This window comes from Bradyrhizobium sp. 26S5 (assembly GCF_036923295.1).
GTDB classification, from domain to species: Bacteria; Pseudomonadota; Alphaproteobacteria; order Rhizobiales; family Xanthobacteraceae; genus Bradyrhizobium; species Bradyrhizobium septentrionale.
Genome location: NZ_CP145948.1, coordinates 2,002,338 through 2,060,008 on the forward strand (window position 1 = coordinate 2,002,338; position 57,671 = coordinate 2,060,008).

General features: G+C 60.9%; 52 protein-coding genes and 3 pseudogenes (2 of these 55 cut by a window edge). 32 read left to right on the top strand and 23 right to left on the bottom strand.

Annotated features, from left to right (window positions below; translation table 11 throughout):
- Positions 1-1,079, bottom strand: the 5' portion of a protein-coding gene (locus tag V5279_RS09460; RefSeq protein ID WP_338696687.1) for an MFS transporter. It extends 67 nt beyond the left edge of the window; 1,079 of the gene's 1,146 nt are visible here — the first part of the coding sequence; its start codon is at positions 1,077-1,079; the stop codon falls past the left edge of the window.
- A 696-nt stretch (positions 1,080-1,775) separates the two neighbouring features.
- On the opposite strand from V5279_RS09460, the gene V5279_RS09465 reads away from it, so the two are divergent.
- A complete protein-coding gene (locus tag V5279_RS09465; RefSeq protein WP_338696689.1) occupies positions 1,776-3,119 on the top strand; it encodes an MFS transporter in 1,344 nt (447 codons plus the stop codon).
- Between the two features lie 337 nt (positions 3,120-3,456).
- Here V5279_RS09465 and V5279_RS09470 read toward each other — a convergent pair whose 3' ends face one another.
- A complete protein-coding gene (locus V5279_RS09470) occupies positions 3,457-4,188 on the bottom strand; it encodes a DMT family transporter (protein WP_338696691.1) in 732 nt (243 codons plus the stop codon).
- A gap of 165 nt (positions 4,189-4,353) precedes the next feature.
- Positions 4,354-5,256, bottom strand: a complete 903-nt coding sequence (locus V5279_RS09475; RefSeq protein WP_338696693.1) for an endonuclease/exonuclease/phosphatase family protein — start codon at positions 5,254-5,256, stop codon at positions 4,354-4,356.
- Between the two features lie 310 nt (positions 5,257-5,566).
- On the opposite strand from V5279_RS09475, the gene V5279_RS09480 reads away from it, so the two are divergent.
- Positions 5,567-6,526, top strand: a complete 960-nt coding sequence (locus V5279_RS09480; protein ID WP_338696695.1) for a LysR substrate-binding domain-containing protein — start codon at positions 5,567-5,569, stop codon at positions 6,524-6,526.
- Positions 6,527-6,543: 17 nt separating this feature from the next.
- The gene (locus V5279_RS09485) at positions 6,544-6,927 is read left to right on the top strand and encodes an FCD domain-containing protein (protein ID WP_338696697.1); all 384 of its coding nucleotides are present in this window, start codon (positions 6,544-6,546) and stop codon (positions 6,925-6,927) included.
- 160 nt (positions 6,928-7,087) lie between these two features.
- Here the strand turns inward: V5279_RS09485 and V5279_RS09490 are convergent, their stop codons facing one another.
- Entirely contained in the window at positions 7,088-7,288 is a 201-nt protein-coding gene (locus V5279_RS09490; protein ID WP_338696699.1) for a DUF4760 domain-containing protein, read from the bottom strand.
- Positions 7,289-7,675: 387 nt separating this feature from the next.
- Between V5279_RS09490 and V5279_RS09495 the strand changes: the two genes are divergently transcribed.
- From V5279_RS09495 to tenA, 4 genes are all read left to right on the top strand, one after another.
- Positions 7,676-7,930, top strand: coding sequence for a hypothetical protein (locus V5279_RS09495; RefSeq protein ID WP_338696701.1), 255 nt, complete (start codon positions 7,676-7,678; stop codon positions 7,928-7,930).
- Between the two features lie 428 nt (positions 7,931-8,358).
- Positions 8,359-8,622, top strand: a complete 264-nt coding sequence (locus tag V5279_RS09500; RefSeq protein WP_338696703.1) for a hypothetical protein — start codon at positions 8,359-8,361, stop codon at positions 8,620-8,622.
- Between the two features lie 156 nt (positions 8,623-8,778).
- On the top strand, positions 8,779-9,093 hold the full coding sequence (locus V5279_RS09505) for an HU family DNA-binding protein (protein ID WP_338696705.1): 315 nt from the start codon (positions 8,779-8,781) through the stop codon (positions 9,091-9,093).
- Between the two features lie 1,311 nt (positions 9,094-10,404).
- Positions 10,405-11,073 carry a thiaminase II gene (gene tenA, locus V5279_RS09510; RefSeq protein WP_338696708.1) on the top strand — a complete coding sequence of 223 codons (669 nt, stop codon included), beginning with the start codon at positions 10,405-10,407 and terminating at the stop codon, positions 11,071-11,073.
- Positions 11,074-11,510: 437 nt separating this feature from the next.
- Here the strand turns inward: tenA and V5279_RS09515 are convergent, their stop codons facing one another.
- The gene (locus V5279_RS09515; RefSeq protein ID WP_338696710.1) at positions 11,511-12,047 is read right to left on the bottom strand and encodes a cupin domain-containing protein; all 537 of its coding nucleotides are present in this window, start codon (positions 12,045-12,047) and stop codon (positions 11,511-11,513) included.
- A 309-nt stretch (positions 12,048-12,356) separates the two neighbouring features.
- Between V5279_RS09515 and V5279_RS09520 the strand changes: the two genes are divergently transcribed.
- Together V5279_RS09520 and V5279_RS09525 are read left to right on the top strand one after the other, a co-directional pair.
- Positions 12,357-12,638 carry a hypothetical protein gene (locus V5279_RS09520; RefSeq protein ID WP_338696712.1) on the top strand — a complete coding sequence of 94 codons (282 nt, stop codon included), beginning with the start codon at positions 12,357-12,359 and terminating at the stop codon, positions 12,636-12,638.
- A 54-nt stretch (positions 12,639-12,692) separates the two neighbouring features.
- Complete coding sequence (locus V5279_RS09525) at positions 12,693-13,715, top strand: S49 family peptidase (RefSeq protein ID WP_338696714.1); 1,023 nt, start codon at positions 12,693-12,695, stop codon at positions 13,713-13,715.
- A gap of 159 nt (positions 13,716-13,874) precedes the next feature.
- Here V5279_RS09525 and V5279_RS09530 read toward each other — a convergent pair whose 3' ends face one another.
- On the bottom strand, positions 13,875-14,144 hold the full coding sequence (locus tag V5279_RS09530) for a hypothetical protein (protein WP_338696716.1): 270 nt from the start codon (positions 14,142-14,144) through the stop codon (positions 13,875-13,877).
- Between the two features lie 601 nt (positions 14,145-14,745).
- Here V5279_RS09530 and V5279_RS09535 point away from each other — a divergent pair.
- Positions 14,746-15,984 carry an adenylate/guanylate cyclase domain-containing protein gene (locus tag V5279_RS09535; RefSeq protein ID WP_338696718.1) on the top strand — a complete coding sequence of 413 codons (1,239 nt, stop codon included), beginning with the start codon at positions 14,746-14,748 and terminating at the stop codon, positions 15,982-15,984.
- A gap of 276 nt (positions 15,985-16,260) precedes the next feature.
- Entirely contained in the window at positions 16,261-16,482 is a 222-nt protein-coding gene (locus tag V5279_RS09540; RefSeq protein ID WP_338696720.1) for a hypothetical protein, read from the top strand.
- Positions 16,483-16,816: 334 nt separating this feature from the next.
- Here the strand turns inward: V5279_RS09540 and V5279_RS09545 are convergent, their stop codons facing one another.
- From V5279_RS09545 to V5279_RS09555, 3 genes are all read right to left on the bottom strand, one after another.
- Complete coding sequence (locus tag V5279_RS09545; RefSeq protein ID WP_338696722.1) at positions 16,817-17,383, bottom strand: DJ-1/PfpI family protein; 567 nt, start codon at positions 17,381-17,383, stop codon at positions 16,817-16,819.
- A gap of 645 nt (positions 17,384-18,028) precedes the next feature.
- Entirely contained in the window at positions 18,029-18,289 is a 261-nt protein-coding gene (locus V5279_RS09550; protein ID WP_298362501.1) for a hypothetical protein, read from the bottom strand.
- A gap of 60 nt (positions 18,290-18,349) precedes the next feature.
- Positions 18,350-18,547, bottom strand: a complete 198-nt coding sequence (locus tag V5279_RS09555; RefSeq protein WP_338696732.1) for a hypothetical protein — start codon at positions 18,545-18,547, stop codon at positions 18,350-18,352.
- Between the two features lie 3,021 nt (positions 18,548-21,568).
- Here V5279_RS09555 and ftsZ point away from each other — a divergent pair.
- Positions 21,569-22,624: a cell division protein FtsZ gene (gene ftsZ / locus V5279_RS09560; RefSeq protein WP_338696734.1), complete on the top strand. Its 1,056-nt coding sequence runs from the start codon at positions 21,569-21,571 to the stop codon at positions 22,622-22,624.
- A gap of 259 nt (positions 22,625-22,883) precedes the next feature.
- On the opposite strand, the gene V5279_RS09565 is transcribed toward ftsZ, so the two are convergent.
- The 4 genes from V5279_RS09565 to V5279_RS09580 form a co-directional block, all read right to left on the bottom strand.
- Positions 22,884-26,210, bottom strand: a complete 3,327-nt coding sequence (locus tag V5279_RS09565; RefSeq protein ID WP_338696736.1) for an adenylate/guanylate cyclase domain-containing protein — start codon at positions 26,208-26,210, stop codon at positions 22,884-22,886.
- A 671-nt stretch (positions 26,211-26,881) separates the two neighbouring features.
- Entirely contained in the window at positions 26,882-27,091 is a 210-nt protein-coding gene (locus V5279_RS09570) for a PRC-barrel domain-containing protein (protein WP_338696738.1), read from the bottom strand.
- A 3-nt stretch (positions 27,092-27,094) separates the two neighbouring features.
- Positions 27,095-27,325: a hypothetical protein gene (locus tag V5279_RS09575; protein ID WP_338696740.1), complete on the bottom strand. Its 231-nt coding sequence runs from the start codon at positions 27,323-27,325 to the stop codon at positions 27,095-27,097.
- 132 nt (positions 27,326-27,457) lie between these two features.
- On the bottom strand, positions 27,458-29,077 hold the full coding sequence (locus tag V5279_RS09580; RefSeq protein ID WP_338696742.1) for a XylR N-terminal domain-containing protein: 1,620 nt from the start codon (positions 29,075-29,077) through the stop codon (positions 27,458-27,460).
- A gap of 287 nt (positions 29,078-29,364) precedes the next feature.
- Here V5279_RS09580 and V5279_RS09585 point away from each other — a divergent pair, with 287 nt between their 5' ends.
- The 8 genes and pseudogenes from V5279_RS09585 to V5279_RS09620 all read left to right on the top strand — a co-directional run bounded on the left by V5279_RS09585 (position 29,365) and on the right by V5279_RS09620 (position 37,303).
- On the top strand, positions 29,365-29,880 hold the full coding sequence (locus V5279_RS09585) for a 2,4'-dihydroxyacetophenone dioxygenase family protein (protein WP_338696744.1): 516 nt from the start codon (positions 29,365-29,367) through the stop codon (positions 29,878-29,880).
- 23 nt (positions 29,881-29,903) lie between these two features.
- Positions 29,904-31,535 (top strand): choline dehydrogenase, encoded by a 1,632-nt coding sequence (locus V5279_RS09590; RefSeq protein ID WP_338696746.1) that lies wholly within the window; start codon positions 29,904-29,906, stop codon positions 31,533-31,535.
- A gap of 268 nt (positions 31,536-31,803) precedes the next feature.
- Positions 31,804-32,973, top strand: a complete 1,170-nt coding sequence (locus V5279_RS09595) for an ABC transporter substrate-binding protein (protein ID WP_338696748.1) — start codon at positions 31,804-31,806, stop codon at positions 32,971-32,973.
- 126 nt (positions 32,974-33,099) lie between these two features.
- Positions 33,100-33,399 (top strand): annotated as a pseudogene (locus V5279_RS09600) (ABC transporter permease subunit); the annotation flags it as partial.
- A gap of 208 nt (positions 33,400-33,607) precedes the next feature.
- A pseudogene (locus tag V5279_RS09605) lies at positions 33,608-34,383 on the top strand (IS5 family transposase).
- An 81-nt stretch (positions 34,384-34,464) separates the two neighbouring features.
- Complete coding sequence (locus tag V5279_RS09610; RefSeq protein ID WP_338696750.1) at positions 34,465-35,883, top strand: ABC transporter permease subunit; 1,419 nt, start codon at positions 34,465-34,467, stop codon at positions 35,881-35,883.
- Positions 35,880-36,590, top strand: coding sequence for an ABC transporter ATP-binding protein (locus V5279_RS09615; RefSeq protein WP_338696752.1), 711 nt, complete (start codon positions 35,880-35,882; stop codon positions 36,588-36,590). Before V5279_RS09610 ends, V5279_RS09615 begins: the two co-directional genes overlap by 4 nt.
- A complete protein-coding gene (locus V5279_RS09620) occupies positions 36,587-37,303 on the top strand; it encodes an ABC transporter ATP-binding protein (protein WP_338696754.1) in 717 nt (238 codons plus the stop codon). Before V5279_RS09615 ends, V5279_RS09620 begins: the two co-directional genes overlap by 4 nt.
- 267 nt (positions 37,304-37,570) lie before the next feature.
- On the opposite strand, the pseudogene V5279_RS09625 reads toward V5279_RS09620, so the two are convergent.
- A pseudogene (locus V5279_RS09625) lies at positions 37,571-37,729 on the bottom strand (FAD-binding oxidoreductase); the annotation flags it as partial.
- A 126-nt stretch (positions 37,730-37,855) separates the two neighbouring features.
- Between V5279_RS09625 and V5279_RS09630 the strand changes: the two are divergent.
- From V5279_RS09630 to V5279_RS09670, 9 genes are all read left to right on the top strand, one after another.
- Entirely contained in the window at positions 37,856-38,827 is a 972-nt protein-coding gene (locus V5279_RS09630; RefSeq protein ID WP_338696756.1) for a helix-turn-helix domain-containing protein, read from the top strand.
- A 108-nt stretch (positions 38,828-38,935) separates the two neighbouring features.
- A complete protein-coding gene (locus V5279_RS09635) occupies positions 38,936-40,342 on the top strand; it encodes an aldehyde dehydrogenase family protein (RefSeq protein WP_338696758.1) in 1,407 nt (468 codons plus the stop codon).
- 40 nt (positions 40,343-40,382) lie between these two features.
- Positions 40,383-42,005, top strand: a complete 1,623-nt coding sequence (locus tag V5279_RS09640) for a GMC family oxidoreductase (RefSeq protein ID WP_338696760.1) — start codon at positions 40,383-40,385, stop codon at positions 42,003-42,005.
- 53 nt (positions 42,006-42,058) lie between these two features.
- Complete coding sequence (locus V5279_RS09645) at positions 42,059-42,379, top strand: EthD family reductase (protein ID WP_338696762.1); 321 nt, start codon at positions 42,059-42,061, stop codon at positions 42,377-42,379.
- Positions 42,380-42,430: 51 nt separating this feature from the next.
- Positions 42,431-43,579 (top strand): ABC transporter substrate-binding protein, encoded by a 1,149-nt coding sequence (locus V5279_RS09650; RefSeq protein WP_414645912.1) that lies wholly within the window; start codon positions 42,431-42,433, stop codon positions 43,577-43,579.
- Between the two features lie 42 nt (positions 43,580-43,621).
- On the top strand, positions 43,622-44,494 hold the full coding sequence (locus tag V5279_RS09655; protein WP_338696764.1) for a branched-chain amino acid ABC transporter permease: 873 nt from the start codon (positions 43,622-43,624) through the stop codon (positions 44,492-44,494).
- Between the two features lie 4 nt (positions 44,495-44,498).
- The gene (locus V5279_RS09660) at positions 44,499-45,443 is read left to right on the top strand and encodes a branched-chain amino acid ABC transporter permease (protein ID WP_338696766.1); all 945 of its coding nucleotides are present in this window, start codon (positions 44,499-44,501) and stop codon (positions 45,441-45,443) included.
- Positions 45,440-46,219, top strand: a complete 780-nt coding sequence (locus V5279_RS09665) for an ABC transporter ATP-binding protein (RefSeq protein ID WP_338696768.1) — start codon at positions 45,440-45,442, stop codon at positions 46,217-46,219. Before V5279_RS09660 ends, V5279_RS09665 begins: the two co-directional genes overlap by 4 nt.
- A complete protein-coding gene (locus V5279_RS09670; protein ID WP_338701092.1) occupies positions 46,212-46,913 on the top strand; it encodes an ABC transporter ATP-binding protein in 702 nt (233 codons plus the stop codon). Before V5279_RS09665 ends, V5279_RS09670 begins: the two co-directional genes overlap by 8 nt.
- A gap of 569 nt (positions 46,914-47,482) precedes the next feature.
- Here the strand turns inward: V5279_RS09670 and V5279_RS09675 are convergent.
- From V5279_RS09675 to mdcA, 7 genes are read right to left on the bottom strand one after another with little or no spacing between them, the layout of a single operon-like run.
- Positions 47,483-48,403, bottom strand: coding sequence for an acyltransferase domain-containing protein (locus tag V5279_RS09675; RefSeq protein WP_338696770.1), 921 nt, complete (start codon positions 48,401-48,403; stop codon positions 47,483-47,485).
- A complete protein-coding gene (gene mdcB / locus V5279_RS09680; protein WP_338696772.1) occupies positions 48,403-49,251 on the bottom strand; it encodes a triphosphoribosyl-dephospho-CoA synthase MdcB in 849 nt (282 codons plus the stop codon). The genes V5279_RS09675 and mdcB overlap by 1 nt, the downstream gene beginning before the upstream one ends.
- A complete protein-coding gene (gene mdcG, locus V5279_RS09685) occupies positions 49,248-49,997 on the bottom strand; it encodes a malonate decarboxylase holo-[acyl-carrier-protein] synthase (protein WP_338696774.1) in 750 nt (249 codons plus the stop codon). The genes mdcB and mdcG overlap by 4 nt, the downstream gene beginning before the upstream one ends.
- Positions 49,888-50,625, bottom strand: a complete 738-nt coding sequence (gene mdcE / locus V5279_RS09690; RefSeq protein WP_338696776.1) for a biotin-independent malonate decarboxylase subunit gamma — start codon at positions 50,623-50,625, stop codon at positions 49,888-49,890. Before mdcE ends, mdcG begins: the two co-directional genes overlap by 110 nt.
- A complete protein-coding gene (locus tag V5279_RS09695) occupies positions 50,612-51,526 on the bottom strand; it encodes a biotin-independent malonate decarboxylase subunit beta (protein WP_338696778.1) in 915 nt (304 codons plus the stop codon). The genes mdcE and V5279_RS09695 overlap by 14 nt, the downstream gene beginning before the upstream one ends.
- Entirely contained in the window at positions 51,523-51,840 is a 318-nt protein-coding gene (gene mdcC, locus V5279_RS09700) for a malonate decarboxylase acyl carrier protein (RefSeq protein WP_338696780.1), read from the bottom strand. The genes V5279_RS09695 and mdcC overlap by 4 nt, the downstream gene beginning before the upstream one ends.
- Positions 51,841-51,850: 10 nt before the next feature.
- Positions 51,851-53,497 carry a malonate decarboxylase subunit alpha gene (mdcA, locus tag V5279_RS09705; protein ID WP_166303107.1) on the bottom strand — a complete coding sequence of 549 codons (1,647 nt, stop codon included), beginning with the start codon at positions 53,495-53,497 and terminating at the stop codon, positions 51,851-51,853.
- Between the two features lie 193 nt (positions 53,498-53,690).
- On the opposite strand from mdcA, the gene madL reads away from it, so the two are divergent.
- Genes madL through V5279_RS09720 form a run of 3 tightly spaced genes read left to right on the top strand, consistent with a single transcriptional unit; the run spans position 53,691 to position 55,611 of the window.
- Positions 53,691-54,131 (top strand): malonate transporter subunit MadL, encoded by a 441-nt coding sequence (madL, locus tag V5279_RS09710; protein WP_166303109.1) that lies wholly within the window; start codon positions 53,691-53,693, stop codon positions 54,129-54,131.
- Positions 54,128-54,892: a malonate transporter subunit MadM gene (madM, locus tag V5279_RS09715; RefSeq protein WP_338696784.1), complete on the top strand. Its 765-nt coding sequence runs from the start codon at positions 54,128-54,130 to the stop codon at positions 54,890-54,892. Before madL ends, madM begins: the two co-directional genes overlap by 4 nt.
- 2 nt (positions 54,893-54,894) lie before the next feature.
- Entirely contained in the window at positions 54,895-55,611 is a 717-nt protein-coding gene (locus tag V5279_RS09720; protein WP_338696786.1) for a GntR family transcriptional regulator, read from the top strand.
- A 65-nt stretch (positions 55,612-55,676) separates the two neighbouring features.
- On the opposite strand, the gene V5279_RS09725 is transcribed toward V5279_RS09720, so the two are convergent.
- Entirely contained in the window at positions 55,677-56,099 is a 423-nt protein-coding gene (locus tag V5279_RS09725; protein WP_338696788.1) for an SseB family protein, read from the bottom strand.
- Between the two features lie 95 nt (positions 56,100-56,194).
- Positions 56,195-57,671: the 3' portion of a sigma-54-dependent Fis family transcriptional regulator gene (locus tag V5279_RS09730; RefSeq protein ID WP_338696790.1), read on the bottom strand. Its footprint extends 401 nt past the window's final position; only the last 1,477 of its 1,878 coding nucleotides appear in the window; its start codon lies off the right edge, out of view; the stop codon is at positions 56,195-56,197.

The following is a 57,671-nucleotide window of genomic DNA, read 5'->3' on the forward strand; positions in this document are numbered from 1 at the left end:
GCTGTGATTGCGGTCGCCGCTACCGACCAGGAAGTTCCGACAGCATCTCCCAAAACACCGTACAGAGCGGGTGCCAGGGCTCCTGTGCCACTGATGCCCGTGTAGAATAGCGCGAAGAAGTGTGCGGTCCGGCCCTGCGGGGAGATCTCCGGCACCGTGCCATACAGCACCGACGAAGTGCCGTTCAACAGGCTGCCAAGCAGCGGTAGGACGCATAGACCAAAAGTGAGCGGAAGCGCCAATACCAGGAGGATAGTCACGGCAGTGCCTGCTTCGGTTAGGATGACCGTACGAAGAACCCCAAATCGAGCTCCAACCCATCCGCAGGCGAACTTGCCTATTGCGCCTCCTGAGAAAATCATTGCAAAGGCTATTCCGATCGTCGGTAGCGTCGCGCCCTTGGTTTTCAGAACAAATGGTAGAAACGTCAGAAGACCTACGCGGACGGCCGCATCGAAGATGCCAATGAACAACAAATAGGTAAATCCCCGCTGGACCGACGTTCCTTCATGCGGCGCCGTTTCGGCGCGTCCAGTGGACGAATGCTTTGTCGTGCCGGGCATGAAAATCAGGATCGCGGCGACTACGGCGCAGCCTATGCCGGCTATCGACCACGCCGCAGATCTCCAGGATACGAGCATCATGAGAAAGGAAGCCGCAGCGGGTAACGCAACCTTTCCGAGGTCGCGGCTGAAATTATAGACGCGAAGCACTTGCCGCGCGTTGCCGGCAAAAGCTCGCGAGACCGCGGTTGAGCCGATTGGGTGCTGCACACTTGACCCTACACCGGACAGAACCAGCGCCGCACACAAACCAAGCATGCCGCTTGTGTAGCCGGCCGTCATGTAGCCCATTGCCGCCAAGGCTGTCCCAAGCGCGAGCGCAAGTCTGACACCGCAACGCTCACCCGCCAAACTTGAGGGCATTTGTAAGGTCGCCATGGTCGCGGAATAGATGCCCTTGAGTAATCCGAGAAATCCATAGCTGAGGCCAAACTCCACCTGCCAAACGGGCAAAAAGACGTAGACTGCGTCAGTGTAGCCGTCGTGCAATGCATGGACGAGCCCTGCAATCGTCAAAGTACGCCGCCTCGCCTCCTCAGCCGAGCCGCTGTTATCTGAGCTGGGCGCCGACGATGCTGAGTGAGACATTCGACGTCTTTCCAAGTCAAATCATTCGAAACCCGTTTCTACCTCAGTCTTGGTAGGCAGGTGCATAGATGGAATAAATGGCACCTACAAAATTCCGAATGGTTCACGGCGCCGCCGACAACCTGTCGTACGTCGTTGAGAGATAGCCAAGCAGGTTAACTCAATGACCGAGAGATGGCACCACGCAACTCCAGTTCAAATCATCTGCGTCGTAAGGGCGTTCGACGGGCTGCCTGCGCGCGCGTCCAGTTCTTCCAATCGTCGCTATTCCAACGACGGAAGGAGCGGGAGACGATGCTGACATGCCGGGTCACGCGGCGGCGTTCTCCATGATCTGGATGAGCGTCTCAATGACGTTGGCGTCTATCCCTATGGTCGCGTCCAGACCGCGCTCTTGAGAGTTAACCAGCGATACATCGCCACGTTATGTCGTTCTCGTCATCCGTTGCCGGGCCGATCGCTTTGTGGAGAGAGGAGACGTGTTCGGCCATAGAAAATTGCAATACTTAGAGAGAAAATTTCAATTGGACCGAAGAGAGGAAAGTCACGCAGCATAACCGTTCTGGGACAGGTCGCTAAGCAAAAACAGATTGCGGCCGGAAACGTTACCTGAAGAGGGAAACTATGGCGGCAATCGAACAGTCGACTTTGAAGAAGGTCACCAAGCACATCATTCCATTCATTGGATTGTTGTATTTTGCGGCGTTCATTGACCGGACGAACGTGGGCTTCGCGGCGCTGCAGATGAACAGAGACTTGGGGTTTTCGGCGTACGTCTATGGATTGGGGGCAGGCATATTCTTTGCGGGATATTGTTTATTCGAAGTCCCCAGCAATCTCATATTGCATCGCGTTGGTGCGCGCCGGTGGATTGCGCGCATCATGATCACTTGGGGTATCTTGGCAGGAGCGATGGCATTCGTGACCACGCCGATGCAATTCTACGTCGTGAGGTTTCTCCTGGGCGTCGCTGAAGCGGGCTTCTTTCCCGGCATCATCTATTATCTGACCCATTGGGTCCCGGCGTCGCATCGGGCGAAACTGGTCGCTGCCTTCATGACAGCGATACCGATTTCAACCGCGGTCGGCGGTCCTATCTCTAGCGCAATACTATCGATGGACGGACTTCTGGGCTTTGCGGGCTGGCAATGGCTGTTTTTAATCGAAACGGTTCCGTCCTTGCTCCTCGGTTTCGTCGTTCTTGCTTATCTACGTGACACTCCGAAAGAGGTCAGCTGGCTGTCCCGCGAGGAGCGCGAATGGTTGACTTCCACACTGGAGCGGGAGACGACAGCGCGAAACTCCACTCATGGTCTCGTGATGCTATCGGCACTCGCAAGTCGGCGGGTGTTAGCCCTCAGCCTTTGCTATTTCGGCGTACAATTCGGCCAGTATGGATTGATACTGTGGATACCTCAAATCGTAAAAAATCTGGGCGTCAGCGGATCGGCGGTCGGATTTGTGGTTGCGATTCCATATGCGGTCGCGGCGGTCGGAATGGTCCTTTGGAGCCGCCACTCGGACGCTAAGAGAGAGCGAGTAGGACATATCGCGGTCGCGTCGATCTTGGCGTTCTCTGGGCTCGCTGCGAGTGCATTTCTAGCGGGATATCCAGCACTTTCCGTCCTCGCGATCACTGCAGGCGCCGTCGGGAACCTGGCCATTCTTCCGGTGTTCTGGACGCTGCCGGCTGCAATCCTGAGCGGTACCGCAGCGGCTGGAGGAATCGCACTGATCAACGCTTTGGGCAATGTGGGTGGGTTCGCCGGACCTTACGTGGTCGGCTGGATCAAGGACGCCACAGGCAGCTTTACTTATGGCTCCCTCGCGATGGCCGCTGGTTTTCTGCTCACGGGAATCATCGCGTTGCTGATTGGCCACGATGGGGCATCAGAGCATTCAAGTGTGGGACAAGCAGCCAAAGGACCTCCATTTGGATCGAAGAGCGAGACCAGCGTGGGTCATTGAACTTCGGATGAATAAAGGTCCGGTCGAGGATCGTTGTGAGCGCCACAAGAAGTTTAGCAGTCGGAGGCACGCATACTTCGGTATGCCGTTCTAAAGGATCCGACTCGGTTCGGCACCCTAGAAAACCTCCCGGGGTTGCCATCTCTGGCCCGCCGCCTTGCAAGCGGCGGGCCCTTTCTCGCGCTGGTTTTCGGACGGTTGAAGTTCGATCGGTGTGGTGGCCGCTCGATGGCAACGCTCGTTGAAACGAAGTGCACCGCTGCTTTTATGGGATGGAACGAGTGACGCCTCGCGCGTCGAATAGTGGCGGTCAACGTTGGAGCATGATTGAGGCCGGCTAATAGGCCAAACAGGCAGCTCCCATGGCGATAGCCAGACACGACACTATTCGACGGAAGGTCAGTGTTTCCATCAAGAACAATCGGCCGATGATTGCTGCGTAGACCACGCTTGTCTCGCGTAGCGCTGATACCGCACCCATCGCGTCGAACTGCAAGGCCCAGATTACAATGGTGTAGGCTACGATCGAGACGATGCCACCGATCAACGCCATCGACGTCTCGCCCTTGGTATAGAACGGCGGCCGTCCTCGCATGGCGAAGTAGATAGGCGGCATCGTGAGACCCCATAGCAAGAACATGGCGGTCGAATAGGCCAAGCTGTTCCCAGAAAGCCGCACTCCAATGCCGTCGACGACCGTGTAGGCTGCTATCAAGAGGCCAGTAGTTAGGGCCGCTGGCAGAAATTCTGCCCGAAGCGCTCCGCCTTGGAACGCGAGGGAGAGAATGCCGCCAGAGACCAACACGATTCCGACGGAAGCGACTACGCCGATCGTCTCGTGCGCAAAGACCGCCGCGCCTAACGCCACTAGGACGGGCGAGGAGCCGCGCGAGATAGCACACGTTTGCCCAAGATCACCGGAATGGTAGGTTCGCACGAGAGATAGATTGTAGCCGACATGGATGACTGCCGACGCAACGATATATGGCCAACTGGCGGCATGCGGCCATGGTACGAGGAATGCCGCGATTGCCGTGACGCACGTAACCGCGATCATCATCAGCGTCATCGACCATAGCCGATCCGGACCGCCGCGAAGCGCGGCGTTCCAACTCGCGTGTAGAATTGCCGCGCATGTCACCACAGCGAATACGAATGGCGTCATCTAATCACGTCAAGTTCGAGTACGATCGCCGCGGGCCGTCGAATAGTTGCTCGATGGAATTCGAGCACATCATCGTCCCTGCATGCGTGGGGCTATTTCGACATGAAACGGTTGATGGTCGGAACCGTCGGCGTCAGTATCGATGCGTGCGCGCTGCACGCAAGACGCCAGGGAAGGGGTAAGGAAGCAATAGTCGATGCGGATTCCTGTGCCTGCGGCGATATTCTCGTACAGCGTCACTCCATCGCCTTCGCCGTTTCCAGCTGCAACCCACGAATCAACGAAAGTATCGTATCCATTGAGGCGTTCCGCTTTGCGGAGGGGCCGAGTAGATCGAGGGCCGACGATAAGATCGTATTCGGCCTCCGTGGACGACAGATTGAAGTCGCCCAGCAAGATCGCGTCGCGCGGAGGCGCCGGTAGTGCTCTTTCATCCCAACCGTCGCGGAGATTGGTTCCGGAATCGACAGACCCTTCCGAAGGCGCGGCTTTGTGTATATCCAGCAGCCGTTTGATTTGGATCCCGCGTTGCTCTGCCGAGAGATGGCAAAGATGTGTTGAGTACACCCGGATCACGCCGTCCGGGGTCTCGATCGTTGCCTCGAGGGCGCCTCGCTGGAGCGTGTGTTGCGTCAGAGCACCGAACTTAGGAAAGAGATGATTCCGCACCGTCAGTATGGGGTACCGGGACAGGATCATGTTGCCGAATTGCCGTCGTCGATTGTCGACCCTGCCGCCGGTCGGGCGGTCGGCTTTGAGGATGTCGATGGTTGCGCCATATGCAACGAAATAGTCAGGAAGCAAACGCGCTAGTTCGGATGGTTGGTCGACATTGGCCGTTCTTTCCCACAGACGCTCGACTTCCTGTAGCCCGATGATATCTCCGCTTTTGATCGCATCAGCGATTCTGGCGATGTCGTATCTTCCGTCACGACCGCGACTGAACTGAATGTTGTAGGTGATTATCCTCATTTGGGCGTCCTGGATCTGGGGCAACGGAGGGCTGAAGCTCGGCGTCGCGGCGGGTAAGAAACTCGGTTCGGTTGCTGATGGCGTTGACTTGCGGCCGACGCTCTATTCCTGGCCTTTTCCGAGCTATGGACGGCCAAGGCTCCAGCGCCTTTCTCAAAAAAAACTGACGTGATCGCCCGGTATCGATCTCGCAATCTGAGAACTGCCGCTCATCGGGCAGGAACTGAAGCTGTTTCGAATATGTGACACTTGTGCGACATCGACAAACCATTAAAGTTGAGCTCTTCAGGTTAGTTAAAGTCACGCGAATATGTCCCCTAACCGCCGCTTACTACCTTCCTTGAATGCCCTTCGTGCCTTCGAGGCGGCCGCGCGCCTCGAAAGCTTCAAAGATGCTGCGGTAGAACTCGGAGTCACGCACGGTGCGATCAGCCGCCACGTGAGCCTGCTTGAAGAATGGCTGGGCCCACCAGTCTTATTCGCTAGGCTTAACCGCCGCCTTGAACTGACGCCCACAGGAGCTGCGTTGTTGGCCGAGGTGGGGCCGGCCTTGGATAGGCTTTCCGCAGCGGCTGGACGACATCGAGCCAGGGCTGGAAAATCCGCTCCGGCAGTATTGCGCGTTAACGCGCTCGCGACTTTCACGCTCCGCTGGCTATTGCCAAGGCTGGCAGGATTCCGCGACTTGCACCCAGAGATCGAGGTGCGTCTCTCCACGTCAAATGAGCCGGTGGACGCTCTGCACGAATCGCACGACCTGATAATTCGCGGTGGGCCGGACACATTCTACGGCTTCAGTTGCCGCCCATTTCTGACGGAGTATCGCGTTCCGGTCTGCAGCCCGACTTTGCTGAAACGGCTGCCGCTTAGGGAGGTAACGGATTTGCGGCAGCACACGTTACTCCATGCTTCAACGCTTCCGCGTGTTTGGGGCGACTGGCTCAGCGCGGCCGGTGCGCAAGATCTACAGCCTGCTGGCTCTCTCACTCTAGATCACTTCTACTTGACGCTTCAGGCCGCGCTCGACGGTCTGGGCGTGGCGATGGGACCCACGCCTCTCATAACAGACGACGTGGCGGCCGGCCGTTTGGTCGTCCCATTTTCCAGCCCGGTCCTCCCGACAAGGGGCTATCACACCTATCTGCCTGATGCTCGATCGCGGGATCGGTCGGTGACGGCCTTCTGCGCATGGCTAGTGGAAATGGGAAGGCTTGATGCCTCCGCCGACGCGTTTCGCTCGCGGGTTCGTCTGGAAAGCGGGCTAGTCTAGGAGGCGATCTTCACGCGATGTCTGCTCGAGGTGGGCGCGATGCGGTCAAAAGCGGATCACTGAACGAGCTGCTGCAGATCGAGGCCGACATGCGGTTTCACGCCTTTGTCAACGAACTCGCCGGCAATCCCTTGATCGGGGAAACCACGGCGCCGCACTGGCCTTATCTGCGCCGCGTGATGGGCGAGGTCCTTCGCGATGACGAGCAGATGCCCCAGTCTATTCTGAGCGAACATGTCGCCATCCTTGACGCGATCATCGCGGGCGACGGTGCGCGCGCAGAGGCACTGAGCCGCGAGCATATTTCTCGAGCTGCCAAGATTTTCGTCCAGCGGCTGCAGGCTCAACAGGATGCGTCCGAGAAGAAAATGCGGGAACGCCCCGCTCGACGGATCCGGTGATGCAGCGTCAGGTGCCAGCACATTCGTTGCTCAACGACGCTCGGGGTCGAATCCTTTCGAATGGAAATCGATTAGCGGTGACTATGTCTTTGGCGACAAGCGCATCGTACTGTTTGCTGTGCTTGGTGCATTCACGCCGGCGTGTTCGAAAGAATGCGGATTACGCATGATAGACCGCACATCTCGTTGCATAGCTGGCTAAGCAATACGAATAGCAGACCTCCGGGTCCAAGACTTCTTCACGAATGCCAACGGCGACCAGTTCATCGACGTTCAGATACTTTCGGATCGATAGATGGTGTTTGCGCGCCTGCTCGTCTGGACTGGTGCAGAAGCTCTCAGCACTGGAAGCCTCTTTCATCGCCGCAATTCCATTGTGGAAGTAGTCATACGCCGAAGGTCAAGGTCTACTACCGCTGTTCAACCCTGGTGCGCCACAGTGCATCGAAAGTATTCCCGTGTGTCGGCGTCGACTCTTCTGAATCTATCGGATCGCTAGGCTTTTCTATGAGGGCACTTGCAAGTTCTTCAGTGGGACGCCGCTGCGTCGAAACCTGCACAGGCCACTCCAGTAATGATTTTGAAAGCATGGGCTTGCCTTGGTACCAGCATTTTCGTCCGTCGACGAGGCGCCAAGACCAATACTCGTGCCGATTTGGTGGCATCGCGGCACTGCATTGTTGTTTCGCCTGCGCAGTTGGCGTTCCCCCTAACAAGAACGTAGTGATGCAAGCGGCCAAAGGAATTAATGGAAATTGTTTCGTCATCTGAGCACTCAGAGACTGCTTCGTTGCTGCAACCGGCTCACTGCAACTATCAAACCGGGCCGCTCAAGAACCTCCACCAACCTGTCGAGGATGCGCTCATTGTCGTGGGGGCGGGGCTGAAGGTATTCGTTCAGTATGCATTGGGCTTCGCTGACGGCCTGAAGAGCCAATTGTTGATCGGTCATCACTTCTTACCCATCGAATGGCTGGAACGTCGCAGCTTCGAAGAAGGATAAAACATCAAGTCGTCTTTTAGACTTATCCCATCAAATTTTATTTCAATGCGGAGCTGTCGCTTCGGATTGGTTCTTCCGGTCTGGATGCGAAATTAGGCAACGCGCCGCCAGAGGCTCGCGCTTTAGGCCACGGATACCAAAATTCAGCGGAAAGCGGTCGGGGGGAACGTTGGTGGCGGGGGTCTTCCCGAGCTAAGCGTCTGAACAGCCGCCTTCGGTTCAAACTGGCTACCGTTCCATTCCGACAAAGGGAAAACCCATTGCGGGTTCAATGCGGGTTGGGCGGCTCAGTTGTTGGAATGAGCGTTGATCTTGCTGCGAAATCATTCGCCTCTTAATCAGCGGCTCGGAGCCCGCAAAACTTGGGGACACCAACGTAGTAGCCGCCGTCGCCGAGCGGTCGAGAGCCGCTGCCCGGCGAGACCTCGTTGGCGATGCGTCCGCAGGCTGAATACTTCGAAGTTGTTGAGGATGCCGTTCGCGGTGCGCTCGAAGAGATTGCCGATCCGGCCTGGGCTGCCGCTCAGGCCGTTGCGGGAGGCGTTGTGAGCAAGAAGGGTGAACTGCGTGGGAGAGATGAAGATGACGGTGAGGAAAAGCGAGCTCGGTCTGAGCCTGAGAGCACACAGCTTGGCCGTGGAAGCTGCGTTGCGCTGTTTGGCAAATCTGATTTGGAGCGTAGATATGACTGATGCTCGCTTCAAGAGGGTGGGTGCTAGTTCCGTCGTGCCTCTTGCGTTTAGCGGCTCGATGGGTTTAGGGCAGGTAGCCTCATGACAGTTGGCGCGAATCAGAAGCGAGCCGGTTCTTCGGTGTCCTAAGTAGCGTCGCGTACAAGGAATCTAGACATGGCGAAGATGACCAAGAACCAGTTGATCGACGCAATCGCGGAAGGCACGCAACTATCCAAGAATGACGTCGGGTCGGTTATCGAGTACATGGCGATCGTCGGATACAGGGAGCTAAACGAGTCCGGCGAGTTCGTTATTCCTGGCTTTGTGAAGGTGTTGGTCGTGAACAAGCCCGCCACCGAAGCCCGGATGGGTGTCAATCCCTTCACGAAGGAGCCGATGCAGTTCGCGGCCAAGCCCGCGAGCAAATCGGTGAAGGCGTCACCGCTGAAGGTCGCCAAGGACGCTGTCCAGAGCCCGGTAGCAGGTTGAGGCGAGTCATCGACCGTCAAGCCTTTGATCCTGGAGGCTGACAATGACAATCGCAAAAGCAATTGGCGGAATAAGGACAGCGGCGATTCCACCTCGCCTTGGTAGCTTCAGCCAACCGTGCTCACTGCCGAACTGCGGCTGAGGTCTCTTGGGACGATCGCGACAGAATCCGTAAGCGCGACGTTAGTGCGGTCGTGATCTGACAGCCGTCTACCAATACCGCGGCGTCTTATGGCCGCGTGCGCCTCGAAAGCGCCGAAAGAGTTCGCCTTAGAACAACGGTTGCGACAACACCCGCGCAACAACCGGCCCCCTTGACGAGGATATCCTTCACGTATCCATGCCTGCCAACGAGTAGTCTTTGAAAAAGCTCGAAGCCAATGACCACAGCAAGAAGCGCTATTGCGACCGTCAAGACGTGCTTGGGATACGCCAGCGAAAACACTGCACCAACGAGAAACAGTGCAGCGAAACGATCGATGCTCGGCGAGATCAGGGTGTGAGGGCGAAGGGCTTGCGTAGTATCGGTAACGATGAACAGGCCGATGATCGAAGCCCACGCCAAGTATCGCAGAGCACTTTGTGTCATCCCAAATGGTTAGCTGCGAAGGGTTAACGTGACTTCACTGCCTGTACGTGAGTCATCGAATCCTGCCGTGACGCGAAACGGCCAATAGGAAGCAACAAGCACGCCGAAATACCTCACCAGAACGCCCCACCACCCGCATCCCTCTTAGTCAGCGGCTCTGTCGGAGCGTCTCCGATTGGTAAGTTGGCGACGACGAAAGCCGCCCAACGTGCTCACGACCACCCAAGCTATCTACTGAATGCTGTCGAATGAGTGTGTTGTGCGAACTTACCGACGAACGAAAAGTGCACGTATCTGGTGCGGTTTCTGGTGCGGCGATCCCGCCGGGAGCAAAAGAAGCGAGCTAGGTTATTGATTTCCTTGTTGGGCCCGGCAGGACTAGAACCTGCAACCAGACCGTTATGAGCGGCAGAATAACGATTAGCTTCGTTGATTTTACTGTCTTTTCGGTTGGATTTCGGTCGCGTTCGTTGTGGTCTGTCGAGTTCGTTTTTGGTGCAAAACTGGTGCTGTTCGTCCAATTGAAACCTGGACCTTAGGGCGTTGCGTTCTGTTAGTGATAACGTGAAGGCAAGTTGATCCTGGCGACCGATGGTAGGCGAATTCTTTATGCCATCATGCCGGCTGATCGCCTCGGCCTGTCCAGGTCAGCGACCCGGTCCGCGCGCTATCGGTAGCGAGCAAAAAAGGTTCATCGGAAAGCAAGCCAGGCGAAAAAGATCGTGAGTTTCTTTGAGCGTCTAAAGACAGAAGCATCCGCTGAGTGGCGGGCCTATACCGAACATCCCTTTACGAACGGATTGGCAGACGGATCGCTCGCCGAAGCGGCGTTTCGTCACTACCTTGCTCAGGACTACCTGTTCCTCATCGAGTTTGCGCGCGCCTATGCGCTCTCGGTCTACAAGTCGCCCAAGCTTGCCGACATGCGTGAAGCAGCGGCCGGCCTTTCGTCCATCCTTGATGTCGAGATGAACCTTCATGTGAAGCTCTGTGCCGGTTGGGGTCTATCTCCGAGCGACCTTGAACGAACCCCTCCGGCAAGTGAGACGCTGGCCTACACACGCTACGTGCTGGACGCCGGAATGCGTGGCGATCTGCTGGCGCTCAAGGTGGCACTTGCCCCCTGCGTGATCGGGTACGCGGAGATCGCAACGCGGCTCGCCTCGCGACCGGACGCGGACGCTGCGACTAACCCCTATCGCGTTTGGATCGACGAGTACGCCGGCTTGCCATACCAGGAGGTCGCGGCGAAAGCGCGGGCGCACCTGGAGCATCTCGCGGATCTCTACGCCACGCCGGCCCGCGAGGCAGAGCTGATAGCGATCTTCAAGGAAGCCATCCGACTCGAGGCAGACTTCTGGGAGATGGGCTGGCGCGCGGGCCAGCGATAGCATTCGGCAATCGTCGGGTTCATAACCTGAAGGTCATAGGTTCAAATCCTATCCCGATTTGAACCTATCAATCGATGGCGTTGTGCAGCTGATCTCTTCGGCCGCCGAGCTAATCATGTTGCGCGATGTGCATCGCCGGGCTCCGCGAAAAGACTGGGCGGGCTGAGCCTGAGCGGTACCGGGGGAATTTACCTCTGGCCAGTCGCCTAATGGCATTTTTTGTCGATGACAGGCCATGGACGGAACAGGCTTCTTCGGCAGGCGAAATCCCGTTTTGGGCCGTAGCTCAAGTAGTGGGTTTTGGCTCAGGAAGGTTGAAAATGCTCGTCGGACTCTTCACCGAGCAGGTCGACCAACTGCTGATACGCGCTAACGCGCTGGTCTGATCGGGCGGTCTGCGGCCCCTAAGTACCGAACACTCAATGGTGGGCCGGCCCCTACCGAAGCGGAGGCCCCACAACTTTCATGTGGTGCATTGCCATCAGTTTTTGGTTCGTTTCGGCATCGACGCCTTGCCGCTCCGCGAACATCTTTTCAAATCCACCTGGTGTCACGCCGAACAGCAATACACCGGGCTCGGTCCCGACGTTTTGGAACGTGTGCGGAGTAATGCGAGGAATGAAGACAAAGGACCCGGCGGGCGCGCTCACAATGCGTTCGCCCAGTTTAAAGTTGAACTGACCGCTCAAGACGTAACAAAACTCAGCTTCCATTTCATGCAGATGTGTAGGGGGGCCGCTCTTGGGTGCGATGGTTTGACGAAAAAAGCCGAGCTGCCCCCCAGTCTTATCAGCCGTCGCCAATAGTTCGGTGAAATCGCCCTCTCGGCCTTGCTGTCCAGTGTAGCGAGTCGGCTCGCCGGGCGGGACGATGAATGCCTCGTCACCCGCGGAGACCTGAGTTGAGGGCAGAACAACAGTGGCAATAAGGCAATAAAGAAGGCCAAAACGCGCTTTCAAGAGTTTGTCGTGCATGGCGACCTCACCTGAATATGTGACGGTGTACGAACGCGATCAGAACGCTCCCAAATCATGGAGCGATCCTCTAGTTCATTGGGCACAACCTCATTTGCACTGACCCACTATTTACACCCAATGCGCGGCCCGCTCACCTCTGAAGTTTGTGCACTAAGTGGCAACGGTGTTGTCCTAATTGCTGATCTCGCTGAGGGGATTGGCGCACTTCGAAGGCTCTCCGACGGCAACATCGGCTCACCGCTAATTCGCGGGAACGCCCTGGTCTGACCGGGCCGCGCTCTTTCATTCCACAAAAGGATTATCACGATGACCAACACAGCGGTTTCTGCGAGCGCTATCGATTTGCATGGGATCTCGCGTGCGGCCTTCGATCTGATCGTCGCCGCCGAGGTCACAAGTGAAGCCCGGTATTCAAAGCATCTGCGCTGGCCGACCTGGCCCGGAGAAGAATCCGGCGTGACGATGGCCTGCGGCTATGACGTCGGGCAGACGACGCGGCAGCAGTTCCTGGCCGATTGGTCCGGCAAGATCCCGGATGCCATGTTGAAGGCGCTGGCGAAGTGCTGCGGCGTCACGGGGCAGGCGTAGACGACAAGGCCGAAGGCAGCGGCGGCTCGAGATCTCCAAACGAGGACGGCAACAATGATTAAGATTGAAACCGCGGCGCCGGATCTGCGGCAGGTCCTGACGCAGATCACGTCAATCGACGCCCTGGTCGCGCTCGAGGTCTCGGCGCTCGCCGATTGCCTCGCGCGCGCCGAGCAACGCCAGGCGCAGGCAGCAGCCGCGGCGGCACAGGCCTCGAGCTCGGCCGGCAAGATCGCGCTGATCTCTGTCGCCGGCGGCCTGACGCCGCGCGGCAGCTGGTTCGGCTCGAGCCTCTACAGTATCGCCGCGCAGGTGACGCGAGCGGCCGATGACCGGGACGTCGCCGGCGTCGTTCTCGACGTCGACAGTCCTGGCGGAACGGTTGCCGGCACGGTCGCGGCCGCGAATGCGATCGCGGCGGCGGCAACCAAAAAGCCGGTTGTTTCCGTCGCAAATACGCTGATGGGTTCCGCGGCCTATTGGCTGGGTTCGCAGGGCACTGAGCTGGTCATGGCGCCGTCCGCAGATGCCGGTTCTGTCGGCGCAATGATTATGCATCAGGATATTTCCGGATGGCTCGACCAAGTCGGGCTCAAGATGACGATCGTACGCTCGGTGCAATCGCCACTGAAGAACGAGGCGCATCCGTTTGCGCCGCTGTCGGACGAGGCGAAGGCCTATCTGCAGGGCCGCGCAAACGAGGCCGGCGCCGATTTCATCAAGGCGGTTGCGAGCGGTCGGCGTGTGACGCAGACCAAAGTCCGCGAGGAGTTCGGCAGGGCCGCATGGTCGGCGCGCGCGAGGCGATTGCCTGCGGCATGGCGGACCGGATCGCGACGCTTGATCAGGTCATCGCGGGCATGCTGCAGCAGCGCGCGCCGCGGTCGAACTCGCGTCGGCGATCGGCGCTGGCATTCGATTAGGGCGTTTATTCACTTAAGGACGCCCCTTCGCGTTGATTTACGCAGCGCGTTCCTTGTCTGCCTGTTCCTGGACGGTGGTCGCAGTTTCATCCAATCCCTTTTCGTAAATGCCCGCGAACCTCTCAAGGCTGTCAGCCCACATCCTCAGCATTGAAATCTGAAAATGCATGATTGGCTTCAAGGCATGTATGCCGATTGCTGTCGCTGTGGTCATACGGCTTTGTGGGTCGCGCGCGATACGGTTTGCGTTATCGATCTTGTCTGCCATGCTGTTCGCTCCTTATCTTGCCTACGGTTGAAGGCTGAATATCGGTCACGCACTGCGTCGTTCTAGGCACTCGGTCAAGGCATGATCTGCCGCGGATCTCGCACGTCGGTCGTCATGCAGTGTGTCCATGTTCCTCAAGTAAGCGACCGCCGCAATTTGCAAGAGATCGAAGTCATATTGGCCGGTATCACAAAGATCGGTGATGTAGCGATAGAGGGCACAACGCCTGTTGTCGTTTTCGCCGATGCCGCTGTGGAGCAGCAAGTAGTTCCGCCAAGCGAACGCGCACGCGCCTTCTCTTGCCTGAGCGGTCATAGGCTCCTCCCTAGAGTCAAAGAAGGACTGGGGAGCCGTTTCGTTCCGAGAACTCTCGGATGTAATGTGTTCCATAACGGCGTCGATCGCGCGCCGTTTCCCGTTCCAGTTCCAGAGTTGCTCGACCCGCGCCGTCGCCTGGAAAACGGGAACGCGGGCTCTTTCTCCGTCCAGGAGTGGACATCAAGCAGCTGCGCCAGGCCCGCGCCAACAAGGCAAAGGAAGGCAAAACCGCGCTCGAGCAGCTCAACGCGCTGCAGGGCAAGGCCAATCCGACCGAGGGCGATTATGCTTGATTGGCTGAAGTGAAAAGTCGCAAGCTGCGTTGCCTGCCTCTTCCGCGATGTCGCCTTCTGGTTCATCGCGTCAGTTGGCGCAGTGCAGCACATGTCCGAGATTGAGGGTAGACCGGAAGTAGCTGGCTGACTGCAAAGACGACGCGATTGACCCGAACCGGACTCTTGCTTGGTCCGATTAATGCGTTGAAGGCAAAGACGCGGGTGACCTAAAGTCTGTTGAAAACCCGAGCAGGTGCGAATCCAGTTGCGTCGGCGCCGGGTTGCGCCTCAGGTCCTGCTCACCCATCCGGAATGAGCTTGCCATGAGCCCGAACTTCGTCTGGCGCCCCATCCGTTTCACCCCGCAGATTGAGCGCGCGTATGTAGAACACATGGAGCTGCGCGTGGTCCCGCTGCAGCGACTTGCATGCATAATCGGCATCGCCGCGTTCGCCGGGTACCAGCTTTGGGATCTCTTGCTCGATCCGCAGGCGCTCCCCAGGACGGCTCCGATCCGCCTGGCAGTTATCGCGCTTTTCGCTGCGGAGTTCGTCATTACCTTCGTGCCATCGCTGCGCAGGCCGCCGTACCTACTGATGCAGAGCATCGTGGTCTACACATTCCTTGCCGTAGGCTTCAGCCTGATCCTGGCGCAACTGCCGAACGGATTCCTTGCAGGTGTTTCCGGGTTTTTGCTAGGCATGATCTTCATCCCAGTCTTTGTCATCGGGACCGTGCAGGCGGTCGCTACACTGACGCCGCTCGTCCTCAGCCCACTCCTAGTCATGGCACTCGCGGGGGCGACGAGGTTGGAAATCGTCAACGCCTTGTCGTGGATTGTCGGCGGCGCGGGGTTCGTAATCGGATTTGCGTATCTACTCGATGTGATTAACCGGCGCGCCTTCCAGCTCGAGCAACTGCTGGAGACCGAAAAGAACCGTTCAGAAAAGCTTCTGCTCAACATCCTCCCGGCCGACATCGCGGAGCGGCTGAAGGCGGGAGAGGAGCCGCTGGCCGATCGCTGCGACTCGGTGACCGTGTTGTTTGCCGATCTCGTCGGGTTCACGGAACTATCGAGAAAGCTGCGAGCGGGTGACGTGGTCGACCTGCTCAACGACTTGTTTTCGCGTTTCGACAACCTGGTCGAGCGGCACAGGGCCGAGAAGATCAAAACAATTGGCGATGCCTACATGGCTGCGGCGGGATTGTCCGGCAGTCGAGGGGACCACGTCGCATCAATCGCCGATCTGGCTCTCGACATGCGGAAAGCATTCGTCGAGTTTTGTCGGCACCGCGACCTCGCACTCAAACTGCGTATCGGTGTGCACTCGGGCGAAGTCGTCGCCGGCGTGATCGGCAGGCAAAAGTTTGCGTACGACCTATGGGGTGACACCGTGAACGTTGCAAGCCGGATGGAGTCCAACGGTGTGCCGGGTGAGATTCAGATCTCTGCGGAGACCCGGCAATTGCTTTCGGCCCACTACCGCGCGGTGCCGCGCGGGGAAATCGAAATCAAAGGGCACCTGCCGCGGATGACGTACCTCCTGCAAGGCGCGGGATGACCGCTCCTGGCCCTTTTCGGAAGTGCCCCACTGGCTATCGAAAGTCCGGTGTCTGGGGTGAAGCGGACCTCACGGTTGCGCGCTTCTACTTCCGAGTTTGAAAACGCGGTGCCGCTGTTATGATTCTCCCGTGATTCTTGATCCATATCAAGGAGTTTTATCCCGTAGAACGAACGGCGAACCTAGCCTCGTAGTTCTCCGGACGTGAGCGGAGTTCCCCGTGCTATAAGTGGAACTTGGTTTAGTTGCGCCAGTGAGCTGCTGAGGGCAGGAGCCATGCCAATCAATCAGTTGCTGAAAGGCTGCGAACGCACGCCCGAGGAAATTGAACTTCTGAACAAGGCTTTTGACCGCGCCCTACACTTGTTAGGCGTGCTTGACCGTGACGACCCACTTTGCAGGATGGTGGCTCGCGACGTTATCGACATCTGCGCAGCCGACACCAACGATCCGCGCAAGATCGCGAAAATCGCCGTAGAGCGGATGGGCCTTCGGTGAAAGGACTGCTGATAGCCGTGGGCGTTATTGTGGCTCTCTATGTAGCCGACCAGCAATTCGCCCACGGTCGATACACTGATGCCGTCCAGCGCATGGCGGCTCAAATGAGGCATTCATTTTGAATCAAGGTCGCCTCAGTTGGCGTCCTCGTTCATTTGGATCTGCTTGCGATGTTAGTGACGCATGTCGCGCCGTAAGTCCGCCTCAGTCGGTTGTCTGTTTGCGGGCGTTATAGGTTTATTTGAGGGGCCGGAGAACCTTACAGGATGCGGCCTAAAACCGTGTACCTCACCCTGTTACTGGTATGGCTGGCAGTCCTCATCGGGTGCGTCGCCTACTTCATCATTTTTGGATAGCAAAAGGCCGCCTCAGTTGGCGGCCCCTCGCTCTTGTTTCTAAAAGAAACGGCCCCAGCATCCCTTGGAGGTTGGATGCCGAGGCCGAACTCGGGCGCCGACATCGACTGCTGCCCCGTGATCAGCTCGCGGTCGACCACCACGTTGCTGTGCCAGTTGGCGATGCTCTCGACGCGCGCACCGGCCTCGGCGAGTGCGTTGACCGGGTAGAACTGGACGTTTCCGACCAGACCGTTCGGGCCTTCCAGCGCTTGCTCTTCACCGGTCGAGAAGATGGTCACGCGGTAGCCGGCGTAGGGCCAGCCCTTCGTCATGCTGCTTGCCTTGCCGTCGCCCGCGATCATCGAGGCGATGAACGCGTCCGGATCGGGAAGCGCCGACAGGAGCACGATCGGGCCATGGCAGATGATGCCGGTCGGACGGCCGGACTCATGAAAGCTGGTCAGGATCTTGCCGAGGTTCTTGTCCTTGAACAGGTCGACCATCGGCGCGTGACCGCCGGGGATGAACAGGCCCACGTATCCGCTGGTGCCTTCCGCGACCACGAAGCTAGTGTCTTCGGATGCTTAAGTTGCTCGAGGCCCTCGGCATACCCGTGCACACCAAGCGTCAGCCGATGCGCGACCATCGTTGACCTCGGGGTAGGGCGTCCAGCCTGAAATCGACCAACCGATCGCAACCGCCGTGGCATATATTGCAGGTAACGTGGCCGTCCGCGAGCCAATTAGCCGGACTGCCCGGCGGGTAGCGGCCGGACCATTTCGTGGATCGACGCTAGTGCATGGCCAGATGATGGCGCCGATCGCATGCGGAGAGAAGTAGCCAGGAATCGGTCGTCTATGGATGGCAATCACCAATGGTGGGTCAATCGTCTAGCGCGATTGGTCCGGACTTTCTTGCCACGTCGTCGAGTGCTCAGAAATCCACTTGGTCGCGTCGTGCTCCGTAACAAAACCCTTGATAACTTCCGTTTCGCCATCGGGCCATAGAATATCGATCCTCCAGCCGGTGCCGGGATTCTTGCAGGCCATGAAAGCTGGTCGCTGCTCGATCATCGGTAGACTATGCGCCGACGGTGGCCGGCTACAAGCCAGTGATCCTGCCACACTTCGGTTTCTGGCCCCGCAATCCTATTGGCGCTGAAATCCCGATCAACGCCGATCCTTTCCGTGATCGGGAGGCTCTGGTAGTCATCCCTCGATAATGAGGCGACCCAGGAACGCATTGCAGGCCTGCTCGGCTTCAGCGAACGTGCTGAAGGGCGATCCGGACACTTGAGCCGCGGGCATATTCAGAAAGTCTGGGCGATATGACGCAACAAAACCGGGCTCTCCATGTAAGCCAGGTCCACTTCGGCTCTCGCTGCTGATAACGAATGAATAGTCGTCGCTGCTTGCGATCCAAATTTCCAGATCCTCAGCAGTATCCACGCGGCGAAAGTGCAGAGCCATTTCACCCTCCACCAGGCAGAGGTCCAAGCTTGGTCCTCCGCGGTCATCCAGATGGACGCCTCAACCTGCTTTTGTACGATTGGCGGCTTCAGCCTCCCGCGCCAGCCGTTCCGCCTTTAGGCGCTCTCGATTGTCGTGGAGTGCCTTTTGCGCTTTCGCGTATTCGGTCATGGTTTCCTTCGTCCTGACCGCTTTAAATATCTTATGGGCTTCGCGTACTGCAGCTGTCGGCGCCCGGCGGCTTCGGTCGTTAATCATTGGTTGACCTCCCATTTGGGCTCGATGACTTAACGCATAGATATGGCTTTCGATCCTGTCGGCTAGCGGGCAACTCGAGGTCTCTGATTCCGACCAGACCGGCCGGCGCGTGCCAGCCGGCAACGAGATGAGATCGATCAAGGCCGACACGGCTGATGGCCGGCGCGCGAAGGTTTTGGTTCTATTGAATTGCGTAATGCCACGCGAATGGCTCAAGGCGGACGGCTAGGCCGAATGGGAGATCAAAGAGACCTGTGAGCTTTTATTCGAACTCGTCAGGGGCGAGCCGAGTGAGCAGCTGCGCGAGCAGTCCACGACGGCGCTGGGCAGCATGGTCGCCTAGATCAGAAACTGCCGTCAGTCGCACAGCCCAACTCGCCGGTTCACGCCCGGCGGGCTTTCTATTTTTGAGCGAGCGCAAGGTGGCCGCTCAGTGGCGATGGTGCCGCCAACCATAATGGTGGCCGCGGCCCCAGCCGTAGTAATACCCACGACCGCCGCGATGGCCCCACCCATGGCCGTGGCCATGACCGCCCCTGACATGGATGATAGCATTGTCGCCGCCGAGAGCATTCGGCATTGCGGCAGGCAGTGCGGACGCTGTTCCTCCGGTAGCAAGGCTACCGAGGGCAGCAAGTCCAACAAGTGCAAATTTGAGCCTCATGGTTTCCTCCTGTGGCACTCTGGAACGTTGCGCACAGTAGGAAGCTCAATGTGAACGAGGGATGAGCGACGACGTTAGGCGGGGTCGTTGGCTTTAGCGCTACCTGGAATGGTCGTCGAACGCTCGTTTTGCAGAATTCATGAGCAGCGCGAGCTACGGTCCCCCGCTCGCACGCCTCAAGCCCGCTGGTTCAATTCGGCTTGTTTTTCTCTGGGCTTTGAGAGTAGCGGCGAGGGGTTGATCCGGCTTTTCAGATTGATGTTTTTCGGGCTGGCGCGCTTCTACTGGTCGCGCAAATCTGGCGGCCCACCGCCGTTCGAACTTTCTTTGAATATCCCGAGGAACGTCGCACATCACCCACCTCCGGGTTCAGCCCCTCGATGGGCCTCAACGCGCAAGGCGCTCTAAAGGATCCCAAACGGCACCATTTTCATTGGTTGGCGGGCCACCTTTGACGACGACAAAAACTCCGCTCGCGCGCATGCTTGCTAGCGGCGGAGTTGATTCGGCCATGATGCTGGAAGCCCTCGTGCCGCTGATGGGACTAGGCGCTTGCGCCTTGCTGCTCATTGCCTTCTGGGGGCTTACGTCGCGCTAATTCCAATAAAGACGCCGCCGGTCTCCAAATGCACGCCCGGCGGCGTTTTCTTCCTGAACTGGGATGCTGAAATCCCCAGCATCAAACTAACTGCAGAGCCGTGCCGTTAGATTGAAAGCGGGACGGGCACTTGTTGTTACGCCTCGTTACCTTGCGGGAGGTGGGAACAAGTGGCAATGCTGGGAGTCATGCATATGGCTCCCGCGATCTGGTTGCCCCGACCGGGAGTTTAGTGGCGACCCTGGCGCTCCCTGCGCCGGGGGCGCTGTCGGTTAAGCAAGCCGTCGAGGAGGCGGTAATCCTGAGATGCCCGCCGGTTCACGCCTCGCGCACTTTGAGCAACTGTGGTTTGTCCCAAGATCAAGTGCGCGTGACGTGTAAGGCCGTTCACATTCGAAAAACGCGATTTGATGTAACGACCGAGCGCCACCCAGTATCGGGAGAATCGCGATGCTATTATTCAGCAGCCAGAATGGAACAAGCGCCACGGTGGTCGCTGCCCTCCTTATTATGCTCGTGTTGAGTTTTGCGCTCGTTCGCTACGTGGAATGGTCATCGAACGCTCGTTTTGCAGAGTTCATTAGCGCGACCGAAGCGCCGGCGACTCAGTCGGCTCTGATTCCGCCTCTCAAGGGGCGAACGGGCTGTGGTCAGGGTAAGAAGTCTGCACCTGCGCCACTTTCTCTACTGCCCGGCCAAGGCTTGGGTCAGTCTGGTGACGCGCTTTCCTCGCCGTCGACGAGCCGGTGAAAAAGTCGGCTCCTGTTGTCACTCTGATCGGGGCAACGACTGCGCCTGATCGGGCTTGTTGCTCATGCGCTTACCGGCTGCGGCTGGCTTCACAAGCCGGACGTGTACTCAAGGGTGCGGAACCTCCGGGCTCCGCGCTTTCATCGGTATAGCAGCGGCTTTGATGGATTTTGGTTTCAGGGCTCTCCGCTTCATGGTCGCGGTTTGCTTTTTCGACTTTAGCGCCTGTGGTCGCTCGTTTGTTTCGCTCATTAATTGCCCCCCTCGAAATTATTCTGGCCACGGACTTGAGCCGGATTTGCGTAACGTGACGAGTCGTAACTGCATTTTGACGGACGAACCTCCTCGTTTGTTGCGGAATTGAGACAGAACCAGCCCGCGCTTATCGTTACCGGCGCCGGCTAGAAAGCGGGCAAGCGGGCTGATGGCGCCGGCGGGCTTGACGCCGTTACCGACACCAATCTGGCCCAATTCGTCAGCCGGACCGAGTCGAAAGAGGCTTGGCGGTCACAATGTCCCGCTATACAGCCATTATGAGGACAAGCGGAAGTGGCTCGGACATCGTCGAGCCGACGTGATTGACCCAGACCGGACTTCCTTTGCCAATCGATGGGCGCAGAGTTGACTACACAGATTGGCTCGGCAAGCCCGCGAGGCCGCGCACTTTCGAGATGAGGTCAGATGGAGGGATGCAATCCCCGCCGGTCACGCTCAAGTGGCAGATGCTCCGCGCCCGTTTAGGAATTCGTTAACCATCGCGGCCTAGCCTAACTTCATAGCCTGGTCATCATCAGCCGATTGCCGCTCGGTTCGTTCTAGGAGAACAGCCGGTGTCCGCCAAGACGCTGACATATGCCGCGCAAGGAGCGGGCCTGAAAATCTCGCCAGTGGCCGCTCGTCGCTTGCTAAGCGACTGCGCTTGCCGCGCTCACTTTCGGAGCAAAATCCTGGTGTATAGCAATCCGTGTCCTCTCATTCCCCAGCTCGGTGGAGCAATTGTGAGGCAAAAATGACCGATATTTGCGAGATGAAGGCGCGCATTACCGTGTTTGGGGTCGGCGGTGCCGGTGGCAATGCAGTCAACAACATGATCGCGGCCGGGCTGCAAGGCGTCGACTTCATCGTCGCCAATACCGATGCACAGGCGCTTACCATGTCGAAGGCCGAGCGTCTCATCCAGATGGGCACGCAGGTGACGGAAGGTCTCGGCGCTGGCTCGCATCCTGAAGTGGGGCGCGCGGCAGCCGAAGAGACGATCGACGCGATCCGCGATTCTTTGACCGGCGCACACATGGTGTTCGTTACTGCCGGCATGGGCGGCGGTACCGGCACCGGCGCAGCGCCCATTATCGCCAAGACCGCGCGCGAGCTTGGCATTCTCACCATCGGCGTAGTCACTAAGCCATTCCACTTCGAGGGCCAGCGCCGCATGCGCCTTGCCGAGGCCGGCATCGCGGAACTGCTGAAGGTGGTAGATACTCTGCTGATCATCCCAAACCAGAACCTATTCCGGGTGGCCAACGAGAAGACCACGTTCTCCAATGCTTTCGTGTTGGCCGATCAGGTGCTTTATTCGGGTGTGGCCTGCATCAGCGACCTCATAGTCAAGGAAGGTCTGATCAACCTCGATTTCGCCGACGTTCTCGCCGTAATGCGGGAGAAGGGCAAGGCCATGATGGGCAGGGGCGAGGCTTCTGGCGCAAACCGCGTGCTCACCGCCGCCGTGGCCGCGATTTCAAATCCATTGATCGAGGACCCCTCGATCAAGCGTGCCAGCGGCCTCATAATCTCCATCACTGGCGGCAAGGACCTGATGTTATTCGAGGTTGACGAAGCTGCTACCCGCATTCGCGACGAGGCCGACCAGGACGCCAACATCATCATTGGCGCATCGTTTGATGAAAGCCTGGAGGGCATCGTCCGCGTCTCGGTAGTGGCGACCGGCATTGATAATCTCGACCCGGCACCCCACGCGCAACCAGCGGAAAGCTCACTTACAGAGCTCGCCGGCAGGCTGCGCAACGACAGCCGTCAGGTCGCCGGATCGAGCGCAGTACACCGCTGACCGACGCGCACTGCATCGGCGCTTCGGTCCAGTTCGCGCATTAAAGGAGCGATTCCAGTATCGACCTTGGCTGATCCGCGTCCATGAACGCCGGGCACCCGGCTGCTTCCGGTTATGGCCCTAAGCAGACTTCGACGCGCCCGCAACCGAAGTCGGATTTTGACCCTGACCGGAGATCGTTGAAAAAAAGCGTGCGGTTCTAAACCACCTGCGCCTGCGGCGACCAGCAGCTATCCCGCCACGCAAGAGGTGAACTGCATCAGGCCAGCCGGTCGCGCAGCGCCTTAGCGTCCCGCAGGACTGGCGTGTCGAAGCCTTCGGTGAACCAGCCATACACCAGCGCGAGGAGGTCGTGAGCTTCCGTGCACTTGCCTTGATCCCGCCACAGGCGGGCGAGGCTGGACGCAGCGCGCAGCCCAAACGTCTTCGCGCTCTGGCGCTCCGCCACAGCGAGCGCTCGATGATAATTCTGCTCCGCAGCGGCTTGGTCGCCTCGCGCATTCATCATATCGCCTCGAATTCGATGCAGCTCGACCTCACCGGACCGCTCGTGGGTCGTCTCGATGAGCTGCGCAGCCTCGACGAGGCAATTCTGTCCCTCCTGCAGATCCCCGACCTTGGCGTGAGCCTCGGCGAGAAAGCAGAGAGCGCGCGGCGTGTGCACGACGGCTCCGGCGCCGCGAAGCACCAAGAGCCCCCTCGCGAGCGTCGCGAGGCCATCCTGCGCCAGTCCAAGTGCTGTCAATGAGCGACCATGCTGGAGAAGTCCGACGCCCAACCAGAGCGGAAAACCGTGCTCGTCCGAGAGGGCGACCAGCTCTTCCGCGTGCCGCCGTGCGTCATGCGGCAAGCCGGCGGCCGCCTCCACCGCACACACCTTGCTCAACACAAAGGCCACCGTAAACGGATGGTCGAGCCCGCGGGCTTCCGACAACGCCTCGTCCACGCGCGCGCGTCCCTGATCGATGTGGCCCAGAAGCGCCAATGTCAACGCCAAGTGACCCAGGCTCGCAGCGTACGGATCGGCCACCGCTATGGCGGCGCAAATCGCGCGAGCGGCCGGATCTCTCAAGCCATCACACAGATCGAGAAGGGCGCGCGCTGTCACAAACTCCCCGCGGAAGTAGCAACTGGCGCCGTGAATATAGTGACCCAGCAGCAGAGCGACCTGATCTTTTCTAGTCTCGCCAAATTTCTCCATCTGCTCGGCAAGGGACACCGCCAGTTCGTGCTCGGACCGAACCATATGGAAACCCCATTGGGAATAGAGCAGCGGGACGAGACGATCCGGCCGATCGAACCGCTCAGCGAGCGCTCGCGCCCTGACAAGCGTATCGCCTACCACCGGCGCCGAATACCCTCGAGCTGCCATCAGCGCCCGCCCCAGGGCAATTTGCAGGTCGAGTTCGTGCTGCACGGGCCGGCAGTTCTCAGGCATGTTCGCCAGCAATTCCAGGCCCTTCTGTAACTGCGCCACCGCTTCCGTCATCGCCGACCGCGCGACCGCTTGCTGGCCGGCCTTGAGCCGGTAGCTTACCGCCTTCTCGTTGAAACCGGCCTCGGCACAATGATGGGCCATGAGTTGCGGCTGAGCGGCCACGATTTCAGGGAACTGACTCTCCATCACCGTTGAAATGCGGGCATGGATCTGCTGACGTCGACCGCGCAACAGGGTGCTATAGACTGCGTCCTGCACCAGCGCGTGCTTGAAGGTGTACTCTGCATCGGGTGGGGTGCCCCGCTGGAAGACCAATTCGGCGCCTACGAGCTGGGCCAGGGCCCCGTCCACGTGGTGCAGCGGCACTGCCGCGACGGCGCTGATCAGCTCATGCGAGAACGACCGCCCGAGGGCCGCACCGATCTGCGCCACCTCGCGCACGGGTGCCAAGCGATCGAGCCGTGCCAGGAGCGAGGCTTGGAGCGAGGTAGGGATGGCAAGCCGAAGCACAGGCCCCCTCGCATCAAAGCGGTCGCCGGCGTCGGTCAGCATGCCGCTCTCGATCACGGCCTTGGTCAATTCCTCGATGAACAGCGGTACGCCATCGGTCCGATCGATGATGTGTTCGGCGATCTCCTGGGGCAACGCTTTGCCGCCGGTCACCCGCATGACCATCTCGGCGCGCTGTCGACGCGGCAGACGACCGAGGTTGATCTGTGTCACGTGCGAGCGCCCCATCCAGACCGGCGCGAACTCTGGCCGGAAGGTGATGACCAGCAAGGCCCGGAGCGTGGCCACCCGGTCGACGATGAGGTCCAACAGGTCGAGCGAGGTGGGGTCGATCCAGTGCACATCCTCGAACATCATCAGTACGGGCCGACGCGCCGCCAGTCCCTCGAGCTGGGCCAGGAGGGCCCGAAGCGTATTCTCCTTGCGCTTCTGTGGTGTGAGGCTGAGCGGTGGATAGCGATTGCCGATCGGCACGGACAGCAGGTCCGCGATCAGAGGGACGGCCTCGCTGAGGTCAACGTTTGCCTCCGCAAGCAACGCCTCGAGCTTGTCCAACCGCTGCTGGTCCGTATCGTCACGCCGGAATCCCGCTGCCCGCTCGAGCTGTGAGATGGTCGGGAAAAGCGCGCTGTTCTGATGGTGCGGCGAGCAGAAACGGCGCAAGCGGATGTGTGGATCATCGCTCAGCCGCTCCACTGCGGTCTCGGCGAGGCGCGATTTGCCGATGCCGGGCTCACCCGATATCAACACGACCGAGCCATCGCCGCGTTTTATCTGCTGCCAGCGGCACATCAGCAGCTCGATCTCCTCATCGCGGCCAAGCAGTGGCGTTCTGCCTACGCGCAAGGCCTCGAAGCGGCTATCGACCGCGCTCGCGCCCATGACTCGCCAGACCGGCACCGGGTCGCTGAATCCTCTGATGGACACGGTCCCGAGAGCGAGATACTCGAAGAGTCCCCCGACGAGGCGGCGGGTGCTGCCGTCGATGACCACCGTGTCCGGCTTGGCCAGCGCCTGAAGCCGCGAGGCCAGATTGGGGGTCTCACCGACCACCTCATGCTGCTGGGACGCGCCATCCCCGATGAGATCGCCGACGATCACCAACCCGGTGGCAATGCCAACTCGCACTCGCAATCTTGCCCCCGGACCGACATCGAGTCCTGCCACGGCCGCGACCAATGCCAGCCCGGCGCATACCGCGCGCTCAGCATCGTCCTCATCCGCCCGCGGATAGCCGAAATATGCGAGCACGCCGTCGCCCATGTATCTGGCAACGAACCCGCCAAATTTCTCGATCTGCTCGGCGCAGCAGCGATGGTACGCGCCCATGATTTCCTGCAAGTCCTCAGGGTCGAGCCTTGTCGAGAGCGCTGTCGAACCAACAAGATCAGCGAACATCAGCGTGAGATGACGTCTCTCGGCCGCGGTCCGAGGAGCTGGCGCGGGTCTCGGTCCGGCCTCATCGAATTCCGCAATCGCGCGCAATATCTTCCTGCGATGGCCGAGCGATACACCGATTTTTTCGAGGTCATGGTCGGTCAGATCGCGCAGAACGCTTGGATCAATGTCGTTCTCGGCAAAGCGCTGCGCGTACTGCCCAAGCCCAAGCTTCTCGAGCCACTCCGCAATCTGCTGCATTGGCTTCACCGACATCTGGTTGACGGCCGGCCGAATTTTAGACCACAGCGAAGAAATGTTATCCCGATGTTTCCGGAATAGCACGTCTTGTTTACAGCAGTTCGCCTTCGTGGGCCTTCGATTATTTGCCAAGGTGGTGCGTCAGTACGGATGTTCGCTACCAAGAAGCGCATGGCATGATGAGAACAACTGTACGCGCCTGATTTCGGCAGCAAGCACCGTTGCGCGACCGGACCAATGTGACCGGTACCGGCAACCAATTGAGCGGTCCATGAGCCGGCGACAAAGGATTGCGTGACGTCAGGTCCTGGCACTTTTGCGAAGTAGCGCCGGACGCCGATTATCTCCGATGCCGGGGGTAAATCAGAAGCTATCGCCGAGCGGTCAAACCGACGCGACTGACCCTAAGCTGGCGTTGCCCTTAGGCCGCCTCGGATGTCCGCGCCGCTCGCATCGCGTCTGCGGGAACCGAAACATTTTCTGGCCTGAATGATACTCTTGGGGCTTCGCAAGATGCGAGGCATTCATGAACCCTTTCTCGGCGAGCGACGTATTCCTTACGGTCGCGATCATGAGCGTCACTTTCCTGGCCGAAATCGCTCTTTTCATCTTGATTGGACTGATCTGAAAGGATCGCGCCGTGCTGTACAGCGCGCAGCCACTGCGAGGGTCTAGTTCTCCGTCATCCTGATGGTTGAGACCGGCCATCTTCCGTCATGGCCTTTGATCGAAATCCGAAGCCCGTGCAATTCATCCAGCCAAACGTGCTCGACCGTGCCTGCTTTTCCATCGGTAAGGACGACGCCTTTGCCGATCAATTCGGCTTGCGCCTCGCCGTACTCATTCAGGATTCTTGACGCACGGTGCTTCACCGATGGCATTGCTCATCCAATTCGGCCGAACCGTCGTTGGCTGAAGCGGCGAACCTTGTCCCAGCGCTCAGTCGCTGGAATGATCGATGGTGATTGCTCATCCAATTCGCGGAGCCGGTCGATTTGCTGTCTAAGTCCCTCTGGTAGTCCCGGCTCTGGCTTCAGCGACTCGCCCAATCTCTCGCCGATCTCTCGAACGATGGCGCGGCTGTGCGTGTAGTCAAGGTCAACGCGATGGTCCATGCAATTGCTTTCGTTCCGGTAAAGCCAACGCCAGCCATGTCCAACACCGTAGCCTCAATGGAGACACGGCCAGCAAGTTTTGGGCGCCGGCGTCCACATCGGCCAGCAGCCTCCTCGCGATCATGCGGTTCCTCAATTCTCGGGCTCAATTCCTCTCGCTCGATAAACGAACTGGGGCCTGGTGACGCCAAGCATCCGCGCCGCTGTCGAAGCTCTCCCACCTGAACGCCGTAAGGCCTCTGCGTAGATTCGTTGGCTTAGTTCGTTGATCGTGAGCGATTTGGCGGCCATCTGATCCACTATGCCACTTACATAGGTGTCCGCAGAGGTGGGAGACGTCGCTATCAGCTCGCGCGCGAAGTGCTTCGGCTGAATTTCCCCCAGTAGTTCGTTGCCGCCGTCGAGCTTGGCATTGAACGAGGCGTTCAGGAGAACCGAGCGCAATTGCGGGAGATTTCCGGGAAGAGCCATGGCCCTGAGCGAGTCCAGCGCTGCGCGGGAGAGACGATGCTGCGGCGAGGACTCGTTGTCCTTCATCGCTGCGAGCATGGCCCGAGCGATGTCGGCAATGTCGCTGCGCCTGTGCTGAAGGCCGAGAAGCTCAATCGGCAGAATCGCAAGGGCGAAGAGAAAATCCCGCCGAAGTGTGGGCACGGCAATCAGCTCGCTCAGTCGATGAGTGGATGTGCCGGCCAATTGCAGCCCGGGCGGCAGGTCCTGTTTCTCGACCCTTTCGGCCAACAGGAGTTGGCATTCCTCGGGCAGAGTCTCGATATTCTCCAGCAGCCACGTCTCGCGTGATTGCTTCAATTTCCTGAGCCAGATATCGATCTGCTCGCTGGTGAGGGATCTGCAGACGATACGCCGCAATCGGCCGCCCGTTCCATGGCGCTGTTGGTGCAGGTAGCGCGCCGCGAGGTGTTTTCCGCAACCATGTGGACCGACGATGAGCGCAGGGAGCCCTCCTGCGGCTACGCTATCCAGTTGGCTGCGTACTGGCTCCAGCACAACGTCTTCGAGGCTCGCAACCCCGTGTTTGGAGGTTGTTCTCGGCGGCGCATGAATTGCCGTTTCGACCCCGCCGGTCCTGCGCGGAAGGTCTGCAAGCGACGGAACGACCTCGTCGCGGAACATGCGAACCGTGGGATCGTCAGCACCCCAGGCGTCGGCCGTCTTGCCGGTCACCCGGCAGTGCTTGTGCCCCATCGCGGCACATTCCGTTTCCTTGTAGACGATCAGCTTGTCGAAGAAAAAGCTGGCATATCCCGACGCGTAGCCGACCTGCATCCAGCAAACGGGCTCGGACGCGCTGCGTTGGCGATTGAGAAACTCGGTCGCCTCCATGCCGCCATGCCAGAGAAACTCCGCTGCAAACTTGTTCTGCTTGAAATTGAAGTCGTTGTAGACGGTCTGCACGCGCACGACGCCGGACATGGTGTGCATCCGCGTGCCCGCGGTGAACGCGTCCCCTATATCGAGTTCAGGCCAGGAGGTGCGGATAAACTCCGCATCCAGCGTGCCCGCCTGAAATCCCAACCGCAGTAGAATAACCCGCGCGTCGTGAGACCCGAAGCGGCGGACCAACTCCTCCTGAAGCTGAACGGCGATCGAGGCGCGATGGAGGACAAGCCGCGCGTTGCGCAGGCTGATATGCGCGTGAGCCGGGTCGTACACGATCTGCGAGAGCATATCCCGCAAGGTCGGACGTCCACCGCGATCGAGCAGGCTGCTTTCTTCGATCTTGGAAATCATTCGGCCGTACTCCCACCCACCATACTTTTCTTCTCGCTGCAGAGTTGCCGAGTTTGCATCATTTGATCAATCGAAATTTATGAAATGATCCATCCGTTCCCGTCCCGATCGTCACCAAGCTGCGTTCGCCGATCGTGATCCGAAGGAACATGTCTATCGTTATCAATAGCTTGATGGACGTTCGAACGAACGGTTGCGGTGCAGCGGCGATTTCCTCTTTGACCGCTTTCCGACGGGGGTGATTACCTCAGTCAAAAGAGGGCCAAGAGCTCTTGGGGGGAAACGGAATGCGTGACGCGAGCAAAATCGTGAAGCTGCCGGCTGAGCCACACGCTGAGGCGATCAGGCGCTACGCGAAGGAAGGGGCCTATATCGCGGGCGATGACAAATCCTCGCCCTGGATTCCTTTTGGCGACGTCGCCGCCATCAAGCATCTGTGCTTCGACGTTCGCAACAACGCGGCTGCCAACATTCTGTGGGTCAAGAGCGGTGGTCGGATCGGTACGCACAAGCATCGCGGCTTCGTGTCGGCCATCACACTGGAGGGATCCTGGGGCTATTACGAATACGACTGGATCGCCAGGCCCGGCGACTTCATCTACGAGCTCCCGGGAACGGCGCACACGCTCTATTCCGACGATCCTAACGGAATGAAGGCCCTGTTCTGGTTGAGCGGTGCCATCGAATTCTTCGACGACAACGGCGAGCATGATTTCACCGCTGATGTCTTCTGGTTCATCGAACACTACACGCGCTACTGCGAGGCGAACGGCATCCCCGTCAACAACGACATGTTCATCTGAGTCGGATTTCGGGGAGAGGGCGCGTGGACGAGTATGATTACGTCATCGTAGGCGCCGGTTCGGCCGGTTGCGTATTGGCGAACCGCTTGAGCGAGGATCCGAAAGCCAGCGTCCTCGTGCTCGAGGCCGGCGGCAAGGACAACAGCATATTCATGAAGATGCCGCTGGCTTGGCGCCAGATCTGGCGCGGCCCCAAGTTCAACTGGAATTATACGACGGAGCCGGAGCGCTTTCTCGACCGGCGACGCCTATCGCTTCCACGCGGCAAAGTCCTGGGCGGCTCTTCGTCAATCAACGGCATGCTCTACGTGCGCGGAAACCCGCGCGATTATGACTTGTGGCGCCAGGCCGGGTGCGAAGGCTGGAGCTATGCCGACGTTCTTCCCTATTTCAAGCGCGCCGAGGGTAGCTGGCGAGGCGAAGGCGATTATCACGGCGGCGCAGGACCGCTCGGCGTTAGTCCAACCGACGTGTCCAACCTGAATTTCGACCTGATCCGCGACACGGCGATTGCCGCGGGGATTCCCATGACCGAGGATTTCTCGGGAGCGCAGCCTGAGGGCTTTGGCATCGTCGACCTGACGATCAAGAATGGTGAACGCAGCAGCGCATCGGCGGTCTACCTCCGTCCGGCATTGAAGCGCGCCAATCTCACCGTGAAGATCGGCGCCTTGACGGAGCGGATCCTGATCGAAAAGGGCCGCGCGACGGGCGTGACCTACGTCGTGAATGGCAAGCGCGTTACCGCTCGCGCGAGGCGTGAGGTGATCCTGTGTGGTGGGAGCTACAATTCACCGCAGCTTCTCTTGCTGTCGGGTATCGGGCCGGCCGATGAAATTGCCGAACACGGCATAACCCCGGTGCACGAGCTTCCCGCGGTCGGCAAGAATCTATCCGAACACGTGGTCTTTCATATCCAGTTCGCGATCAAGCAGCCGGTCACCTTTCTGAACCGCTTGCGGGCCGATCGCGTTGCGCTTTCGGTGTTGCAATGGGCCTTGTTCCGCAAAGGCGATTTCGCGACCCAGGCATTGACCGCGCTCGCCTTCGTGCGCAGCCGGCCCGACGTCGAGCGACCGGACATTCAGCTCTTCTTCAACTCGACGCGCATGGACGCCAAGGTCTGGTTTCCAGGGATCACGCCGCCACAACAGCACATGCTGGAGGGATATCCGTCGATCAACTATCCCGAAAGTCGCGGCGAATTGCGCCTGCGCTCGGCCGATCCACGTGATCCCCCGCGTATCCGGCTCAATTTTCTTGGAACCGAAGGCGATCGCGCGACGGCGCGCGAATGCATTCGATTGGTGCGGCGAATCTACAATACGCCGCCGCTCGGCGTGCTGATCGAGCGCGAGACTTCGCCTGGCGCAGAGGTCGTCTCCGACGCCGACATTGACGCGTTTGTCCGGCGCACGGCCGAGGTCGGCCATCATCCCGTCGGGACCTGCGCGATGGGGACGGGGCCTGCGGCAGTGGTTGATCCACAACTGCGCGTACGTGGATTGCAAGGGCTCAGGGTGGTCGACGCTTCGGTCATGCCAACCGTGCCAGGAGGCAACACCAATGGACCGACAATCATGATTGCCGAGCGCGCCGCGGATCTCATCGCGGGGAAGACGCTGCTTGCGCCGGCTTCGAGCGCAGTTCGATGAGCAAGTTGTCGGTCGCACGATCGAGGATGTCATGGCATCCGGAGCGGCGGATCAGGTTTCCGAGAAGTGAGATTGGCTTTGAATCGCGTGGAGTCCTGGCGGCGAGCTTCACAAAGAAGACTTGCGGTGGTCGCAGCCGTTAATCACGTAACCAAGGGGGAATTCGATGAGACGATCTATAAAAGTGTCCGTAGCGGCCGTGGCATGCACGCTTGCCGCGCTAGCGTTCAATGATCCCGCAGAAGCTGCCTCAGCGCCGAAATGCGGATTGAATACAGGCAAGCCGGCGACCGGTGCGCCCATTTCGATCGGCGGTATCGTTGGGCGGACAGGCCCGGCGGACTTCAGCTCTTCGGGCGATGCGGCCGCGGCGTATTTCAAGTGCGTCAACGAGAATGGCGGGATCAATGGCCGCCCGATCGAATACACGCTGGAGGACGACGCCTGGAAGCCCGAGCAGGCTGCGCAAGCTGCGGCCAAGCTGGTGACCGATAAGAAGGTGGTTGCCCTGGTGGGCAGCAACAGCTTCGTCGAATGCGCCGCTAACGAGGCGACTTACGAAAAGAACGACGTGCTTGTCGTCGCCGGCGTCGGCATTCCCCGGGATTGCTTCTTTGGGAGGAACTATTCGTCAACGAACGCAGGTCCTCGGTTGAGCAACCTTGGCGCTGTGCAGTACATGCATGGGAAGTTCGGCATCAAGAGCGTCGTCTGTGTCGCGCCCAACATTCCCGGCGTCGGCGATTTCTCCTGCGACGGCGTCAAGGCGTGGGGTGCTTCCAAGGGTGTGGCGGTCAACGTGATCCTGATCGATCCCGCGGCGATCGACATGACCTCCATCGTCCTCCAGGCGATGTCGTTCAAGCCCGACCTGATCGAGGCGAGCTTGCCGCGTGACGGCGTGATTGCCTTGCTGAAGGCCGCCGAGGACCAGGACCTCGGTTCCAAGGTGAAGTTTGCCGCGCCGACCTCGGTCTACAATCTCGAGTTTCCGAAAACGATCGGTCCCTATTGGGACAACAAGGTCTACGCACAGCTTGAGCTTGAACCTTTCGACAAGAAAACGCCAGACACGCTGAACTGGTACGCCGTGCTCGACAAGTATGCGTCCAAGAACGTCCAGCGCGATACTTTCAATCAGGCAGGTTATTTGGCAGCGCGTTGGATCGTCGAGGTCATGCTCACAATGGACCCGGCGAAGATCGATCGCGCGTCGGTTACGGCCGCTCTCCGCGGTATGAAGTCGGGCCTTCAATCCGACATCGCGTGCGGCCCGTGGTATTTCGGGCCGGGCAACCGGCACAATCCCAACCACGCCGGATCGGTGGCCGTGACCTCTGGTGAGCAATGGGTGACCCAGCAGTCCTGCTTCGAGGTCGAAGATCCTGATCTGGCGGACGTCCTGGCGACGGAGAAAGAGTTGGGCATTCGCAAATAGGTGACCAGGTGTGGGCCTAGTCGGCAACGGACCAAGGGCGACAATTCACGCCATTGGTCACCGGCGGCAAAGCCAGTCCACGACCGGACGATCCACAGAGCGCCCGCGCCTCAATCAATCGAGTGAATGATCGTGCCAAACCTTGGTCCCTTCGTCGTTTCCGGGCTCGCCACCGGCGCGGTATATGCGCTCTCGGCAGTCGCAATCGTAATCCTTTTCCGGGCTTCCGGTGTCGTCAATCTTGCGCAGGGCGCGATCGGTGCGCTCTCGGCGATCATCGCCTGGCAGATCGGAAACTCGGGTGGCCCTCCCTGGATCGGGTGGGTCGCTGGCGTGATCGCAGCGATGGCGGTTTCACTGGCCTATGGCCGGCTCCTTGCTCCGCGCGTAGCTCATAGCGATCCAGTGGTTCGAGCGGTGGCTACGCTTGGCCTGGCGCTCGTGCTGCTCGGGGTCATGGATTTCGTCTGGGGCGAATACGGCCGTGTTCTACGTCTTCCGACCGACAGTCTGGGGGTGCGCATCCTGGACGTGCGCGTGACCTACACGCGCCTGATCGCGCTAGGTGGTGTGGACTCTAAGGATTCCCTTTTAGGAGCAAATCAGATTCAAGGCTGCTTTTGGGGAGGCCGCCTTGGGTGTGATGGACCGTTTGGTATTGAGCGACGCGGCGTGGGAGCGGATAGCGCCGCTGATCATAGGGCGCCCCGATCAGAAGGGCTCCACCGGGCGCGACAACCGGATGTTCGTGGAAGGTGTGCTGTGGATCGTGCGTACGGGGTCTCCCTGGCGCGATCTTCCGGAGGTGTTTGGGGACTGGAACAGCGTGTTCCGGCGCTTCAGTCGATGGAGCATCAAGGGTGTTTGGTGGCGGATCTTCGAGGCGATGTCCGATGATCCGGACTTCGAATATCTGATCGTCGATTCCACCATTGTTCGGGCGCATCAGCACGCCGCCGGCGCCAAAAAGGGGGGTCTGAAGATCAAGCGGAAGATCAAGCGATCGGCCGCTCGCGCGGCGGCCTGAGCACCAAGATACATATGGCCGTTCGAGGCTTGGGATGTCCGGTGCGGTTCACGCTTACCGCAGGTCAGAAGGGCGATGCACCGCAAGCCGCCGCATTGATCGAAGGCTTATCCGCCGAGGTCGTCATGGCCGATACGGCCTATGACGCCGATCACTTGCGCCAAGCCATCGCCGCCAAAGGCGCGCTCGCCGTGATCCCCAACAACCCGTCACGCGCGCTCAAATATCCACTCGACAAGCATTTCTATGCCCAGCGTCATCTCGTCGAATGCTGCTTCTCAAAGCTCAAGCAGTTCCGCCGCGTCGCAACCCGCTTCGAAAAAACGGCCCGGAACTACCGGGCCGTCGTCACTCTCGCAGCCATCGTTCTATGGATGCGCTAGTGTCCACACCACCTAGGGCTCACAGGTCTTGTCACGGTCGGCACGATCTTCTTTCTGGGATGGACGCGTATGGGGCTGGCAATGCGCGCGCTTGCCAACCGCCGGGAGATCAGTGCGCTGCTCGGCGTGCCCGTCCTGAAGGTCGATTCCTGGGCGTGGGCGATGTCGGGACTGATTGCCGGCGTCAGCGGCATCCTGCTCGCCAATCTTGCGCGGATGCAGCCACTGTTCCTGACATTCATGGTCATTCCGGTGATCGCCGCCGCAATTGCCGGCCGTGTGCAATCGCTGGGTATCGCGGTTGTGGGCGGCCTGGCGATCGGCGTGATCGAGGCGATCGGTACGCCATTTCCGTCCGTCGCGCCCTATCGCACATTGACCCCCTTCGTTTTTGCCATCGTCGCGCTGGTCTTCCTGCAGCGCCATGGGCAGCCGCTGATCAGCGGAGGGGCTGGACTGGGAGCAGACGATGTGCGCTCGGGCGCACCCGCGGGGGGGCAACGCCATGGCGCGCTCGTCGGAGTCGCCGCCGGAGTTGCCGCTGCGCTGGTGGTGGCGCTCGCGGTGCCCGAGATCTTCAGTTCATATTGGCTGCGTGTGCTGACCGCCTCCGCTATCCTCGCGCTCGGCTCGCTTGCTACCGCAATCATCTACGCGCAACTGGGCATGGTTTCCTTGTGCCAGTTCGCCCTGGTCGGCGTCGGCGGTTGGGTTGCGTTGCGTTCCTGGCATGCGGTCCATTGGCCCTTCGAAATGTCGTTGCTGTGCGGTGGCGTCGGCGCAGCTCTGCTGGGTCTGATCTTCGGGCTGCCGGCACTGCGTATGCGCGGTTTGTATCTCGCGCTGGTCACTTTGATGATCGCGGGTGGTTTCCAGGTGGTGATCACCGCCATCGATTTCCCCGACGGCGGAGCCGGCTTCATTGGCAAGATCTATAATGGGCCGCGCCAGTATATGGACCGCCCCGGGCTGGCAACGACGGACGCCGCCTATTTTCGCTACTGCCTGGGAGCGCTCGTCATCGGCTATCTCTTCGTCCTCTGGCATCAGCGCTCGCGAGCCGGGCGCGCCTGGGCGATGATACGTCGCAGCGAAGCTTGCGCCCTGTCGGCGAGCGTCAATATCGTCGCCTACAAGATATGGGCCTTCACGCTCGCCGGCTTCCTTGCGGGCCTATGCGGCGGGTTGCTCGCGGGGCTCATCGGCACGCTCGACCTGACCTCGTTTCCGGCGAGCGAATCTGTATTGCTCTTCGCGGTGACCCTTATCGGCGGCGCCTATAGCTGGCTGGGTCCGATTCTGGCGGGCCTGCTGCTGCGCGCCGTTCCCGGACTCCTCAACGATTGGCACATCGATGGCAATATCGCGACGATCGTCTTCGGTGCAGGCCTGTTGCATGCGTTGATCACAGCCCCACGCGGCGTTGCGGGCCAGATCCTTGATGCCGTCGGGCGCATCAAGCTGTTTGCCGGACAGGTGCAACGGGAGAAGGCGGTATGATCGAGATCGATGGCCTGGGGGTCAGGTTCGGCGGGGTGACAGCGTTGAACGCGCTGACGGCATGGCTCGATGCGCCAGTAACGGGATTGGTCGGTCCAAATGGCGCGGGCAAGACGACGTTGCTGAACGTGCTCAGCGGCTTCATCACGCCAACCGCTGGGTCCGTCAGGATCGACGGGCAGGACATCGGTCGTCTTGCGACGCATCGGCGGTCGGCATTCGGGATCCGTCGAACCTTCCAGACAGAACAGGTGGTGCTTAATCTCTCGGTGCGGGACAATATTGCGGGAATGCTCGATCACGTCCCCTACGGGACGAACAGCCGCAATGACGTCATCAATGCGGCTCTGCGCTATACCGGTCTCTCGGATCGAGCCCATCTGATGGGGGGCGCCCTCGCGACAAGTGACCGGCGGATGGTCGAAATCGCGCGATGCATCGTCGGCGCGCCGAAGGTCATCATGATGGATGAGCCCGGAGCCGGCCTTAGCGAATCCGAATCGGATTTCCTGCGCAAGACCATTATCGGCATTCCGGCGTTCTGCGGTGCCCAGGTGCTGCTCGTCGATCACGACGTCGACCTGATCTCGTCGACCTGCTCGAAGATGCTGGTTCTCGATTTCGGCACCATGATCGCCTACGGCCCTGTAGGTTCGACCCTGAAGGATCCGAAAGTGCGCGCCGCCTATCTCGGAGAAACGGCATGACCGATTGCATCCGAATCGAGCGTCTGGCGATTGCGCGCGGCGGCAAGCAGGTCGTGCACGGCGTGAACCTCGAAATTCCGCCGGGGCAGGTCACGGCTCTGCTCGGTGCCAACGGGGCTGGCAAGAGTTCGCTGGTTCTCGCCGCGGTTGGTGCGTTGCCGGTTTCCTCCGGCGATGTGCTTATCGACGGCAAGTCGATTGCAGGCCTCAGGCCCGAGCAGGTTCGCCGTCTCGGAATTGCGGCCGTCCCCGAAGGTCACCACGTGCTCAGCGAACTATCGGTCCTCGATAATCTCCGGGTCGCCGGTCATCATCTGCCGGGCCGCAAACGAGAGCATGGCATCGAGGCGGCGCTCGATACGTTTCCCGAGCTCCGCCAAAAACTCGAAGCACGAGCGGGGTCGCTCTCCGGCGGTCAGCAGCAAATGGTCGTGCTTGCCCAAGCCATCGTCGATCGCCCGCGCTATATCCTTGCGGATGAATTGTCGTTCGGCCTTGCTCCCGTGATCGTCGCAAGGCTGGTTCCGGTGATCATTCAGCTCGCCGCAGATGGCGTCGGCGTGTTGTTGATCGAACAGTTTACGAATATCGCGTTGCGAATTTCTGATCGCGTCCACGTCATGGAGCGGGGACATATTCGATTCTCTGGTGAACCCGAAGAGCTACGGCAGAATCCGGATATTCTTCACAGCGCGTATCTAGCGCCGAATTGACGTGCCGCAGGGGGAGGAGCGCCGCCGTGAGCAATCCGACGCTGGATTGCAGTTGCATGGCGGGTCGACGCGCGCTCCCTCGCTGCTACTTCAAGACCGCGCATAGCGCTGCTCGTCGCACTCGATGCCTCCGCGGCAGATCAGTCGTGCGGTCTCCCCAGTGATTGAGCGAAGTGTACCCTCAGGGCATCAACGAAGCTGCGGACCGCCGGGCGGTCCAAGCGATTTCGCGGGACGAGTGCCTTGATCCAGAACTCTGGCACAGGGCTGGTTCAAGTCGTAACCGGTGTTGTCCTTGTCCAGACCGCGCAGCGAGGAAAGTATCGTGCCGTCGGCCAGGACCGTTTCCAAGCCTGCCAGTTGGGACCGGAACATCCCATACCGCAATACGCGAATGCCGCCGGCGTTGGTTGCGATGTTGCCGCCGGGGCAGCCCACATCTTGCTGCTATGCAGCGGTCGATTTCATTTCAAAGATTGGCGTCATTCCCATACTCTGAATGGAAATTGACCGAGAAATCCAGGCCGCGAAGACGGCTGGCAGGGGGAGATCATGCACCCGGTTGAATTTCGGCCCTGGATTCCGCCGGCGTGGTCGAAAATGGCTTTTGAGGATTGGTCCGGCCGCGTCAGGAACGTGTGCGGACGTTACGAGCCGCGCCGTACGGCGGGGCAGACCGAGGTGACGGGCGACGTGCAATTGTACGACGCGGGCGGGCTCGAAATTGCCCACATAGCCATGAATATCGTTGCTGTGGATCGCACCGCGCGCGATATCAGGCTCGACTACGGCGAAAATCTCTTTCTGATCTTCCAGCTCGAGGGGACCTGCGGGATCGAGCAAAGCGATAGCCGCTCCATCCTCAATCCCGGCGATTGTGCTCTTGTCGATTCCTCCCGGCCATCCATGTTTTGGCTTGGGGGGAATTTTTCAAATCACCTGTCCGTGCACCTTCCTCGTCAGATGTTGCTTGGGACGGGGCCTGAACGGTCGCAGATTGCCGCCGTTCTCTGCAGTTCTGACCCGATGTCGGCTGTGCTGCGTGGTCTGGTCGCCAAGATCGGCGCGAGGCCGGAGAGCCGAAGCAAGGCAGCGAGTCTGCGGCAGCTTCTTTTCGACGCCGTTCGCCAGGCCTTCATCTCGGACGAAGAAACTGAGATCCCCGTCGCGGAGGAGGGCGAGGCGAGGTTGGAACGGGCCTTGTTGATCATAGACCGGCATCTCACCGATGATCGGCTGACGCCGCGCTGGCTGGCCAACCGCCTCGGCATATCGCTCCGGACGCTCCAGCGGGAGTTCGGCGAGCTGGATCACAGCGTCACGACCTATATCCGTCATCGCCGTCTGTGCCTCGCCCGGGACCGCTTGCGAAGATCGGGTCTCGAAGGCGATGCAATGCGGATCAGCGAGATCGCGCTCGATTGCGGCTTCAGCGATATCTCCTATTTCAACCGCTGCTTTCGCGAGGCGTTCGATTGCAGGCCAGGCGACCTGCGAGCCCCAGACCAGGGGGATGACGTCTGAGTCCAAGCAAAGTGACGTCTGCCCCCAAGACGGAGTGCGGCCGGCACCAAATACTGGGCGCAACAACAATGATCCTGACTGCTCAGGCGATCATGAGGAAGCGCACGGATGAGGACTTTCCCCCTTTTCATTGGAGGCCGCCCGGTCGAGAGTGCCGCGCACCGCGACGTGATCAATCCGGCGACCGACGCGCCCATGGGACGGATGCCGGTCGCAACCGCGGCCGATCTCGACCTGGCGGTGGAGGCCGCTGGTGCGGCCTTTCGCAGCTGGAGTGCCCGTCAAGACGCGGAGCGCGCAAAGGCCGTTCAGGCTTGCGCCCGAGCGATCGAGGCCCATTCCGAGGAATTGGCTCAGCTACTCACGCTCGAGCAAGGAAAGCCGCTTAACGGGCTTGGCTCCCGGTTCGAGATCGGGGGCGCGGTCGCGTGGACAGACGCGACGGCGCAACTAAGTCTGCCGCCGGAACTCGTGGAGGACGGACCACAAGGGCGGGTCGAAATTCACCGCAAACCGATCGGGGTCGTAGGGTCGATCACCCCTTGGAATTGGCCCGTGATGATCGCTTGCTGGCACATCATGCCGGCAATCCGCGCTGGCAACACTGTTGTCATCAAGCCTTCGCCGCTCACGCCGCTATCCACCATCCGCATGGTGGAAATTCTCGGCGGCGTACTGCCGCGCGGCGTCGTGAACGTTGTCACTGGCGAAGATTCGCTGGGCGGACTCATGTCGGCCCATAGTGGTATCGGCAAGATCACCTTCACCGGCTCGACCCAGACGGGGCGCAAAGTCATGGCGGGTGCCGCCGAAACGCTCAAGCGCCTCACGCTCGAGCTCGGAGGGAACGATGCCGGCATCGTCCTGCCTGATTGCGATCCGAAGAAGATCGCCGAAGGCCTGTTCTGGGGTGGCTTCATCAATTCGGGGCAGACTTGTGCCGCCCTCAAGCGCCTCTATGTCCACGACAGCATATATGAGTCAGTGTGCGCCGAACTTTCGGCTTTCGCCGCCGGCATTCCGGTCGGAAACGGTCTAGAGGAGGGCTCGATCCTGGGCCCCGTGCAAAACGCTCGCCAGCGCGACATCGTGGCTTCCTGTGTGGACGACGCCGTCGCCAAGGGCGGACGGCTGCTGCTCGGTGGACGGCCCGGGAGTGGCGCCGGATACTTCTATCCAACCACGCTGGTGGCCGATGTCGGGCACGGCTGTTCGCTCGTCGACCGCGAGCAATTCGGCCCGGCTTTGCCGATCATCCGCTATTCCAGCATTGAAGAGGCGGTCGCGATGGCAAACGACTCGCCGATGGGGCTGGGAGGTTCTGTCTGGAGTTCGGACATCCATCGCGCCAAGGAGGTCGCATCCCACCTCGAGACCGGCTCAGTCTGGATAAACCGTCATGGCGCGATCCAGCCGAACGCGCCTTTCGGCGGCGTCAAGCAGTCTGGCATCGGCGTCGAGTTCGGCCAGGAGGGATTGAAGGAGTTTACGACGATCCAGACGATGTTCTGCTGAACACGCACTGTGATTTTCCCTGGATCGAGGACAAAGGGCGATGGACGATCTGGACTACATCATTGTGGGTGCCGGTTCGGCCGGCGCCGTTCTGGCCAACCGGCTCACGGAAGATCCCTCTACGCGCGTGTTGCTGCTTGAAGCAGGCGGGCGGGACCGTCATCCGCTGCAGCTCATGCCGATCGCTTTCCTCAAGGTGGTGGCAGATCGGGCCTCGAACTGGAATTTCGAAAGCGAGCCGGAGCCGGGACTGAATGGCCGCCGCTTGCCCATTCCGCGCGGCAAGACGCTTGGCGGGACGTCGTCCGTCAACGCGCAAATCTGCATTCGCGGGCATCGCCGCGATTACGACCGCTGGAGCGAGGAGGGACTGACCGGCTGGAGTTACGGGGAGGTGCTGCCGTATTTTCGCCGGCTGGAGAACAGTTGGCGAGGCGAGTCGACGTATCATGGCGTCGGAGGCCCGATTTCGGTGTCTCCGATGGACTATCCGGACATGCTGTTCGAGCCGCTGGTCAAGGCTGCCGCTGCTTCCGGCATTGCGCTGAGCGACGATGCCAATGGTGCGTGGCAAGAGGGCATCAGCCGGATGGAGGCGACGGTCGGCTCCGGCAAGCGGTCGAGCACAGCCCGCGGCTACCTTTATCCCGCCATGGATCGGCCCAATCTCGTCATCGAGACCGGCGCCTTGGTGAGCCGTGTCATCGTCGAAAAGGGGCGCGCCACCGGCGTCGAATATCGTCGCGGCGGCGAGACGTTTCGAAAATATGCGGCCCGTGAAGTCATTCTTGCCGGCGGGGCATACAATTCACCGCAACTCTTGATGCTGTCCGGGATCGGGCCTGCTGACCATCTTCGCTCGGTCGGCATAGACCCGGTTCTCGATCTGCCCGGCGTGGGCGAGAACCTCGGCGAACATCCCAACATCCTCAACATCTACAAGGCGCGCGGCAAACCGGGTTTGACGAAATTCCTGCGCATGGATTGGGCGACGGCGCTGACGGCGCGCTGGTTCTTGCGGCATGACGGCATTTTTGCGTCCAATGGTGCGGCCGCGAACGTGTTCCTCCGCACCAAGGAGGGACTGGATCGCCCAGACGTCCAGTTCATCTGTATGACGGTCAGCAATACCGCCGAACTTTGGTTCCCCGCCCTGACGGCTCCGCCGGTCTACTGTTTCTCGGTGCGTGTTGGCGCCCTTCATCCCAAATCGCGCGGCCGCGTCTCGCTACGATCGGCGGATCCAGCCGACAGTCCGCGCATCTTCAACAATTTTTACGACGATCCCGAAGACATGGCGACGATGGTGCGCGGCATCCGCGCCTGCCGAGCGCTCTACGCTCAGCGGCCGATCGCCGACATGGTCGAACGCGAGCTCTATCCCGGCTCCCAGGCCCAGAGCGACCAGGACATCGCAGAGGCGATCCGGCGCGAAGGAGGGCATCGCTCGCATCCAGTCGGCACCTGCCGAATGGGCACCGATCGGTTGGCCGTCGTCGATCCCGAACTGCGGGTTCACGGCATCGATGGTCTGCGGGTCGTCGATGCGTCGGTCATGCCGGAATTGCCGGGCGGCAACACCAATGTGCCGACCATCATGATCGGCGAAAAAGCTTCGGATATGATCCGGGGCCGCAAGCTAGCGCCGGCAACGGACGTGTAGTTCGATTTGTGGTGAACCGCGCATCAGCATTCGGACGAGGAGAAGGGACAGAAATGCGCAAGATCGTCGTGCTTTATGGCCAACCGAAAGATCCGGATCACTTCCGGTCCTATTACGAACAGAAACATCTTCCATTGGCCGCCAAACTGCCCGGCCTCAGAGCCAGCCGGCACAGCTTCGATATTGCCGCGCCCGAGGGGCCAGCGCCCTTCTTCTGCATGTGGGAGGGCGAGTTCGACAGCGGCGAGGCTTTGGCCGCCGCAATGGGTTCGGACATCGGCCAACGGGTAGCGGCCGATACGGCGAACTATGCGACCGGTGGACTGACCCTTTTTCATTGCGGACCGGTCGAAGGCAAAAAGGCCCACGGATAAGCGAGCGAACGAACTCGAACACAAATCGGTTGGGAGGAGAGGATGCGCGTGATGAGATTCACCAGGATACTGGCCTGCACTGCGGCAATGCTCGGTTTGACTGCCCAGGCACAGGCCACCGATCCGATCCGCATCGGCGTGGTGCTGACGACGACCGGAGGAGCGTCCTACCTCGGCGAACCGGAAGCCAGGACGTTGAAGATCTATGTCGATCAGATCAACGCCGCGGGCGGAGTGCTTGGCCGCAAGATCGAGACGATCGTCTATGACGATGGCGGAGATGCCAACAAGGCCCGCACGTTTGCGACCCGTCTTGTCGAGCAAGACGGCGTCAAGCTCGTCATCGGCGGCTCCACGACCGGCACGACGATGGCGATGCTCCCCATTTTCGAGGAATCCGAGACGTTGTTCATGTCCCTGGCTGGCGGCGTGAGCATCATCGAACCTCCCCGCAAATGGGTGTTCAAGACGCCGCATACGGACCGCATGGGCTGCGAAAAGATCTTCGCAGATCTGAAAGCGCGAAAGCTGACGCGTATCGCCTTGATCGCCGGCACCGACGGGTTCGGCGCGTCGATGCGAACCCAGTGTATTCAGGTGGCGCCGAACTATGGCGTGGAGATTGCCGTCGATCTCTCCTACGGCGCCCAGGACACCGACATGACACCGCAATTGACCACGGTGAAGGGAACGAACGGCATTCAGGCCATCGTCAATACCGGCGCCTCGGGTCAAGGACCCGCGATCCTGACCCGAAACTATGGGCAGCTCGGCATGCAGAGCATTCCTCTGTATCAGAATCCCGGAGTGGCCTCGAAGAGTTTCATCAAGCTATCCGGTCCAGCCGCGGAGGGCGTACGCCTGCCGGCTGCCGCTCTGCTCATCGCGGACAAGCTTCCCGACAGCGATCCGCAGAAGAATGTGGTGCTCAACTATCAGCACACCTACGAAACGGCGACCAAGGATTCGGTCTCGACTTTCGGGGGCGGCGCATATGATGGTCTGATGTTGGTCGTCGATGCGATCAAGCGCGCCAACAGCGCTGATCCCGCCCGCATCCGTGATGCGCTGGAAAACACCAAGGGCTTCATCGGAACGGCAGGCATCGTCAACATGGGTCCAAAGGATCATCTCGGCTTGACGCTGAATGCCTTCCACATGCTGGTGATCAAGGATGGTGACTGGCAGATCGTCGATTAGACGATCTTCCAGATGTGGCGATGCACGGGGGCCGGAACAGGCATGAGCACTTTTCTTCAATTGCTGTTTTCCGGCTTGACGGTCGGAGCCATCTACGGCGTGGTCGCGCTCGGGTTCACGCTCATCTATGCGGCATCCGACATCATCAATTTCGCCCAGGGCGAGTTCGTCATGATCGGCGGCCTTGGCACGATCTTCCTGATCGCCCTCGGTCTGCCGCCCATCATTGCCGCCTTGGTGGCGATACTGCTTGCCGTCGTCGCCAGCGTGCTCCTGCACCGCCTGGCGCTGCAGCCGGCGAGAGGCGCGTCGCCTGTCACGCTCATCATCATCACGATGGGCGCATCGCTGCTTCTTCGCGGCCTCGCCGAACTGATCTTCGACAAGCAGTTTCATGGTCTCCCGAGCATCAGTGGCGATAACCCCATTGCGGTGTTGGGCGCCACCATACTGCCCCAGAGCCTTTGGGTTCTGGGCGGCGCCGTGGCGATGTTCGGCGCCTTGTGGCTGTTCCTCAGCCGCACCATGGTTGGCAAGGGGATGCTTGCCACCGCATCCAACTCCCTCGCGGCAAAACTCGTCGGTATCGACACCGACGTCACACTGGGCCTCGCCTTTGGGCTGTCAGCTGCGATCGGTGCCATCGCGGGTATCCTGATCGCCCCGATCACGCTGATGCGTTATGATATTGGTGCCATTCTGTCTCTCAAGGGCTTCGCGGCCGTCATGCTGGGGGGCATCGGCAATCCGATCGGCGCCGTCTTCGGCGGCCTGATGCTCGGCTTGCTGGAATCCTTCACCGCCGGGTTGGTCAGTTCGGTCTACAAGGACGCCGTGGCCTTCATCGCACTGATACTGGTTCTGCTGGTCCGGCCACAGGGCCTGATGGGCAAGCGTACGATCGAGCGGGTGTGACCACATGCGCCACCTGCTTGAGTCCCGCTACGCGAGCTTGTTGTTCCTGGCCGTGATCGTTTGCGGGCTGCCGCTGATCCTGCATCCCGGGTATCAGATCCGTGTCGCAGCTCTGATCTGGATCTCGGGCATCGCCGCGGTCGGATTGCACGTTCTGATGGGACAGGCCGGCCAGGTCAGCCTCGGACAGACGGGGTTCATGGGGATCGGCGCTTACTCGGTCGGTCTCCTGCCCGCTCTTTTGGGCATCCCCTCGCTCGCCGCGGCCGCGATTGGCGTCGTCGCCGCGGGCCTTATCGCCTATCTCGTCGGCAGGCCGCTGCTGCGCCTGCAAGGACATTACCTGGCCGTCGCCACGCTTGGCTTCGGTCTCATCGTGGCGCTGGTCCTGACCTCGGAAGTGCAACTGACCGGTGGACCCGACGGTTTGCGGGTGCCGCGCCTCACCATTCTGTCGACGCGCATCGTCAGTCCAGCGAACTGGTACTGGATCGGCGGCGTCGGCCTTTTGATCGCCGTGGCGCTTGCGATCCACCTCCGCGAAAGTCCCACCGGACGTGCACTTCGTGCGCTGCAGGACAGCGAGACGGCAGCGCGGACCTTGGGCATCGACGTCGCCGCACGGAAGCTCCAGGCCTTCATCATCGCGGCAATCTATGCCGCGACCGCGGGGAGCATGTTGGCCCTGATGAACGGCTTCATCACGCCGGACGTCGCCAGTTTCTTCAGCTCGGTGGAATACGTCGCCATGGTCGTTATCGGCGGCATCGCATCTCCCATCGGCGCGGTGGTGGGCGCGACCTTCTTGACGGTCCTGCCTCAGGTTCTCGCCGGCTTCAGCGAGTACGAGGACCTGCTGATCGGATTACTCATCATGTTGTTCATGATCTTCCTGCGAGACGGAATCGTTCCGTCCCTCGCCGCGATCGTCGCGAGGAGGCGGTCATGAGCATCCTGACGGTCGCTGGCATCAGCATCCGGTTTGGCGGTCTGACGGCCTTGCAGGATGTCGGCTTCGCGCTGAACCCCGGTGACGTTCTGTCCATCATCGGTCCGAACGGCGCAGGCAAGACAACGCTCTTCAACATCGTCAGCGGTCTCTACACGCCGAGCAGCGGCAGCATTCACCTCGACGGCAAGGACATCACCAACAATTCCCCCGAACGCCTCGCAAGGCTGGGGATGTCGCGCACGTTTCAGAACCTGCAGATCTTCTTCAGGATGACGGCCCTGGAGAATGTCATGACGGGGCGGAACAGATGGGAAAAGACGGGGGTCTGGGGGGATCTGTTCGCGATGCCCGGCACCTGGCGGCAAAATGCCGAAAGCCGGCGCGTCTCGCTTGCGCTGCTGGAGCGGGTGGGATTGTCGGGCCAGGCCGATACGCTCGCCGGAAACATGTCGTACGGTGCGCTGAAGCGGCTCGAGATCGCGCGCGCGTTGGCGACAAAGCCTCGCGTGCTGCTGCTCGACGAGCCGGCCGCCGGCTGCAACGCCGTCGAAACGGCCGAGATCGACGAGCTGATCCAGCAGGTCGCCCGGTCTGGCGTCGCCGTCGTTCTGGTCGAGCACGACATGCGTCTGGTCATGAAGATTTCCTCCCATATTCTCGTGCTCGCTCAAGGCCGCACCCTGGCGGAAGGTCGGCCGGAATTCATTCGCTCGCATCCGGAGGTGATTGCAGCGTATCTGGGTGCCGCAGCAGCCGGAGCTGGCCGTGCTTGAAGTCGACAATCTGAGCGTCTCCTATGGACGCATCCGGGCTCTGAAGGGCGTCAGCCTGCGGGTCGAGCGGGGGACGGTGGTCTCGCTGATCGGCGCAAACGGCGCTGGCAAGACCACCTTGCTGCGCGCGATTTCCGGCGTGCTGCCGATCGAGCAAGGTTCAATCCGATTTGAAGGAAAGCCGATCGAGAGACTGAAATCGCACCGCCGTGTCGCGATGGGCATCGCTCATTCCCCGGAGGGGCGCCAGATATTCAGATCGCTCTCGGTGGAGGACAACTTACGTCTCGGCGCTTACAGGCGGAATAGCGGTGCCATCGAAAAGGCAATTCTCGACATTTACGAAACCTTTCCGATCCTTCGGGAACGACGCGAGCAGATGGCGGGCAACCTGTCCGGAGGTCAGCAGCAGATGCTGGCGATCGGGCGTGCGCTTTTGTCCGCGCCCAAGTTGTTGCTGCTGGACGAGCCTTCTCTGGGCCTTGCGCCCCTGATCGTGGAACAGATCTTCGCGGTGTTGGACAGGCTCAAAAGCGCCGGCATTACCGTTCTGCTGGTGGAACAGAATGCGTCTCTCGCTCTGGCCCATTCCGACTACGGCTATGTCCTCGAAACCGGGCATGTTGTTCATGCTGCCGGGGCCGAGCAGTTGCGGGAGGACCCAAAAGTTCAGGAGGCCTATCTGGGCATTTGATCCGCTGGCGCGCCACTCAGGCATCCCATCTGACCGGCATCGACACCGGACCGCGGAACACCCAACCTCGAATGACGGGAGCATCGTCTTCCCGCAGCCGAAGATTTGGCAGACGATCGAATAGCATCGGTAGCGCTATCTTGCCGACCAGATGCCGCGACACCCAGGCACCCGCGCAAAAGTGCGGACCTGCGCCAAAACCCAGATGCGACTGCTTGGGCCGCGAAATGTCGAACAGGTCAGGCTCGGCGAAACGCCGTTCGTCGCGGTTGGCTGCTCCGACGCAGAGTCAGTTTTAGGACGGTCGCGCTCGGCCGTTGCGGCGTGCTCTTCAAGTTGGCGACTTGCCAGAGCTTGGGACGCACGGATAGGCGGACGATCGGAGGAAATATCGCAGATTTGCGTCGTATGGGGAAAGGCGGTAGCGGTCTCCCGCTACCACCTTTCTCCACACACCCGTTGCCCGGTTGGGGTAAGCGGCTTTGCCGAGCAGGGCATTTTGGGCGGCCGCTTCTGCGGCCTCTGCGTCGCCTGCTGTGACACTCCGCGTCTAAAGTCATGCGTACCGGCTACCTGGAAGCAACCCAGCTTCGCAAGCCGTCGACCGTGTGAAATCCGTCCGTGGCGTAGCACCGAATGGATGGCAGGAAGGCCTGCGCCATCTCTGCAAGCGCATGTCCTGGGCCGAGGTCCAGCACCCTGGTGACTCCCAGCTCCGCGAGGGCTTCCAAGGTCGCTTCCCAGTCGATGGGGCACGCGACCTGGCCTGCGAGCTTCACTGTTGCACTCCCTGCAGAGAAGATGCGCTCGCCGTCGCCCCCGGAAAGCAGGATCAGCCCGCTTGCGACGGGGGCGCGTCTGCTGCCGTCGAGCGCCTGTTGCAGCGGCGCGCAGGCCTGCGCGAGGTGTGACGTGTGCGATGCGATTTTCACGGCGAGAAGGCCGGTGCGCGCGGCGCCCTGTCTTGTCGCTTCCCGGCAGAGCTCGATGACGTCCCGCTCTGCGCCTCCGATCACGAACAGGAGGTCGGGGTTCTTGATCGCGATCTCGCAGCGGTGGTGTTCCAGCAGACGTTCGAGCGCGGCCCGGTCGAGCCCGCGGACGTAGCCGAGGCGGCCATCTGGTCCGGCCGCGCGGTCCATCTGGCGCGCGCGAACATCTGTCAGTCGGAGGGCTTCGTCGGCTGTCCATATTCCGGCGATGCTCCAGGCCGCCATCTCACCGACGCTGTAACCTGTGACGGCAGTGTGTTCAGGCAGCAGGTCGGCAATGCAGGCGTGGATCGCGAGCACCGACGTGACGGTCAGGATCTGGCTGACACGGTTGGTGGACAATACGTCCACGCTTTGTGTCCTGACGAGCTGTCGCGGATCCTCGCCGAGACAGGTGGTTGCTGCGTCGAAAACCGGCTTCGCGGCGGGCTGCTCCGCGACCAGATCGAAGATCTTGTCCGAGAGGGTGCCTTGTCCGCCGCAGAGCAGTGCAAGCATCAGCGTTCCAGTCGATCGACGAAGAGGGCCATGGCCAGCAGGTCCGCCGAGCCGCCCGGGCTCAGATTGCGCGCCACGAACGCGTGATGAATGTCGACCGCTCGTCTCCGCCAGCCGGCAGATCCGATGCCTCCTGCCGCCAGAAATGCGGATGCGCTGGCCTGCGCGAAGCGCAATCCTTGCGGCCCGCCCCGATGCAACAGATTGGTGTCGGTGACGTCGGCGATGAGCGTCATGCATGTCTGAATGCGCACCGCTTCCTCATCATGAGGAACGAGCTTCCGCGCCGCATGCAGCGCGGGAAGGGCGATGTCATACACCGACGGAAAGCCATGGGCGGCTTCCGCCCTGGCGCCGCCGGCGCCGTAGCGCCGCGAGGCGACGGCGCCATGGCTGCGCAGGGATATGGGACCTGAAAGGACGTCTTTGTCCCAGCGCCGCGACACCAGGTCGCCGAGGGATTTGTGGATGCCGAGCGCGCTGCGATATCCGGCCGCGGCGCAGAGCAGGCCTAATCCGAAGATCGCGCCGCGATGCGTGTTGACACCGCGGGTTGCAGCGAGCATGGCGCGCTCCGCCGCAACTCCGATCGCGCGCAACCGGTTCATGCCGGCGCCCTCGGCGCCTGCGGCTGCCAGATCGCTGAAGAACGGCTTCAGGGTTTCGGCGCTGCGGCACAGGAGCTCGGCGTCCATGTCGCCATGCGCGCCATTGTCGACATGGCTGACCAACCCCGGCTTGGGATAGGTCTCGACTTCGAGCTTCAGGCAAGACGATGCCAGATGGCCGAGCTGCTCCGCATCAAGCGCGGATTCCGGCCGCGATTGCCATTTGAGTGCAACGTTCATGACACGTGACCTGCGAGAAAGGCTGCCCGCGTCGTGCTGGTGACCCCGGTCGGGCCTTTCACAAGCACTTCGTCCTCGTCAGCGCCGGTCAGTTCGCGCCATTGAACCCCTCCTGCCGGACCGACGATCTCACCGTCCAGCCGCATCGGCGCCCGCTGTGCAATCCGGGCGATGTCGGACGGCAGAGTATCTCCTCGCCTGGCTGCCGACAGCGGCCAGAGCAGATCAAGGTCCGAACTGTTCGAAAGATAGCGAAGGCCGGTGAGATGCTGCCAGGCCAGGCTGCCAAAGGTGCGGGTCTCCGGCAAAAGCTGGATAAGCTCGTCGATCGTCTCGCCCCAAGCTGCGGGCGCCGTCGCGGCGGCGTCGGCCAGCAATGGGGGCGGGGCGGATGCGACGATATCGGCCGCGGCGAGTGAGATCGCAATGCGCCGTTTGCCGTGGCTCGGCGGCAGTGGCAGACCGAGCGGAATCATGCCGGCAGTATCGCTGCAAGCCGGCCGGCGAACGATGAGGGGACGGCCGGCGTGCACCCAGCCTGCGACGATCGGCTCGCTGGCGAGTTCGGGATAACGGCTCATCACGGCGGTCCATCCGGACGCCGAGGCCTTCACCATACTGTGGCGCGCGAGAGCTTCAACCATCTTGCGATCCCCGATGTAAGGCTGCCGCGACGGCAACGCGTTCAGCCAGTTCGGCCGCTTTCCGCCGTCCGCCGCGTTCGGCGCCGAGCCGGCCGCGATCATCCTGTCCTTGCGGCCGTCGCAGCACGGCCGCAAGCTGCGGCGCCAAAGGCGCATTTTCGTCCCAGACGACGTGAATGCCGCCGGTCTGCACCATGTTCTCGAGGCCCGGAGCGAACACCGGTGTCGCTTCCGCCTTGGCCTTGAGCACATCGATCGGAAGTTTGGTGACCCGCGCCATCGACGGCAGATCCATCACCGCGGGATGCGCGCCGGGCAGCGCGACCAGCGTGCCGGCGGCAAGCGCCGTCGCGATGAACGCTCCGGCCGCGCTGCCGCCGTAGAGCAGGGCGACGGTGCGGTGGCCTTCCGCTTCCGCCAGCAGCAAGGCTTTGGCGAGATGCGACAGGTATTCGCTGAGGCCGAGCAATTCGTCGCGTCGGCTCATGCGCTGGCTTGAGGAATCCACCAGGAACAGGATCGGAGCCCGATCGCCTGATCTGACGATCTCGATCACGCGTCCAGCGAGCATAATCGCCTCGTCCACGCCGAGCGGCTGTCCCTGCGTGATGCCGAGCACGTGGACCGGCCCTGCACCGGGAAGGACCGCCTTTCCCGCGATCGTCGCGGCGGTGACGTCGATATCGCTGCCGCTGGGGAACAGGCTCGTCAGAATGTCATCGAGCACCATCGGCGTTCTCCCTGTTGTTTGCCGCGCGAAGGAACGCGTCGGTCGAAAGCGATGGGATATCGGCCGGTTGACCGACGCCCAGCGCCTGCCAGATCTCGACGGCATCCTTGGACGCGCCGAAACGCTGCAGGCGTCGCTCCAGGCGCTTCTGCTCGGCTTCGAGAACCGCTACGCCGCAATCGCCCCTGATCGTGAGTGCATCGATCGCCGCCTGTCGAAACGCCAGCGCCTCGTCGTCAACGAACGTGTCGGCGCCGCCAATGAGGTAGCGGTGCTTGCCTCCCATCGTGCGCCAGACGAGGGCCCGATCGCGTGAGTCGAATTCCTCGACGCCCTTGTTGGTCTCGATCACCTCGGGGCCGCTGACGCTGATCCGCCCCTGCTCGGAGACGACGAGGCGCGAGCAGCTGCCGGCGATCAGGCTGCCGCCGCCATAGCATCCGGCGCGTCCGCCGATCAGTCCGATCACGTTGACGCCGGCGCGCCGCGCCTCGACCACCGCGCGGATGATTTCCGAGATCGCGAGCTCGCCGGCGTTGGCCTCCTGAAGACGAACACCGCCGGTGTCGAACAGGATCAGCACATCCTGGTTCAGTGTGCGTGCCGCGCGCAGCAGGCCGGTGAGCTTGGCGCCGTGGACCTCACCGAAGGCGCCGCCCATGAAGCGACCTTCCTGCGCTGCGACGAGCACGGGCGATCCTTCCAGTCGGCCGCGTCCGACGACGATGCCGTCGTCGAACTGCTCCGGCAGGTCGAAGATCGCCAGATGCGGGCTCATCTCGCGCTGCTCGGGACCGATGAATTCGGCAAAGCTGCCGGCATCGACCAGCGCTTCTATGCGCTGCCGGGCGCTCGCCTCGTACCAGCTCAGCGAAACCGTATTGGCTGTGGCCGCGGTCATCGTTCCGGCTCCTCGATCTTGCGGATGCCTTGCGCGAGGCGCAGCGCGACCGTGTCGGGCCGGGCTCCGCCGTCATTGATCGAGATACGCAAGCCACCGGCAGGGCGGCGGGCGACGAAGTCGCGCACGACGGCGTCCCACACCGCACTGAAGCCGTGGGCCGCGGTCGCGATGTCGATCACGCAGGTGTCGGCCGGCGAAGCGCGTTCCAGCAGAACCTCGAGGTTGCCGGAGGCGACGACGCCGACGATCGCCTGGATGCGGGTGCCGCCGGCCCGTGTCGGGGCAGATAGTCTGAAGCTGAGCGTTTCCATTCAAAACTCCTCACCAGTTCCGGAAGCGGCTGGGCGGACGGTAGAGGCCGCCGGAAGCCAGCATGAGATCCTTGATCGAGCGGGCCGCCAGCAGGCGCCGGTCGGCGTCGAGCGGATCGATGCCGAGATCTTCAGGGCGCCTGATCACGCCGCGCTGCCTGAGCTGCTCTACGAGCTTCGCATCACGCGCCCGGCCGACGTCGGTGTAGCCGGCAACGCCGCGGATGGCCTGCTCGCGCTCGTCCTTGTTGCGGCACATCAGGAGGTTGGCGATGCCTTCCTCGGTAACGATGTGCGTCACGTCGTCGGAGTAGACCATCACCGGCGCCAGATCGAGATCGAGTTTGCGCGCCAGTTCAAGCGCATCCAGTTGCTCGACGAAGAGCGGGACATTGCGGTCACCAAAGGTCTCTCCAATCTGCACCACGAGCTTGCGGCCGCGGCGCAGCGCGGGGGAGGAGTCGGGCGCAGCCTCGGCGCCCGCCTTGAGCCAGGGTTCGCTCGGGTGGCGGCGGCCGCGAGGGTCGGAGCCCATGTTGGGCGCGCCGCCGAAGCCTGCGATGCGGCTGGTCGTCACCGTCGAGCTGTGGCCTTCGAGGTCGATTTGAAGCGTCGATCCGATGAACATGTCGCAGGCATAGAGGCCTGCCGTCTGGCAGAAGGCACGGTTGGAGCGCAGCGATCCGTCGGGCCCGGTGAAGAAGATATCGGAGCGCGCGGCGACGTAATCCTCCATGCCGACTTCCGATCCGAAGCAATGGATCTGCTCGACCCATCCGGCTTCGATCGCCGGAATCATCGTGGGATGCGGATTGAGCGCGAAGTGGGTGCAAACCTTGCCCTTGAGGCCGAGCTTCTCGCCATAGGTCGGCAGCAACAACTCGATCGCGGCGGTATTGAAGCCGATTCCGTGATTGAGCCGGCGCACGCCGTAGGGCGCGTAGATTCCCTTGATGGCCAGCATCGCCGTCAGGATCTGGGTTTCAGTGATGGCTGCCGGGTCGCGGGTGAAGAGCGGCTCGACGTAGAACGGTCGGCCAGCTTCGACCACGAAATGCACGAGGTCGCCGGGGATGTCGACGCGCGGGACCTTGTCGACGATCTCGGTGACCTGCGCCACGACGAGACCGTTCTTATAGCTGGTCGCCTCGACCACCGTCGGTGTGTCTTCGGTGTTCGGCCCCGTATAGAGATTGCCGTCCTTGTCGGCGCTTACCGCCGCGATCAAAGCGACGTTCGGCGTCAGATCGATGAAGTAGCGGGCGAACAGCTCGAGATAGGTATGCACGGCGCCGAGTTCGATCTTGCCCCCGAAAAGCATCCGCGCGATGCGGGCCGACTGCGGGCCTGAATAGGAAAAGTCGAGCCGCCGCGCGATGCCCTTTTCGAAGATGTCGAGGTGCGCGGGCAGGACCACGCCCGATTGCACCATGTGCAGGTCGCGGACATCCTGGGGATCGAGGTTCGCGAGCGCCGAGGCGAGGATGTCGGCCTGCTTCTGATTGTCGCCCTCCAGGCACACCCGATCGCCTGACCGGATCACCGCCTTCAGAAACGCAGGCAGGCTCGGGATCGGGACAATCTTGCCCTTTGCGTGCCGTTGACCGGCCGCCAGGCGCTCTCCGAGGGCGGCCTTTTGCATACCCCAGTCGCTCATCTCGCCTCCTTGGCATGCGGGATTGGCTTCAATGGACACTAATGTATGCGTATTGCATTGGATTGTCAATTAGTGTATACACATATTCATAAGCGATGGATATTCGCATACATAGGAGGGAATTTAAGATGCGAATGCATACAAGGCGTCCAAGCCAGGGGCATCGCGCCTCATTCTCTGAGGGGAGGCGCCCGTGACCATTTCCGGCGTTGCACTGCTCGCGATTTGCACCCTGCTCGGAGGCCTGTTGGGAGACCTGCTCGGCGTTGCCCTCGGCGTTAAGGCCAATGTCGGCGGCGTCGGCATTGCGATGATGTTCCTGATCGCGGCCCGGCTCTGGCTGGTGCGGCGCGGCCTGCTCAGCCATGGGCTTAAGACCGGCGTCGAGTTCTGGGGCAGCTTCTACATTCCGATCGTGGTCGCGATGGCGGCGCAGCAAAACGTGGTCGCTGCTGCAAAAGGCGGTCCGATCGTCGTCATTGCGGGGATCGGGGCGGTCGCGGTGTGTTTCGCGATGGTGGCCCTGATCGGTCGGTTCAGCGGTCGTGTCGAGACGATGGACGAGATCGAGGCGCGAGAGGCTGAAGTGCTCGCCGCGCCAGTGCCTCAGTTCAAGTCCGGGAGGATCGGATGAACATGACGTCTCACGTTCTCACCGCGAATTCGCTGGTGACCGCGTTCGCCGCTGTCGGAATCCTGATGTGGGTATCCGGAGCAATCTCGAAATATCTCACCTTCGGGCGCATTCACGGCTCGGCGATCGCGATCATGCTGGGTCTCGTGCTGGCCTTTTTCGGAGGCATCTCCACCGGCGGTGAGAAGGGTGTGGCCGACCTGCCGGCGCTCGCCGGGATCGGCCTGATGGGAGGCGCGATGCTCCGGGACTTTGCCATCGTCGCCACCGCCTTCGAGGTCGATGTCGTTCATGCGCGCAAGGCCGGCGTGATCGGCGCGATTGCACTCGGACTGGGAACCGTCGTTCCGTTCATTCTGGGCGTTGTCGTCGCCGCGGCGTTTGGCTACACCGACGCCGAATCATTGACGACGATCGGTGCCGGCGCGGTCACCTATATCGTGGGGCCGGTCACGGGGGCGGCGATCGGCGCATCCTCACCGGTCATTGCGCTCTCGATCGCGACCGGTGTATTCAAGGCAGTGATCGTGATGATCGGTACGCCCTTCGTGGCGAAGATGATCGGCCTCGACAATCCGCGCAGCGCAATGGTGTTCGGCGGCTTGATGGGAACGGTCAGCGGCGTTTCGGGAGGGCTTGCGGCAACCGATCGGCGTCTGGTCCCGTATGGCGCGTTGACTGCGACATTTCATACCGGCTTGGGGTGTCTGGTTGCCCCCTCGGTCCTGTATTTCGCAGTGCGCGCGATCACGGGTAACTGAAAATGGTGAGTTTCTTGAACATCGTAGCCGAAGCGGAAGACGATGGTGGTCTGCTTTCCGACCGCATCCGAAACGCGCTCACAGACGAAATAGCATCCGGCGCGCTCGTCGCCGGGGCGGCGTTGGAAGAACAGCAGCTTGCCGATCGCTTTGGGGCTTCCCGGACTCCGGTTCGGGAGGCTCTCCGGCAGCTCGCCGTCAGCGGGTTGGTGGAGGTCCGTGGGCGTCGTGGGGTCGTCGTTGCACGCATGACACCCGAGCGCATCATGGACATGTTCGAGACCAGCGCCGAGGTGGAGGCGATGTGCGTCAGGCTTGCGACCTTTCGCATGACGCCGCTCGAGCGCAGTCACCTGATCGAGCTCCACGACGGATCGCGTGCGATGGTCGAGGCGAACGACGTTGATGCCTATGATGCCTTCAACCGGCAATTCCACGAATGCATCTACCGGGCGACGCACAACTCGTTCCTTGCGGAGCAAGCGCAAGATGTCCGCGCCCGTCTCAGCGCCTTCCGTCGAACCCAATTGCGCCAGGGCGATCGTATCCGGCGGTCTCGCGAGGAGCATGAGGCCATCATGCAGGCGATCGCGGAGGGCGATGGCGATTCAGCATCGCGCAGGATGCGTGCGCACATGCTGAACGCGGCCGCGGCGCTCAGGCGCTACATCGATGATCGCCTCAGGCCCGTTGATCGGCCTGAGCCCGACAACGTCTGACAAGTCCGGCTGTGAACCGCAGTTGATGCAAACCGGATGGGCGCAATGTTGCAGGAGCACCGCGACTATCGCGCGGACTTCATCGCCATGCCAAAGATCTTGCCACTCATGAGGAGAGCGATTTCGGTGGCGGGCAGCGGCTTCTGACATTCGGACAACGGATTGAGCCAGAAATTAGAGTCAGGCAACATTTCGAACAGATTGCGCGCAGCGGCGCCAAGGCACACCTCAGGCTCCTTTATATAGTCGTAGATGCGCTTCCTTGAGGTGAAGGTGGGGTGCCATCTCATGTTCTGGAAATCGACCGTTGCGACGTTGATCTCTTCCTGAAATTTGAGCGAGCGACGGCGTCCAGGCTTCATCGGCGCTTCCGGCGTCAGAATGTAAATCTCCGTCTCGAGCAAGGCGCGATAGAATGCGGGAACGATGCTGGCGTCCCTTGCGGCGGCCTGCATCAGGGCTTCGAGACTGTTTTCCGGTTCGAACATGGCGACACTCCCAATTGAACCCGGCGAGGGGCTGGACTTCAGCGCCTCCAGTTACAGCCGGATCGAGTCGTCGCGGCGCCTTCGCCGCGATCGTGCTAGTCCTTGTTGCCGCGCAGGGCGCGATAGATCGTATTGCGCGACACGCCAAGGCGACGCGCGGTCTTGCTGATGTTGTTGCCGGTTTCGGTGTACGCGGTCAGCACATGCGAACGCTGAATCTCATGCAGATTGGCCTTGAGCCCACCGCCCACCGCCTTGCCGGTCAGGCGCTCGCCGCCTGAATGCGCAAGTACGGACTCGACCGATGTCTCGTCGATCAGATCTCCCGGCTCCGTCAGCGACAATCGGGAAAGCACGTTGCGCAGTTCGCGGATGTTTCCATCCCAATCGAGTTCGGCCAAACGATCGATCGCCCCTTCGGTCAAATCCATCAAGGGATCGATCTTGTGGATCAAATGCCGCGCGATCTCGGCGAAATCGGAACGCTCGCGCAAAGGCGGCAACGTCACCTCCAGCGTGTTGAGGCGAAACAGCAAATCCGATCGGAATCGGCCCTTCGCAATCGAGTCGTCGAGATTGGCATTGGTGGCAGACACCAGGAGGACGTCGACCTGACGTTTGGTGCCGCCGACCGGCCGGACAGTCCAATCGTCCAGAAAGCGCAGCAGCACGGCCTGCAGCGTCACCGGCATGTCGCCGATCTCGTCGAGGAAGAGCGTTCCTCCGTCCGCTTCCTTGAACAGTCCCGCAGCCCCGCCTTTCTTGGCTCCCGTGAAAGCGCCTTCGGCATAGCCGAACAACTCCGCCTCGATCAGGCTGTCGGGGAGCGCTGCGCAATTCACCGGGACGAAAGCGCCGGTCCGTCCACTGGCGGCATGAGCATGGCGGGCGAGTTGCTCCTTGCCGGTGCCGGTTTCGCCACGGATCAGGATCGGCATCTTGCGGACCGCAGCGACCCCCACCCGTTGGACAACGGAAGCGATCGCCGGATCGGCGGAGACGAACTGGGTGGGGACGTCCTTGGGCGTCGGCGGCCGGGGCCGCGAGATGGCCTGCATCATCGAGAACTGGCGTGCGTTCTCGATTGTTGCGACGAACTGGCTACCGACCTCGTCCTCGAGGCGCTGGCGTTCCTTGCGCCGGCCTTCATCGACAAAGGCGCTGAATTTCGTACGAAAGACGTCGGCGAAGCGGCGACCCGGCGAGGCTGGCAGGCCATGCAGCAGGACGCTTGCGGCCCTGTTGGCTGCAAGGATCCTGCCCTCGTTATCGACGGCCAGCAGGCCCGCGCTCAACGTATGCAGATACTCGCCGCGGTTATGGAAAGCGATCAGGATGTTTCCGCGGTGATGTTCGCGGAATAGACCATTCTCGATCTGGGTTGCGGCCATCGCGACGAGCGCCTGGGTATGCGCCTGCCTCGACATGCAATCCGATGACGCGTCCAGTATTCCGGCCAGTTCGCCATCGGGCGCGAAGATCGGCGCCGCGATGCAAGTAAGATTGTTGTAGCGCGAGAAAAAGTGCTCGCCCCCGTGAACGACGATGGCCCGCTTGAGATACGCGGCGGTG

Coding starts and splice junctions, on each gene's coding strand:
- V5279_RS09580 (WP_338696742.1), bottom strand. CDS start 29,077: ATGATTTCCAAGATCGAAGAAAGCAGCCTGCTCGATCGCGGTGGACGT.
- V5279_RS09535 (WP_338696718.1), top strand. CDS start 14,746: ATGAGCCCGAACTTCGTCTGGCGCCCCATCCGTTTCACCCCGCAGATT.
- V5279_RS09650 (WP_414645912.1), top strand. CDS start 42,431: ATGAGATTCACCAGGATACTGGCCTGCACTGCGGCAATGCTCGGTTTG.
- V5279_RS09575 (WP_338696740.1), bottom strand. CDS start 27,325: ATGGACCATCGCGTTGACCTTGACTACACGCACAGCCGCGCCATCGTT.
- V5279_RS09485 (WP_338696697.1), top strand. CDS start 6,544: ATGTCTGCTCGAGGTGGGCGCGATGCGGTCAAAAGCGGATCACTGAAC.
- V5279_RS09635 (WP_338696758.1), top strand. CDS start 38,936: ATGAGGACTTTCCCCCTTTTCATTGGAGGCCGCCCGGTCGAGAGTGCC.
- V5279_RS09610 (WP_338696750.1), top strand. CDS start 34,465: ATGCGCGCGCTTGCCAACCGCCGGGAGATCAGTGCGCTGCTCGGCGTG.
- V5279_RS09520 (WP_338696712.1), top strand. CDS start 12,357: ATGACCAACACAGCGGTTTCTGCGAGCGCTATCGATTTGCATGGGATC.
- V5279_RS09475 (WP_338696693.1), bottom strand. CDS start 5,256: ATGAGGATAATCACCTACAACATTCAGTTCAGTCGCGGTCGTGACGGA.
- V5279_RS09490 (WP_338696699.1), bottom strand. CDS start 7,288: ATGAAAGAGGCTTCCAGTGCTGAGAGCTTCTGCACCAGTCCAGACGAG.
- V5279_RS09655 (WP_338696764.1), top strand. CDS start 43,622: ATGAGCACTTTTCTTCAATTGCTGTTTTCCGGCTTGACGGTCGGAGCC.
- V5279_RS09495 (WP_338696701.1), top strand. CDS start 7,676: ATGGAAATTGTTTCGTCATCTGAGCACTCAGAGACTGCTTCGTTGCTG.
- V5279_RS09675 (WP_338696770.1), bottom strand. CDS start 48,403: ATGCTTGCACTGCTCTGCGGCGGACAAGGCACCCTCTCGGACAAGATC.
- V5279_RS09550 (WP_298362501.1), bottom strand. CDS start 18,289: ATGGCTCTGCACTTTCGCCGCGTGGATACTGCTGAGGATCTGGAAATT.
- mdcB (WP_338696772.1), bottom strand. CDS start 49,251: ATGAACGTTGCACTCAAATGGCAATCGCGGCCGGAATCCGCGCTTGAT.
- V5279_RS09720 (WP_338696786.1), top strand. CDS start 54,895: ATGGTGAGTTTCTTGAACATCGTAGCCGAAGCGGAAGACGATGGTGGT.
- V5279_RS09640 (WP_338696760.1), top strand. CDS start 40,383: ATGGACGATCTGGACTACATCATTGTGGGTGCCGGTTCGGCCGGCGCC.
- V5279_RS09515 (WP_338696710.1), bottom strand. CDS start 12,047: ATGCACGACAAACTCTTGAAAGCGCGTTTTGGCCTTCTTTATTGCCTT.
- V5279_RS09660 (WP_338696766.1), top strand. CDS start 44,499: ATGCGCCACCTGCTTGAGTCCCGCTACGCGAGCTTGTTGTTCCTGGCC.
- V5279_RS09525 (WP_338696714.1), top strand. CDS start 12,693: ATGATTAAGATTGAAACCGCGGCGCCGGATCTGCGGCAGGTCCTGACG.
- ftsZ (WP_338696734.1), top strand. CDS start 21,569: ATGACCGATATTTGCGAGATGAAGGCGCGCATTACCGTGTTTGGGGTC.
- V5279_RS09615 (WP_338696752.1), top strand. CDS start 35,880: ATGATCGAGATCGATGGCCTGGGGGTCAGGTTCGGCGGGGTGACAGCG.
- V5279_RS09620 (WP_338696754.1), top strand. CDS start 36,587: ATGACCGATTGCATCCGAATCGAGCGTCTGGCGATTGCGCGCGGCGGC.
- mdcC (WP_338696780.1), bottom strand. CDS start 51,840: ATGGAAACGCTCAGCTTCAGACTATCTGCCCCGACACGGGCCGGCGGC.
- V5279_RS09530 (WP_338696716.1), bottom strand. CDS start 14,144: ATGACCGCTCAGGCAAGAGAAGGCGCGTGCGCGTTCGCTTGGCGGAAC.
- V5279_RS09725 (WP_338696788.1), bottom strand. CDS start 56,099: ATGTTCGAACCGGAAAACAGTCTCGAAGCCCTGATGCAGGCCGCCGCA.
- V5279_RS09585 (WP_338696744.1), top strand. CDS start 29,365: ATGCGTGACGCGAGCAAAATCGTGAAGCTGCCGGCTGAGCCACACGCT.
- mdcG (WP_338696774.1), bottom strand. CDS start 49,997: ATGATCGCGGCCGGCTCGGCGCCGAACGCGGCGGACGGCGGAAAGCGG.
- V5279_RS09645 (WP_338696762.1), top strand. CDS start 42,059: ATGCGCAAGATCGTCGTGCTTTATGGCCAACCGAAAGATCCGGATCAC.
- mdcE (WP_338696776.1), bottom strand. CDS start 50,625: ATGGTGCTCGATGACATTCTGACGAGCCTGTTCCCCAGCGGCAGCGAT.
- V5279_RS09555 (WP_338696732.1), bottom strand. CDS start 18,547: ATGATTAACGACCGAAGCCGCCGGGCGCCGACAGCTGCAGTACGCGAA.
- V5279_RS09505 (WP_338696705.1), top strand. CDS start 8,779: ATGGCGAAGATGACCAAGAACCAGTTGATCGACGCAATCGCGGAAGGC.
- V5279_RS09540 (WP_338696720.1), top strand. CDS start 16,261: ATGCCAATCAATCAGTTGCTGAAAGGCTGCGAACGCACGCCCGAGGAA.
- madM (WP_338696784.1), top strand. CDS start 54,128: ATGAACATGACGTCTCACGTTCTCACCGCGAATTCGCTGGTGACCGCG.
- mdcA (WP_166303107.1), bottom strand. CDS start 53,497: ATGAGCGACTGGGGTATGCAAAAGGCCGCCCTCGGAGAGCGCCTGGCG.
- V5279_RS09695 (WP_338696778.1), bottom strand. CDS start 51,526: ATGACCGCGGCCACAGCCAATACGGTTTCGCTGAGCTGGTACGAGGCG.
- V5279_RS09480 (WP_338696695.1), top strand. CDS start 5,567: ATGTCCCCTAACCGCCGCTTACTACCTTCCTTGAATGCCCTTCGTGCC.
- V5279_RS09565 (WP_338696736.1), bottom strand. CDS start 26,210: ATGCAGCAGATTGCGGAGTGGCTCGAGAAGCTTGGGCTTGGGCAGTAC.
- V5279_RS09470 (WP_338696691.1), bottom strand. CDS start 4,188: ATGACGCTGATGATGATCGCGGTTACGTGCGTCACGGCAATCGCGGCA.
- V5279_RS09665 (WP_338696768.1), top strand. CDS start 45,440: ATGAGCATCCTGACGGTCGCTGGCATCAGCATCCGGTTTGGCGGTCTG.
- V5279_RS09465 (WP_338696689.1), top strand. CDS start 1,776: ATGGCGGCAATCGAACAGTCGACTTTGAAGAAGGTCACCAAGCACATC.
- V5279_RS09570 (WP_338696738.1), bottom strand. CDS start 27,091: ATGCCATCGGTGAAGCACCGTGCGTCAAGAATCCTGAATGAGTACGGC.
- V5279_RS09630 (WP_338696756.1), top strand. CDS start 37,856: ATGCACCCGGTTGAATTTCGGCCCTGGATTCCGCCGGCGTGGTCGAAA.